The 57671-nt window shown below is 64.9% G+C and carries 52 protein-coding genes, 1 tRNA gene, 1 other RNA gene and 1 pseudogene (2 of these 55 cut by a window edge); 25 read left to right on the top strand and 30 right to left on the bottom strand.

The annotated features are described in order from the left end of the window. From AB0362_RS14300 to aceE, 5 genes are all read right to left on the bottom strand, one after another. Positions 1–649: the 5' portion of a KasA/KasB family beta-ketoacyl-ACP synthase gene (locus AB0362_RS14300; protein ID WP_068052249.1), read on the bottom strand. The gene continues 602 nt to the left of window position 1, outside the view; 649 of the gene's 1251 nt are visible here — the first part of the coding sequence; the start codon lies at positions 647–649; the stop codon falls past the left edge of the window. 8 nt (positions 650–657) lie between these two features. Beyond that, a complete protein-coding gene (gene acpM / locus AB0362_RS14295; RefSeq protein ID WP_045199610.1) occupies positions 658–1002 on the bottom strand; it encodes a meromycolate extension acyl carrier protein AcpM in 345 nt (114 codons plus the stop codon). 88 nt (positions 1003–1090) lie between these two features. Continuing rightward, positions 1091–1999 (bottom strand): ACP S-malonyltransferase, encoded by a 909-nt coding sequence (locus tag AB0362_RS14290; protein ID WP_317808925.1) that lies wholly within the window; start codon positions 1997–1999, stop codon positions 1091–1093. A 128-nt stretch (positions 2000–2127) separates the two neighbouring features. Beyond that, positions 2128–3507, bottom strand: coding sequence for a helix-turn-helix domain-containing protein (locus AB0362_RS14285; protein ID WP_231893914.1), 1380 nt, complete (start codon positions 3505–3507; stop codon positions 2128–2130). 87 nt (positions 3508–3594) lie between these two features. Beyond that, positions 3595–6414, bottom strand: a complete 2820-nt coding sequence (gene aceE, locus AB0362_RS14280) for a pyruvate dehydrogenase (acetyl-transferring), homodimeric type (protein WP_149406176.1) — start codon at positions 6412–6414, stop codon at positions 3595–3597. A gap of 258 nt (positions 6415–6672) precedes the next feature. Between aceE and AB0362_RS14275 the strand changes: the two genes are divergently transcribed. The 3 genes from AB0362_RS14275 (at position 6673) to AB0362_RS14265 (ending at position 7750) form a co-directional block, all read left to right on the top strand. Continuing rightward, on the top strand, positions 6673–7095 hold the full coding sequence (locus AB0362_RS14275) for a DUF3052 domain-containing protein (protein ID WP_032379129.1): 423 nt from the start codon (positions 6673–6675) through the stop codon (positions 7093–7095). Positions 7096–7126: 31 nt separating this feature from the next. Then, positions 7127–7588: a peroxiredoxin gene (locus AB0362_RS14270; protein ID WP_094640166.1), complete on the top strand. Its 462-nt coding sequence runs from the start codon at positions 7127–7129 to the stop codon at positions 7586–7588. 87 nt (positions 7589–7675) lie between these two features. Continuing rightward, positions 7676–7750 (top strand) — tRNA-Val (locus AB0362_RS14265). A 1-nt stretch (position 7751) separates the two neighbouring features. Here AB0362_RS14265 and AB0362_RS14260 read toward each other — a convergent pair. Continuing rightward, positions 7752–9143, bottom strand: a complete 1392-nt coding sequence (locus AB0362_RS14260; RefSeq protein WP_317548607.1) for an LLM class flavin-dependent oxidoreductase — start codon at positions 9141–9143, stop codon at positions 7752–7754. Between the two features lie 168 nt (positions 9144–9311). Between AB0362_RS14260 and AB0362_RS14255 the strand changes: the two genes are divergently transcribed. The 4 genes from AB0362_RS14255 to AB0362_RS14240 all read left to right on the top strand — a co-directional run bounded on the left by AB0362_RS14255 (position 9312) and on the right by AB0362_RS14240 (position 12706). Next, positions 9312–10319: an ATP-binding cassette domain-containing protein gene (locus tag AB0362_RS14255; protein WP_317808927.1), complete on the top strand. Its 1008-nt coding sequence runs from the start codon at positions 9312–9314 to the stop codon at positions 10317–10319. Next, entirely contained in the window at positions 10316–11020 is a 705-nt protein-coding gene (locus AB0362_RS14250; protein ID WP_317808929.1) for a methionine ABC transporter permease, read from the top strand. Before AB0362_RS14255 ends, AB0362_RS14250 begins: the two co-directional genes overlap by 4 nt. 25 nt (positions 11021–11045) lie before the next feature. After that, entirely contained in the window at positions 11046–11933 is an 888-nt protein-coding gene (locus AB0362_RS14245) for a MetQ/NlpA family ABC transporter substrate-binding protein (protein WP_317808931.1), read from the top strand. 98 nt (positions 11934–12031) lie between these two features. Then, complete coding sequence (locus AB0362_RS14240) at positions 12032–12706, top strand: nitroreductase (protein WP_317808933.1); 675 nt, start codon at positions 12032–12034, stop codon at positions 12704–12706. On the opposite strand, the gene AB0362_RS14235 is transcribed toward AB0362_RS14240, so the two are convergent. Both AB0362_RS14235 and AB0362_RS14230 read right to left on the bottom strand, forming a co-directional pair. Next, complete coding sequence (locus AB0362_RS14235; protein ID WP_094640410.1) at positions 12687–14042, bottom strand: MFS transporter; 1356 nt, start codon at positions 14040–14042, stop codon at positions 12687–12689. The genes AB0362_RS14240 and AB0362_RS14235 overlap by 20 nt on opposite strands. A 283-nt stretch (positions 14043–14325) precedes the next feature. Further along, positions 14326–15267, bottom strand: a complete 942-nt coding sequence (locus AB0362_RS14230; protein WP_317548603.1) for an NAD(P)-binding protein — start codon at positions 15265–15267, stop codon at positions 14326–14328. Positions 15268–15371: 104 nt separating this feature from the next. Here AB0362_RS14230 and AB0362_RS14225 point away from each other — a divergent pair. After that, a pseudogene (locus AB0362_RS14225) lies at positions 15372–16772 on the top strand (amino acid permease). A gap of 6 nt (positions 16773–16778) precedes the next feature. Here AB0362_RS14225 and AB0362_RS14220 read toward each other — a convergent pair. Beyond that, positions 16779–17945 (bottom strand): iron-containing alcohol dehydrogenase, encoded by a 1167-nt coding sequence (locus AB0362_RS14220; protein ID WP_317808934.1) that lies wholly within the window; start codon positions 17943–17945, stop codon positions 16779–16781. Positions 17946–17976: 31 nt separating this feature from the next. Then, positions 17977–19470, bottom strand: coding sequence for a CoA-acylating methylmalonate-semialdehyde dehydrogenase (locus AB0362_RS14215; protein ID WP_317808935.1), 1494 nt, complete (start codon positions 19468–19470; stop codon positions 17977–17979). 113 nt (positions 19471–19583) lie between these two features. Between AB0362_RS14215 and AB0362_RS14210 the strand changes: the two genes are divergently transcribed. After that, entirely contained in the window at positions 19584–20480 is an 897-nt protein-coding gene (locus AB0362_RS14210; RefSeq protein WP_149406165.1) for a LysR family transcriptional regulator, read from the top strand. 364 nt (positions 20481–20844) lie between these two features. Continuing rightward, the gene (locus tag AB0362_RS14205) at positions 20845–21813 is read left to right on the top strand and encodes a cobalamin biosynthesis protein (protein WP_149406164.1); all 969 of its coding nucleotides are present in this window, start codon (positions 20845–20847) and stop codon (positions 21811–21813) included. Here the strand turns inward: AB0362_RS14205 and AB0362_RS14200 are convergent. From AB0362_RS14200 to AB0362_RS14190, 3 genes are read right to left on the bottom strand one after another with little or no spacing between them, the layout of a single operon-like run. Beyond that, entirely contained in the window at positions 21754–22677 is a 924-nt protein-coding gene (locus AB0362_RS14200) for an SURF1 family protein (RefSeq protein WP_149406163.1), read from the bottom strand. The two genes, AB0362_RS14205 and AB0362_RS14200, sit on opposite strands and share 60 nt — an antisense overlap. Before the next feature lie 18 nt (positions 22678–22695). Next, a complete protein-coding gene (locus AB0362_RS14195; RefSeq protein WP_188078659.1) occupies positions 22696–23169 on the bottom strand; it encodes a low molecular weight protein-tyrosine-phosphatase in 474 nt (157 codons plus the stop codon). After that, a complete protein-coding gene (locus tag AB0362_RS14190; protein ID WP_317548593.1) occupies positions 23166–23858 on the bottom strand; it encodes an HAD-IA family hydrolase in 693 nt (230 codons plus the stop codon). The genes AB0362_RS14195 and AB0362_RS14190 overlap by 4 nt, the downstream gene beginning before the upstream one ends. Positions 23859–23913: 55 nt before the next feature. Here AB0362_RS14190 and cobC point away from each other — a divergent pair, with 55 nt between their 5' ends. The 6 genes from cobC to AB0362_RS14160 all read left to right on the top strand — a co-directional run bounded on the left by cobC (position 23914) and on the right by AB0362_RS14160 (position 28681). Continuing rightward, positions 23914–24951: an Rv2231c family pyridoxal phosphate-dependent protein CobC gene (cobC, locus tag AB0362_RS14185; RefSeq protein ID WP_317808937.1), complete on the top strand. Its 1038-nt coding sequence runs from the start codon at positions 23914–23916 to the stop codon at positions 24949–24951. Positions 24952–24965: 14 nt separating this feature from the next. Continuing rightward, positions 24966–26087 carry a Nif3-like dinuclear metal center hexameric protein gene (locus AB0362_RS14180; RefSeq protein ID WP_317808938.1) on the top strand — a complete coding sequence of 374 codons (1122 nt, stop codon included), beginning with the start codon at positions 24966–24968 and terminating at the stop codon, positions 26085–26087. Positions 26088–26192: 105 nt separating this feature from the next. Further along, positions 26193–26930 (top strand): C4-type zinc ribbon domain-containing protein, encoded by a 738-nt coding sequence (locus tag AB0362_RS14175; RefSeq protein WP_032394446.1) that lies wholly within the window; start codon positions 26193–26195, stop codon positions 26928–26930. Continuing rightward, entirely contained in the window at positions 26927–28045 is a 1119-nt protein-coding gene (locus AB0362_RS14170; protein ID WP_317808939.1) for a bifunctional RNase H/acid phosphatase, read from the top strand. Before AB0362_RS14175 ends, AB0362_RS14170 begins: the two co-directional genes overlap by 4 nt. A 34-nt stretch (positions 28046–28079) precedes the next feature. Beyond that, the gene (locus tag AB0362_RS14165) at positions 28080–28397 is read left to right on the top strand and encodes a hypothetical protein (RefSeq protein WP_317808940.1); all 318 of its coding nucleotides are present in this window, start codon (positions 28080–28082) and stop codon (positions 28395–28397) included. 20 nt (positions 28398–28417) lie between these two features. Beyond that, positions 28418–28681 (top strand): hypothetical protein, encoded by a 264-nt coding sequence (locus tag AB0362_RS14160; protein ID WP_317808941.1) that lies wholly within the window; start codon positions 28418–28420, stop codon positions 28679–28681. 91 nt (positions 28682–28772) lie between these two features. Here the strand turns inward: AB0362_RS14160 and AB0362_RS14155 are convergent, their stop codons facing one another. Beyond that, positions 28773–30023, bottom strand: a complete 1251-nt coding sequence (locus AB0362_RS14155; RefSeq protein WP_317784411.1) for an SLC13 family permease — start codon at positions 30021–30023, stop codon at positions 28773–28775. Then, positions 30020–30544 carry a DUF1697 domain-containing protein gene (locus AB0362_RS14150; RefSeq protein WP_317548588.1) on the bottom strand — a complete coding sequence of 175 codons (525 nt, stop codon included), beginning with the start codon at positions 30542–30544 and terminating at the stop codon, positions 30020–30022. The genes AB0362_RS14155 and AB0362_RS14150 overlap by 4 nt, the downstream gene beginning before the upstream one ends. A 63-nt stretch (positions 30545–30607) precedes the next feature. On the opposite strand from AB0362_RS14150, the gene rnpB reads away from it, so the two are divergent. The 3 genes from rnpB (at position 30608) to AB0362_RS14135 (ending at position 32725) form a co-directional block, all read left to right on the top strand. After that, positions 30608–31049, top strand: an RNA gene (rnpB, locus tag AB0362_RS14145) — RNase P RNA component class A. A gap of 60 nt (positions 31050–31109) precedes the next feature. Next, complete coding sequence (locus AB0362_RS14140) at positions 31110–31292, top strand: hypothetical protein (RefSeq protein ID WP_094688449.1); 183 nt, start codon at positions 31110–31112, stop codon at positions 31290–31292. A gap of 2 nt (positions 31293–31294) precedes the next feature. Continuing rightward, positions 31295–32725 (top strand): RNB domain-containing ribonuclease, encoded by a 1431-nt coding sequence (locus AB0362_RS14135; RefSeq protein WP_366235734.1) that lies wholly within the window; start codon positions 31295–31297, stop codon positions 32723–32725. On the opposite strand, the gene pip is transcribed toward AB0362_RS14135, so the two are convergent. The 4 genes from pip to AB0362_RS14115 form a co-directional block, all read right to left on the bottom strand. Beyond that, positions 32715–33671, bottom strand: a complete 957-nt coding sequence (pip, locus tag AB0362_RS14130) for a prolyl aminopeptidase (protein WP_317548586.1) — start codon at positions 33669–33671, stop codon at positions 32715–32717. The two genes, AB0362_RS14135 and pip, sit on opposite strands and share 11 nt — an antisense overlap. Before the next feature lies 1 nt (position 33672). After that, the gene (locus AB0362_RS14125; RefSeq protein ID WP_300522241.1) at positions 33673–34119 is read right to left on the bottom strand and encodes a hypothetical protein; all 447 of its coding nucleotides are present in this window, start codon (positions 34117–34119) and stop codon (positions 33673–33675) included. Between the two features lie 42 nt (positions 34120–34161). Continuing rightward, positions 34162–35013, bottom strand: a complete 852-nt coding sequence (panB, locus tag AB0362_RS14120) for a 3-methyl-2-oxobutanoate hydroxymethyltransferase (protein ID WP_149406151.1) — start codon at positions 35011–35013, stop codon at positions 34162–34164. A 118-nt stretch (positions 35014–35131) separates the two neighbouring features. Next, complete coding sequence (locus tag AB0362_RS14115) at positions 35132–36862, bottom strand: NAD+ synthase (RefSeq protein ID WP_317548584.1); 1731 nt, start codon at positions 36860–36862, stop codon at positions 35132–35134. Between the two features lie 81 nt (positions 36863–36943). Here AB0362_RS14115 and AB0362_RS14110 point away from each other — a divergent pair, with 81 nt between their 5' ends. The 3 genes from AB0362_RS14110 to AB0362_RS14100 all read left to right on the top strand — a co-directional run bounded on the left by AB0362_RS14110 (position 36944) and on the right by AB0362_RS14100 (position 43132). Continuing rightward, complete coding sequence (locus AB0362_RS14110) at positions 36944–38512, top strand: alpha/beta hydrolase (RefSeq protein ID WP_317808943.1); 1569 nt, start codon at positions 36944–36946, stop codon at positions 38510–38512. Positions 38513–38614: 102 nt separating this feature from the next. Then, positions 38615–39955, top strand: coding sequence for a type I glutamate--ammonia ligase (gene glnA / locus AB0362_RS14105; RefSeq protein WP_032379097.1), 1341 nt, complete (start codon positions 38615–38617; stop codon positions 39953–39955). 129 nt (positions 39956–40084) lie between these two features. After that, positions 40085–43132, top strand: a complete 3048-nt coding sequence (locus AB0362_RS14100) for a bifunctional [glutamine synthetase] adenylyltransferase/[glutamine synthetase]-adenylyl-L-tyrosine phosphorylase (protein ID WP_317784408.1) — start codon at positions 40085–40087, stop codon at positions 43130–43132. Positions 43133–43145: 13 nt separating this feature from the next. Here the strand turns inward: AB0362_RS14100 and AB0362_RS14095 are convergent, their stop codons facing one another. The 5 genes from AB0362_RS14095 to glnA (AB0362_RS14075) all read right to left on the bottom strand — a co-directional run bounded on the left by AB0362_RS14095 (position 43146) and on the right by glnA (AB0362_RS14075) (position 48374). After that, positions 43146–44129 carry a glycine betaine ABC transporter substrate-binding protein gene (locus tag AB0362_RS14095; protein ID WP_094688453.1) on the bottom strand — a complete coding sequence of 328 codons (984 nt, stop codon included), beginning with the start codon at positions 44127–44129 and terminating at the stop codon, positions 43146–43148. Then, complete coding sequence (locus AB0362_RS14090; RefSeq protein WP_149406146.1) at positions 44129–44914, bottom strand: ABC transporter permease; 786 nt, start codon at positions 44912–44914, stop codon at positions 44129–44131. The genes AB0362_RS14095 and AB0362_RS14090 overlap by 1 nt, the downstream gene beginning before the upstream one ends. Next, a complete protein-coding gene (locus tag AB0362_RS14085; RefSeq protein ID WP_149406145.1) occupies positions 44911–46107 on the bottom strand; it encodes an ATP-binding cassette domain-containing protein in 1197 nt (398 codons plus the stop codon). The genes AB0362_RS14090 and AB0362_RS14085 overlap by 4 nt, the downstream gene beginning before the upstream one ends. After that, the gene (locus tag AB0362_RS14080) at positions 46100–46750 is read right to left on the bottom strand and encodes an ABC transporter permease (RefSeq protein ID WP_037192916.1); all 651 of its coding nucleotides are present in this window, start codon (positions 46748–46750) and stop codon (positions 46100–46102) included. The genes AB0362_RS14085 and AB0362_RS14080 overlap by 8 nt, the downstream gene beginning before the upstream one ends. Before the next feature lie 187 nt (positions 46751–46937). Beyond that, entirely contained in the window at positions 46938–48374 is a 1437-nt protein-coding gene (glnA, locus tag AB0362_RS14075) for a type I glutamate--ammonia ligase (RefSeq protein ID WP_032368128.1), read from the bottom strand. 167 nt (positions 48375–48541) lie between these two features. Here glnA (AB0362_RS14075) and AB0362_RS14070 point away from each other — a divergent pair, with 167 nt between their 5' ends. Continuing rightward, the gene (locus AB0362_RS14070) at positions 48542–49006 is read left to right on the top strand and encodes an RDD family protein (protein ID WP_149406144.1); all 465 of its coding nucleotides are present in this window, start codon (positions 48542–48544) and stop codon (positions 49004–49006) included. A gap of 40 nt (positions 49007–49046) precedes the next feature. Here the strand turns inward: AB0362_RS14070 and AB0362_RS14065 are convergent, their stop codons facing one another. From AB0362_RS14065 to sucB, 5 genes are all read right to left on the bottom strand, one after another. Next, positions 49047–49802 carry a DUF4191 domain-containing protein gene (locus tag AB0362_RS14065; protein ID WP_094640148.1) on the bottom strand — a complete coding sequence of 252 codons (756 nt, stop codon included), beginning with the start codon at positions 49800–49802 and terminating at the stop codon, positions 49047–49049. 61 nt (positions 49803–49863) lie between these two features. Then, complete coding sequence (gene lipA / locus AB0362_RS14060) at positions 49864–50877, bottom strand: lipoyl synthase (protein WP_317808945.1); 1014 nt, start codon at positions 50875–50877, stop codon at positions 49864–49866. A gap of 10 nt (positions 50878–50887) precedes the next feature. Beyond that, complete coding sequence (lipB, locus tag AB0362_RS14055) at positions 50888–51667, bottom strand: lipoyl(octanoyl) transferase LipB (RefSeq protein WP_317808947.1); 780 nt, start codon at positions 51665–51667, stop codon at positions 50888–50890. Between the two features lie 21 nt (positions 51668–51688). Further along, positions 51689–52579, bottom strand: a complete 891-nt coding sequence (locus tag AB0362_RS14050; protein ID WP_300524689.1) for a TIGR01777 family oxidoreductase — start codon at positions 52577–52579, stop codon at positions 51689–51691. 149 nt (positions 52580–52728) lie between these two features. After that, positions 52729–54516, bottom strand: a complete 1788-nt coding sequence (gene sucB / locus AB0362_RS14045) for a 2-oxoglutarate dehydrogenase, E2 component, dihydrolipoamide succinyltransferase (RefSeq protein ID WP_317808949.1) — start codon at positions 54514–54516, stop codon at positions 52729–52731. Between the two features lie 377 nt (positions 54517–54893). On the opposite strand from sucB, the gene AB0362_RS14040 reads away from it, so the two are divergent. Next, entirely contained in the window at positions 54894–55235 is a 342-nt protein-coding gene (locus AB0362_RS14040; protein ID WP_094688555.1) for an oxidoreductase, read from the top strand. 48 nt (positions 55236–55283) lie between these two features. Here AB0362_RS14040 and AB0362_RS14035 read toward each other — a convergent pair whose 3' ends face one another. Next, positions 55284–56807 carry a leucyl aminopeptidase gene (locus tag AB0362_RS14035; RefSeq protein ID WP_317808950.1) on the bottom strand — a complete coding sequence of 508 codons (1524 nt, stop codon included), beginning with the start codon at positions 56805–56807 and terminating at the stop codon, positions 55284–55286. A gap of 117 nt (positions 56808–56924) precedes the next feature. On the opposite strand from AB0362_RS14035, the gene gcvT reads away from it, so the two are divergent. Then, a protein-coding gene (gene gcvT, locus AB0362_RS14030; RefSeq protein ID WP_317808951.1) for a glycine cleavage system aminomethyltransferase GcvT crosses the window boundary here: on the top strand, positions 56925–57671 show its 5' portion. The gene runs 354 nt beyond the window's last position; 747 of the gene's 1101 nt are visible here — the first part of the coding sequence; its start codon is at positions 56925–56927; its stop codon lies beyond the right edge, outside the window.

Here is a 57671-nt window from a genome sequence, read left to right as displayed (position 1 = left end):
TCATCGCCCGCATCATGGAGAAGCTGGCGATCGGAACCGCGTCGATGTAACCCTCGACGCCGCCGGTGACGACCATGTCCGCGTCGCCCATCACGATCATCCGCCACGCGTGTGCGATGGCTTCCGATCCCGAGGAGCAGGCGGAGACGGGAGTGATGACACCAGCCTGTGCTTTGAGCTCGAGTCCGACGACCGCTGCAGGGCCGTTCGGCATGACCATCTGAACGGCGAGCGGAGACACCTTGCGGTAGCCGCCGGCCTTCATCTTGTCGTTGGCGTCGATCAGAGAATCGCCGCCACCGAGGCCGGTACCGATAGACACGCCGAGGCGGAGGGGATCGACGTCGGGAGTCCCGGCGTTCTTCCAGACCTCACGACCGAGAACGGTGGCCAGCTGCTCCACATAGCTCAGGCGACGAATCTCGACCCGCGAGAGCAGGCTCTGCGGGTTCACCGCGAGGTGGCCGCCGATCCGCACGGGCAGGTCGTACTCGGCGACGAAATCGTCTTCCAGCGTTGCGATTCCGCTGTCGCCGTTCAGCAGACCCTTCCACGTGGCATCGACGTCACCCGCGAGTGACGTGGTCGCAGCGAGGCTGGTGACGACGACACTGGGGAAGCGTCCGTTGGCGGTGGATGGGTTGGTCATGGGCCGTGTCACTCGCTCGCGGAGTCGTCGAGCTTGGCCTTGATAGCTTCTGCGGCTTCGGGGTTCTCCGCTTCGAGCTTCTGGATGTAGTTCACGGCGTCGCCGACGGTGCGCAGACCTGCGAGGTCCTCGTCGGGGATCTTCACGCCGTACTTGTCCTCGGTCTGCACTGCGATCTCGACCATGGAGAGTGAGTCGATGTCGAGGTCGTCCACGAAGGACTTCTCGATGGTCACCTCGGACGGTTCGATGCCCGTGACCTCCTCGATGATCTCTGCAAGTCCGGCGATGAGGTCTTCCTGGCTGGCCACTGTTGTGGCTCCCTTCTCTTCTGTGTAGAACGCCGAAGTCATGTGCTTCGAGACGCGATTGTGCATTTCTGCCACTCGGGGAGTGGAAGTGCGAGCCGCAGTGCTGTGACTGCGAAGTGTGTGGATCGAGCTAACCGAGCTCGGCCATTGCGGAAATGTCCGCCGGTGTCTTCAGGCCGAGGTTGGCGACGCCGCGCAGTTCGCGTTTGGCGATACCGACAAGTGCGCCTGCCGGGGGCAGTTCGACGAGTCCGGTCACCTGCGCGGTACGTAGGTAGGCGTTGCACAGATCCCATCGCACGGGGCGAGTGACCTGGGCAGCGAGCTTGTTCAGGGCGTCGGCACCCGAGGAGACCGGCTGACCGTCCGAGTTGGACAGCAACGTCCGCGTCGGCTCCGACGGGGTGATGGCGGCAGCGGCTGCGGCAACGGTGTCGCCCGCGGACGCCATGTACTTGGTGTGGAATGCGCCTGCGACCGGTAGTGCGCGAACCCGAGCCTTTTCGGGCGCGCTCTCGGCCAGTTCGGCAAGCTTGGTGAGCAGCCCGGCTGCGACGATCTGACCTGCAGCGTTGACGTTGGCCGGAGCGAGGTCCAGCTCTTCGAGGCGCGCCAGGACGGCAGCTTCGTCGCCGCCGAGCACGGCGGACATGCCGGTCGGCTCGAGTGCGCAGGCCCTGGCCATTGCTGCGCCACGGACGGCGGCGAGCGATACGGCGTCGTCGGAGGAGATGACGCCGGCGATCGCGGCGGCGGCGAGTTCACCCACCGAGTGTCCGGCGACGACGGCGTCCTCGGGGAACAGGCCGCGCGATGCGATCTCCTCGAATGCGAGCAATGCCGACGCGACGACCAGAGGCTGGGTCACTGCGGTGTCGGTGATCTCCTCGGCGGTGGCAGTGGTGCCGAGGCGGACGAGGTCGAGACCGGAGGCCTTCGACCACAACGCGAGTCGGTCTGCCGCACCCGGCAATTCGAGCCAAGGCAGCAGCATGCCGGGAGTCTGGGAGCCCTGACCGGGCGCAAGCAACGCAATCACAGGGTTAAGAGAACACCGTCGGGTGCCGAATGAGTGATGTCGCGCTCGATGAACTCTCGACAAGCAATTTGTGGGAACCCTACAAATTGCCTCGTGGGGATCCGCTATCGCCGAAGGGTGGTCCGGCGTTACGTGACTACTTCTCCGAATGTGACCTGTGTGACATATGGGGCAGGATGGGGCGGTTCGTGATGCGTTCGAGCCAACCTACCTACCGTTGCCGCAACCCTGAGTACGTACGCGTCGCGCGGATGCGTCGGGTCTCGACCGGTGACCTCGGCGATGCGCTTGAGCCGATACCGGACGGTATTTGGATGAACAAACAGCTGCCGTGCGCAGGTTTCTACCGCACCCCCGCAGTCCAGATAGGCGTCGAGGGTGTCGGCCAGTCCAGAACCTGCCGCGGCCAACGGAACGACCACGTGATCGTTCAACGCCGATATCGCCGCACCGTCGTTGAGCAGTGCGCGCTCGGGCAGTAGCTCGCCCGCATGCACCGGACGCGGCGCACCCCGCCACCCCGCCACGGCCTGCATACCCGCGAATGCCTCCACCGCGCTCGAGTGCGCCGCACCGAGGGTGCGAGTGGTCGGGCCGATGACGACGGGTCCGTCCGAGAAGTTCTGCAGCATGTCGTCGATGAAGGCGCGATGGGTGGCAGTGTCGTCGAGCTGACCGCTGACCACCATCACCAGCCGCGTTCCCTGCACCACTGCCAGTGCGGCGCGGCCGTGCTTCTGCGCCACGGCATGCACGGTTCCGACGACCGAGACGCCTCGATCGTCGGGAGGAGTGCCCACCAGCACCGTTGCGGGCGCGGTGGCGTCCCAGTTCAACGTGGCGGCACGCGAGAGCATGTCCGAGCCGGTGTCTCCGCGTACGACAGCGTCGACCACGAGGGCTTCGAGGCGGGTGTCCCAGGCTCCGCGTGATTCGGCTGCGCTGGCGTAGACCGACGCGGCCGCGAAACCCAGCTCGCGCCCGTATCGCAACACGGCCTCGGTCAGGGCCACCAACTGCTGATCGTTGCGGGCCAGTGCCGGGAGCCACTGCTCGAAGAACTCCATCGCCACCCGCACCATGTCCACCGTCTGGCGCAGAGTGAGGCGTCGGGCAAGGTCCTGGGGAATGACCTGGAAGGCGTCCAGCGAGAAGCGAATATCGCTGTTGGGGTTCTTGAGCCATTCGAGGAAGTTGTCGACGGCTGTCTGAATCAACAGCTGGACGCTGGCACGTTGGGCGGCGTCGAGATCACCGAAGAACGGCAACTGCCCCTGCATCGTGGTGACGGCCTCGGTCGAGAGTCGGCCGGAGAACTGTTTGACGCGGCGCAGCAGCGCATCGGGCAGGGGATCGCGTTTCTGGCGGGAGGGTGCCAGTGAGGCGACCGGAAGGTGCACTTCGTTGTCCGACGTCAACGATTCGCGCAACGCCTCACGGTAGGCGTCGCGTCGGGACACATCGCGTGATGACGCGCTGCCCGGTGAGTCGGGTTTCGCATCGGACATAAGGAGAACCTACGCCCGACCCCCGCCCCCATCGCGACGGACATGCTTCGCGACGTGGGACGGGGGTCGGCCGAACAGGGGTGGAACCTACGCCGAACCGGTGTCGGCGTACGACGTCGGAGCTGCGGTGACGTCGTCGATCTTGTACTTCTCCGCGGCCTCGACTGCCTTGGACTTGTCGATCTCACCGGACGCGGCGAGAGCGGACAACGTGGCGACGACGATCGACTCGGCATCGACGTTGAACACCCGTCGGGCGGCCGGACGGGTATCGGAGAATCCGAAGCCGTCGGTGCCGAGGGTGACGTAATCGCCCGGAACCCACTGACGGATCTGGTCCGGAACAGCGCGCATCCAATCCGAGGACGCGATGACCGGGCCGTTGGCGTCGGCCAGTGCCGAGGTGACGAACGGAACGCGCTTGTCGGCACCGGGGTTGCGCAGCGACTCCTTCTCGGCGTCGACGCCGTCGCGGCGCAGCTCGCCCCAGGACGTCACCGACCAGACGGCCGAACGCACGCCCCACTCCTCGAACAGCAGCTCACGGGCCTTGCGGGCCGAGACCATGCCGACGCCCGACGCCAGAAGCTGTGCCTCAGGTCCGTCGCCCTCCTGCGGAGCTGCGAACCGGTAGATGCCCTTGAGCAGACCCTCGACGTCGAGGTTCTCCGGCTCGGCCGGCTGTACGTACGGCTCGTTGTACAGGGTGATGTAGTAGAAGATGTTCTCGCCGCCGAAGCCTTCCACGCCCTCGGTGCCGCCGTACATCCGTCGCAGACCGTCCTTGACGATGTGTGCGATTTCGTACGAGAACGCCGGGTCGTAGGCCACGGCCGCCGGGTTGGTCGACGCCAACAGCAGCGAATGACCATCGGCGTGCTGCAGACCCTCACCGGTCAGAGTCGTGCGACCCGCGGTGGCACCGAGGACGAATCCGCGAGCCATCTGGTCCGCTGCAGCCCACAGACCGTCGCCGGTGCGCTGGAAACCGAACATCGAGTAGAAGATGTACAGCGGGATCATGACCTCGCCGTGCGTGGCGTACGAGGTGCCGACAGCGGTGAACGACGACGTCGAGCCGGCCTCGTTGATGCCCTCGTGCAGGATCTGACCGACCGAGCTCTCCTTGTAGGCGAGCATCAACTCCGAGTCCACCGACGTGTAGAGCTGACCGTTGCGGTTGTAGATCTTGAGCGACGGGAACCACGAGTCCATACCGAAGGTGCGCGCCTCGTCGGGAATGATCGGCACGATTCGGTGGCCGATCTCCTTGTCTCGCAACAGTTCCTTCATGACACGCACGAGCGCCATGGTGGTGGCGACTTCCTGCTTGCCGGAGCCCTTGCGGAGCGTCTTGTACGTGTCGTCGCTCGGCTGCGGCAGCGGCTTGACGTCGACGCGCCGCTCGGGGACGAATCCGCCGAGCTTGCTGCGGCGATCGAGCATGTACTGGATCTCGGGAGCGTCCGCACCGGGGTGGTAGTACGGCGGCATGTAGGGATCCTTCTCGAGCTCCTCGTCGGAGATCGGGATGTGCTGGATGTCGCGGAACGTCTTGAGGTCGTCGAGCGTCAGCTTCTTCATCTGGTGCGTGGCATTACGGCCCTCGAAGTGCTTACCGAGGGTGTAGCCCTTGATGGTGTGCGCCAGGATGACCGTCGGCTGGCCCTTGTGCGCCATCGCCGCCGCGTAGGCAGCGTGCACCTTGCGGTAGTCGTGGCCGCCGCGCTTGAGGTTCCAGATCTCGGCGTCGGACAGATCCGCTACGAGCTCTTTGGTGCGGGGATCGCGGCCGAAGAAGTTGTCGCGGACGTAGCTGCCGTCGTTGGCCTTGTACGTCTGGAAGTCACCGTCGGGGGTGGTGTTCATCAGATTGACGAGCGCGCCGTCGCGGTCCTTGTGCAGCAGCGAGTCCCACTCGCGGCCCCAGACGACCTTGATGACGTTCCAGCCGGCACCGCGGAAGAACGACTCCAGTTCCTGGATGATCTTGCCGTTGCCGCGGACCGGGCCGTCGAGGCGCTGCAGGTTGCAGTTGACGACGAACGTCAGATTGTCGAGGCCTTCGGTGGCGGCCACGTGCGCGAGTCCGCGCGACTCCGGCTCGTCCATCTCGCCGTCGCCGAGGTACGCCCACACGTGCTGATCGGTGGTGTCCTTGATGCCGCGGTCGTTGAGGTAGTGGTTGAAGCGGGCCTGGTAGATCGCGTTCATCGGGCCGAGACCCATCGACACCGTCGGGAACTCCCAGAAATCCTGCATCAGACGCGGGTGCGGGTACGACGGCAGTCCGCCGCCCTCGTTCTCGTGGCTGGCCTCCTGGCGGAAGCCGTCCATGCGCTCGGCCGGGATGCGGCCCTCGAGGAATGCGCGGGCGTAGATGCCGGGGGAGGCGTGACCCTGGATGAAGATGTGGTCGCCGCCGCCCGGGTGGTCCTTACCGCGGAAGAAGTGGTTGAAGCCCACCTCGTACAGCGCAGCCGAGGATGCGTACGTGGAGATGTGTCCGCCGACGCCGACGCCGGGACGCTGCGCGCGGTGCACCATGATCGCGGCGTTCCAGCGGATCCAGGCGCGGTAGCGGCGTTCCATGGACTCGTCGCCGGGGAACCACGGCTCGTTCTCGGTGGGAATGGTGTTGACGTAATCCGTCGACGTCAGCGACGGCAACGCGACGCGGCGTTCGCCGGCGCGCTCGAGCAACCTGAGCATCAGGTAGCGAGCGCGGTTGGGGCCGGACCTCTCCAACAAGCCGTCGAACGATTCGATCCATTCGTTGGTCTCGTCGTTGTCGATATCGGGCAGGTACGACGCGACACCCTCACGGATGACGCGGACCCGGCCGTCCGAGCCCTTCTTGCCTGCAGACGATGTGTTCTGCCGTTCGCCGCTGTTCACTTCGGACAACGTGTGCACTCCTCAATGTGGCGGACGCTCGGTGTGGCGCCCGGTCCCGGTAGTCCCGCCCCTGTGACGGCGGTCTACTTTCCTCGTTCTCGTGATTCCTCCCCAATCCTGCCGCATCTCGTCGGTTCTGGTAGTACAGAGGTCCGATACCCACCAGTAGAAATTTATGTACGCAATTTCGGCGCGGTCAGCTTGCGCGAACGGCTTCGACACTGTTCGCTTTGACTACTGCACCCACAATTCAAGGAGGTCACCACCGTGGTCGCCGCGGCGGACGCTCAGAACTACGCTCAGAAACTTGGCATCACTCGCGACATGGTCGTACAGGAGCTGGGCTGGGACGAGGACACCGACGATGATCTGCGCGCCGACGTAGAAGATGCGATCGGTGGCGAGACCCTCGACGAGGATTCCGACGAGGTGATCGACGTTGTACTGCTGTGGTGGCGCGACGGAGACGGTGACCTGGTCGATGCGCTCATGGATGCGATCGGTCCGCTCTCGGACGATGGCATCGTGTGGGTCCTCAGCCCCAAGACCGGCATGTCCGGTCATGTCGAACCCAGTGAGATTGCCGAGTCCGCCCCGACCGCAGGTTTGACGCAGACCTCTGCGGCAAACCTCGGTGACTGGATCGGAAGTCGATTGGTTCAGCCCAAGACCCCTGCCACCAAGCGGTAGGCCGATGCTCGATACAGGAAGACGGTTCTAGATGCCGATCGAGGTTGGCGCAGTTGCGCCCGACTTCACCCTCAAAGACCAGAACAACCAACTGGTCACGTTGTCGTCGTACAGGAACGTGAAAAACGTTCTGCTCGTGTTCTATCCACTGGCCTTCACCGGCACGTGCCAGGGCGAGCTGTGCAGAGTGCGCGACGAGCTACCGACCTTCGAGAACGACGAGACTGCGATCCTGGCAATCTCGGTGGGTCCGCCTCCGACCCACAAGATCTGGGCTGCAGAACAGGGTTACACCTTTCCGCTGCTGTCGGACTTCTGGCCGCACGGTGAGGTTGCTCAGGCGTACGGCGTGTTCAACGACAGCGCCGGATTCGCCAATCGTGGAACGTTCGTCGTCGACAAATCCGGAATCATCAGGTTCGCCGAAATGAACGGACCCGGCGAGGCTCGCGACAGTTCTTCGTGGGCCGAGGCTCTCGCACAGGTGAGCTGACCTGCGGAATTGTAGTTAGAGATCAGACACGATAAATTTCTCCAAGCGTTCCGGTGGCCCGGGGTTGTCCCCAGGCCACCGGTACTCGGGCGTATAGCTCAGCGGTAGAGCTCTGGTTTTACACACCAGCGGTCGGGGGTTCGAACCCCTCTGCGCCCACCATTCACAGCGATTCTCGGTTCGCCCGAACTTCTCGCACGATCTGCTGCGCCCGGTGTTCCTCGGGCAGTCGATCGCCCTTGCCGAAGAGCTTGTGTCGCAATGTCCCCGGCGTGTATTCGGTGCGATAGACACCGCGGCGCTGCAATTCGGGTACGACGTACTGCACGACGTCTTCGAATGTCCCCGGTGTGATGGCATACGCGAGATTGAAGCCGTCGACGTCGGTCTCGTCCACCCACTCCTGCAGTTGATCCGCGACCTCGCCGGGGGAGCCGACGATGCGTGGGCCGGCACCGCCGATGCCGCCCCACTCGGCGATATCGCGGACCGTCCACTCTTTGCCGTCGGCTCCGATGGACTGGAACGACGCAACGAACGACTGAATCGCGTTGCTCTCGACATTGCCGAGCGGCTCGTCGAGCGCATACCGCGACAGGTCGACGCCCATCCAGCCCGACATGAACACCAACGCACCCTCGGCACTGGCATACGACCGATACTCGGCGTGCTTGGCATGGGCGAGTTCAGAGGTCTCATCGGTGACGATGGTGAGCAGCTGATAGATCCGCGCCGAGTACGGATCGCGGCCGGCCTCGCGCAAGGCTCGACGGATATTCGAAACCGTCTGCGCCAGAATCTCCTTGGTGGGTGCGCCGACGAAGATCGCTTCGGCATTCTGCGCCGCGAACCGTACGCCCCGCGGCGACGCGCCGGCCTGAAAGATCACCGGCGTCCGCTGCGGCGACGGCTCGGCCAGATGGATACCCGGCACCGTGAAGTGCTTGCCGCGGTGGCCGATTCGATGCACCTTGGTGGGGTCGGTGAACACGCCGGTTTCGCGATCACGGACCACCGCGTCGTCGTCCCACGACGCCTCCCACAGCTTGTAGAGCACCTCGAGATATTCGTCGGCGTGATCGTAACGATCGTCGTGCTTCAACTGGTCGTCGTGGCCCATGTTCTGCGCCGCCGACGGCAGATACCCGGTCACGACGTTCCAGCCGATCCTGCCGTTGGTGAGGTGATCGAGCGTGGAGAGCCGTCGCGCGAACGGATACGGATGCTCGAAACCGGTACCCGCAGTGATGCCGAACCCCAGATGCTCGGTGACGGCAGCCTGCGCGCTGACGAGCAGGAGTGGGTCCGAGACCGGTATCTGCGCACCGTGCCGGATGGCGGCATCGTGATTCCCGCCGTACACGTCGTAGGTGCCGAGGACGTCGGCAATGAACAAACCGTCGAACAGGCCTCGTTCCAACAGCTTCGCCAGATCGGTCCAGTAGCCGAGTTCCTTGTATCGCCACGATTGATCGAGTGGATGACGCCAGAGACCGGGGGACTGATGCGCGACGCAATTCATGTCGAAGGCATTGAAACGAATCTCGCGTGACACGGGGTAACTCCTTCGGCGGGACGACCTGTCTGGATTCGACAGCGGTGCGACGCTACCGACGACTCAGACCGGTGGGAACAGTTCGGATCGTGATGAGTCGATAGCTGGTCAGCAGTGTTCCGATGCCTCACTCTTGCGCAGTCACATCAGCGAAAGAAGCGTCGGAGCATGATCGAAATAGCGCAATTGACCAAGACGTACGGGGCGGGGGACAGCCGAACCGTCGTACTCGACCGGCTGGACTTCACGGTTCGGGCCGGCGAGATCCTCGCCGTCGTGGGCCCCAGCGGTGCCGGCAAGAGCACGCTGGCCCAATGCATCAACCTGCTGACCCGGCCCACCTCGGGCTCGGTCATCGTCAACGGGGACGACCTGACGGCGTTGAATGCCAGGCAACTTCGGGTTGCGCGGCGGCGCATCGGTACCGTGTTCCAGTCTTCGAGTCTGCTCTCGCGTCGAACCGTTGCGGAGAACGTCGCCTTGCCATTGGACTACCTCGGGGCCACGAAAGCCGAGACGGCCAGGAGAGTGGGCGAGCTTCTCGACCGAGTGGGGCTGTCCGACAAAGCAGCTCGCTATCCCTTTCAACTCTCGGGCGGGCAGCGTCAACGAGTGGGAATTGCGCGAGCGTTGGCGCTGCGGCCGTCGGTGCTGCTCTCCGACGAGGCAACCTCCGGCTTGGATCCGCACACCACCGAATCGGTGGTCGAATTGCTGCGCGAACTTCGTCGCGATCTCGACCTGGCCATCGTGTTCATCACCCACGAAATGGATACCGTTCTGCGAGCCGCAGATTCGGTAGCCAGACTCGATCATGGACGCATCGTCGAATCCGGGAAGCTGGTCGATCTGCTGACCGACTACACGTCCGCGCTCGGCAACGAACTGCGCCCCAGGCGCGACGACGCACAGGCCGCGGCCGGTGATGTGCAATGGAACGTGATCTACGACTCGCCCGATGTTCCGCAGGACTGGATCGGGCGGTTGGGCCAGGATCTCGGCGCACCCGTCGCATTACTCGGAGCCTCGGTCCAGGTGGTCGCCGGAGTGGCTGTCGGCAGCGCCGCACTCGGCATCGGTGCCCACCTGAGTGCACGCGTCCCCGGTGCTCTCGCGGCGCTGGGACTTTCCGGATCCGCAGCATCCGACCAACCGGTACTCGAGGTGGCGTCGTGATAGCAATTGTGGCCGCAGGCAACAAGGTTCCGGTCGACGAGCTGCCTGCTCTACTCCTGCCTGCGCTCGGCGACACCCTCACGATGGTCGGGATCGTGATGTTCATCGTGGTGCTCGTGGGTGTTCCGCTGGGGTCCGCGCTGTTCAACCTGGGCCCCGGTGGGTTGTTCGAGAACTCGGTACTCCATGCGCCCATCAGCTGGATCGTCAGCATCGGACGGTCGTTGCCGTTTCTGATCCTGATGGCTGCACTGGTTCCGGTCACGCGATGGATCACCGGAACGAACATCGGTATCGCAGCCGCTGTGGTGCCGATGTCGTTGGCGGGCATCGCATTCTTCACCCGGATAGTCGAGAACTCTCTGCGCTCGGTCCCGACGTCGGTGGTCGACGTCGCCCGGGCGTCGGGCGGATCCACGCTGCAAGTCACCACCACACAGTTGTCCGAGGCTGTGCCGTCGATCATCGGTGGACTGACCATCAACGTCATCGCCATGATCGAGTACTCGGCCATTGCGGGCACCATCGGTGCAGGCGGAATCGGTTATGTCGCAGTCACATACGGGTACCAACGATTCGATCACACCGTCATGATCGCGACGATCGTGATTCTGATTTTCACCGTCGCCGCCGTCCAGCTCGTCGGCGATGCGCTCGTTCGCTACACCACACCTCATCTACGCGCTGTGCGCACTGTCTGAACCACATTCGAAAGGTCCATCCACCATGACAACGTCCACCGAAGCACACGGCTTCGAGCTGAAGAACCGTCGAAAAGCTCCCCGGATCATCGCGGCCGTCGTACTACTGATCGCCCTCGCCGTGGTTGTCCGCATCGCGTTCTTCGGCGACACGGCATCGGCGAACGAGACCGAGGGCGCAACCCTTGTTGTCGCCACGGCCGAAGGCAACGCATCCGAGCAGGCCCTGGTCGAATTCGTTGCCGATCAGGTTGCTCCCAAGTACGGCATCACAGTCGCGTTCCGCGGACTCGCGGACAGCAATACCATCAACCGCGCGGTGAGTGAGGGCGAAGTCGCCGCGACGGTGTATCAGCACAAGCTGTGGCTCGGCCAGGTCCTCGAATCCAACCCGGACTTCCAGGAGGAAGCCGCCACCCCGGTGTTCCGATGGGGCTTCGGCTTGTGGTCCGACAAGTACTCCGATCCGGCCCAATTGCCGGACGGCGCAACGGTGTCGCTCTACTCCGACCCGGCCAACGAAGCCCAGGGCCTGTGGGTGCTCGAGCGAGCGGGGCTGATCACGCTCGACCCCGCTGTCGACAAGTCGACGGCCACGCAGAAGGACATCGTCGGTAACCCGAAGAACCTGAAATTCACTCTTCTGGATTTCGCCGCGCAGTCGCGGGCGCTCCCGGATCTCGATGCAGCTGTGGGCTACACCGAGTACTACCTCGCCGCAGGCATCCCCGTCGAGAAGCAGATCTTCGCTCCGCCGGCACCGGATGAGTTCGCCGGCCAGCTCACGATCGGGAGCCGCTGGGCGGATACGGACAACATCAAGAATCTCGTCGCGGCGTTCAAGGATCCTGCGGTGCAGGAATTCCTGGCTACCGATCCGCGTGTCAAGGACATTCTGCTACCCCTGCAGTAGCGGCACTCGGCGTCCGACGGTCCAGCAGCCGGCCGTCGGGCGCAGCCGTGGTGTTACCTTCGACCCGCACCCGACAGCACTGACACGAGGCGGACGACGTGACCCGGTACGACGCGCTGACAGAACTACTCGACGAGAGGTACTCGTGCCGCCAGTTCCTGCCGAAGCAGGTCTCGCGTGAGGTACTCGAACAGTTGTTGGCGGCCGCTCAGCGGACGCCATCGTGGTCGAACACCCAGTCGTGGCAGATCATCGTGACCGAAGGCGATGCCACCCGGAAGTTCTCCGACGCCTTGGTGGAGCACGTGGCGTCCGGTGTGCCACAACCGGACTTTCCGTTCCCGGCCAACTACAACGCTCTACACCGAGCACGGCGACGCGAATGCGGGGGCGCGCTGTACGAAAGCATCGGGGTGGTCAAGTCCGACACCGAGGCGACGACGCGTCAGTTCATTCGCAATTACGAGCTGTTCGACGCCCCGCACGCGGCCATCATCACCACCGACGCCGATCTGGGTGTGTACGGGGCGGTCGACTGCGGGTTGTATCTGCAAACTTTCCTGCTCGCGGCGCAGAGTCTCGGTCTCGGAGCGATCGCACAAGCAGCCCTGGCCGCGTACTCACCGTTTCTGCACGAGTGGTTCGACATCCCGGACACTCGAAGAGTGGTGGCCGGCATTTCCTTCGGCTATCCCGACGAGACTCACCCGATCAACGGATTCCGCACCAGCCGAGCGCCTCTGGACGAGACGGTCACGTTCGTCGGGAGCTGACATCGTCGAGCGCTCCCGACTGCGACGGCAGTCCGTCGGCGACTCGGCTGCCGGTCCGCAATCCGCCGTAGGTCTTCTGCCGGATGGTCGCGAGGGTGATCATGCCGATCACGGCCGAGCCTATGACGAAGTATGCGGGTGAAACCGAGCTTCCGGTGCGGTCGATCAGCCACGTCGCAATGTAGGCAGCGGTCCCACCGGTCGCGATCGTCGCAATGTTGAAGCCGAGAGCGACGCCGGTCAATCGAACTCGCGAGTCGAACAACGACGGGAACAGGGGAGCGGTTGCCGTCTGGATCAAGGGTGTGCCTACCGCGAAGAACATGAAAGCAATTGCAGCAACGAACAACCCGTGACCGCTCATCATCGACATTGCCGGGTATGCGAGCAGTGCCGAGGCGAGTAATCCGCTGGCCAGCACACGCACGCTGCCGAACCGATCTACGAGCAACCCGGCGAGCGGCATGGACGCCGCGACTAGCACGATCACACCGGCCGCAGTCCAGGTGACCGAACTCTGACTGAATCCACCTTCGCGCACCAAATGGATGCCGATGTAGGTGAGCACCATGTATCCGGTCGCGTTCTGAGCCACACCCAGCCCGAAGACCTGCAAAACCTGCTTGGGGTGAGTGCGAAGCAGTTCGGTCAACGGTGCCTTCGCGACTTCGTTTTCCGCGACTGCGTTGACGAACTGCGGGGTGTCTTCGATTCGAGTTCGGGTCCAGAGGCAGAACAGCACCAGTGGGATGCCGAGCAGGAACGGAATTCGCCAGCCCCAGCTGGTCATTTGTGCATCGGTGGTGAGAGTGGAGGTGACGGCCACAGCGATGGCCGCGAGTGCGAAACCGCTGTTGCTACCCAATGCGACGAAAGATGCGCCGAGCCCCTTGCGTTTTTCGCCGACCGTTTCGTAGACGTATGTGAGCGCGCCGCCGAGTTCGCCACCGGCAGAGAAGCCCTGAACCAGGCGGGCTATGACCAGCAGAATCGGCGCGAGAACCCCCGCGTTCTCGTAGGTGGGGAGGAAGGCCATCAGCGCACTGCCGACGCCCATGAGCAGTACCGAGAACAACAAGGCGCGCTTGCGGCCGTGGCGGTCACCGAGGCGGCCGAAGAAGATTCCACCGATCGGACGCATCAGGTAGGCGGACGCAAAGACGGCCAGACTGGCGAGCAACGACGCCGTCGGGTCGTCACCGGGGAAGAACAACGGGCTGACGACCACCGCGAGATAGGCGTAAACGGTGAGGTCGTAGTACTCGACGATGGTGCCGACGGTGGCAGCGAGTACGCCACGGCGTCTGGTCTGCTCCGGGGTTCGGATGGTGGCCACGGACTGCTCCGATTCTGTGTGCGACGGCGACGAGGGGGCGAGATCTGCGCGTGTCGTCACACCTTAACCGGTTAAATGTGTACATACTTCGAAATAGTGAACAGGAAATAAAGTAACTATCGCGCGGAGACGTAGCTGCTGGTGATCCGGTTGGGAGATGTTCGCGCGCAGAGTTTTCGGTGGCATCAGCGGGCATGAACGCGGTAATGGTCCACGCCGATTTCGATACCGCCACGAGGGAAACCCGAGCGCGCAAGGGAGTGGAGCAGTCGTGCCGCGAGGTTCAGTGTCGGAGCGAGTCGATCAGCGCACGCGCCACATCAGTCCCCGAACGCCAGGCGCTTTCCACCCTGGGCACTCCGGCTTCACACCACTGATCGCCCGCCAATCCGACGAAACGTCCGTCCTGCTGCTGAAGCGCGTAGTTCGAATCGTGCTGGGTCGCAGGCTTGGCGAAGGTCCATCGATGAGCGTGGGTCCACACGGGTGCCGCCGAGGCGACGGACAACTCGCGTAGCGCGTCGAGAACCGGGGCGATCGCGCCGTCTGGGTCTTCGAGATGCTGATGCGCTCGCTCCGACGTGGTGTGCACCACCAGAACCGGAGCGCCGTCGCCTCGGCGTGCACCGTCGTCGACGACGAAATCGATATCAGGATGATCGTTGACGAACGCCGCATCGCGGAAGGGGATGTCGAGCCCGTCGAACCCACACGCCACTGCGATGACAGGAACGTAATCGACGGCATCGGGGACGGCGGTCAGTCGCGCCGCCTGCGGATCCGGCATCGCGACCACGACATGACCGTCGGGCAATTCGGGCAGCTCGGTGGAATGCTCGATGTCGAAGCCGTCGAGCATGTTTCGTACCAGCGATCGCAGCCCGTTCGGGGTAGCCCAGCGAACCGGTCCGGTCGTTGTGCACGGGGCTGTTGCGGGCTTGAGGATGCCGAACGTGTTGGCCCACTGGCGCGCCAACCCAGCCGACTCCCAATCGGCAACCACCGTCGAGAATTCCTGATCACGGACGGTGAAGTAACCGGCGCCCAGGTCGACGCGACGGCCGTGCAACTCCGGTGATGACATCCGCCCGCCCGGAGCGCGTCCTCGGTCGACGATGCGGAACGGCACGTCTGCGTCGCGGAGAACCCGCGCGCAGGCCGCGCCGGCTATGCCCGCACCGACGATGGTGACCGGATCGGTGATGCTGTCCGCTTGGGAGTTCATGCGTCCAGTATGCCCGGATTCGCGCGAATATCTCTGTACCACCGCCTGTCTGGACATAACGGTCACCCGCTGCGTCGGCGTTCACATTGTGTTCGACTACAGGGATGGCCATTACGGAGAAGCCGGACACCGGCGAGAACGGACTCGGTACCAGCCTGAAACCACGGCACGTGACGATGATTTCGATAGCCGGAGTCATCGGCGCGGGATTGTTCGTGGGTTCGGCCAACGCGATCGCGACGGCAGGCCCGGCGGTGCTGCTGGCGTACCTGTTCGCGGGAACACTCGTGATTCTGGTGATGCGCATGCTGGGGGAGATGGCGACGGCCAATCCCGACACCGGCTCGTTCTCCACGTATGCCACACGCGCACTCGGACATTGGGCCGGATTCTCGGTCGGATGGCTCTACTGGTGGTTCTGGGTGTTGGTGATACCGGTGGAAGCCACCGCGGCAGCGTCGATTCTCACCAACTGGCTCGGCGGAGCCCAGTGGATGTGGGCACTTCTCATCGTCATTGCCCTCACCGCGACCAACCTGATCAGCGTCGGCAACTACGGCGAGTTCGAGTTCTGGTTCGCGCTGGTGAAGGTGGTGGCGATCATCGCGTTCATCGGCCTCGGAATCGCGGCCATTCTGGGATGGCTACCCGATTCGGAAGTCAGTGGTGTGGACCAACTCTGGGCCTCGGGCGGATTCATGCCCCTCGGGTTCGGTGCGGTGATCGCGGCCATACTGACGACGATGTTTTCGTTCATGGGGTCGGAAATCGTCACCATCGCCGCTGCCGAATCCAAGGACCCGGCAAAGGGAATCACCCGCGCCACCAACTCGGTGATCTAGCGAATTTCGATCTTCTACTTCGGTTCCATCTTCGTCATCGTCGCTTTGGTGCCCTGGAACGAATTGGATCCCAATACGGGCTCGTACCAATTCGTGCTGTCCAAGATGGGAATTCCGCACGCGGAGACCATCATGGACATCGTCATCCTGACTGCCGTCGCGTCGTGCCTGAACTCTGCGCTCTACACCGCGTCGCGCATGCTGTATTCGCTCGGCGATCGAGGCGACGCACCCAGGGCGGTCAAGAAGATCACCACAAATGGGGTGCCGTGGATCGCGGTGATCGCCTCGATGGTGCTCGGCTTCCTCGCCGTGGTCGGAAACTACATCCTGCCCGAGAAACTCTTCACCTACCTGCTGGCGACCACCGGGGCCGTCGCCCTGTTCGTCTACCTTGCCATCGCCAGCAGCCAGCTGGTGCTGCGGCGTCAACTCGATCGCGACGACGAACGCCCTGCCGTTCGGATGTGGCTGTACCCGTGGTTGACCTACCTGGCCATCGGGTTCATCGTCTTCGTCCTGGTGATGATCGTGGTGCGGCCGGAGCAGCGGTCGTCGATCCTGCTCTCGGCCGTCCTTGCTGCAGTGACCGTGATCGGCGGAATAGTGGTGCAACGCCGAAATACGCGGCGCGACACTGTTGCCGCCCGCGCATCGGAGTGAGTGCGACTAGACTCCCGCGTACACCTGCCGGTACAGATCGACGATCTGTTCGGCGGTCGGCACGACCGGATTGTTGCCCGGGCTGCCGGACGCGAGTGCCTGCTCGGCCATGAGCGGCAACAGGTCGTCCCATTTCGCCTTGTCGATACCGAAGGTCTCCGGCGTCGGAACCTCCACCTCACGGCACAGTGTGACGATCGCATCCTGCAACTTGCCTCCGGCAACCTGATCCGAATCGCTTTCCGACGCCGCGCCCAGTGCGCGTGCGCAGTCGGCGTAACGCGCCGGTGCTCCGTCGATCGAGAATGCGGTGACGGCAGGCAACAGCATCGCGTTGGAAAGCCCGTGTGCAACATGGAAATGCGCCCCGATGGGACGACTCATCCCGTGCACCAGGCAGACGCTCGCATTGGAGAAGGCCATTCCCGCCTGCGTCGAGGCGTGCATCATCGCCTCGCGCGCCTGCCGGTCGTCGCCGTCCCGATACGCCCGCAGCAACGACGTCCCGATCGTGCGAATCGCACTGAGCGCCAAACCGTCGGAGATGGGGTTGGCCTTCTTGCTGACGTACGCCTCGATGGCGTGGGTCAGTGCATCGACACCGGTATCGGCCGTCAGACGCGCCGGCATCGACATGGTCAGCTCGAAGTCGATGATCGAGGCGATCGGCAGGAACGACAGCCCGGGGCACAACATCTTCTCGTCCGAGGCGACGTCGGTGATGATCGTGAACTGAGTTGCCTCCGAACCACTTCCGGCCGTGGTGGGGATGGCGATGATCGGTAGGGCCGGGCCGGTCGACAGCACGGGAGCTTTGAAGTCCCGCATCGTGCCGCCCTGCACCGCGAGGATGGCCAACGCCTTGGCCGTGTCCATCGGACTGCCACCGCCGAACCCGATGATCGAATCGGCCGAATGCTGCTGCACCGCTTCGAGACCGGCGACCAACGAATCGGTCGTCGGATCCGGAACGGTGCCCGAGAACAATGCAGGCGTCTTACCGGCCTCGGTCATGATCTTCATCAACCGATCCGCCGAGCCGTTCCCGGCCATGAACGCATCGGTGACGAGTAACGGCCGTGACACGTCGAGGTCGGTCAGAACCGTCCCCAGATCCTCGACGGCACCGCCGCCCAGCTTGAGAAACCGAGGAAACGAAATATTGGCAACCATGGGTGTGCTCCTTCGCTAGCTGTGTGGGGGCTCAGCTGTTTTCAGGGAAACCGAGGTTGATGCCGCCGTGGCTGGGGTCGAGCCAGCGACTGGTGACAGCTTTGCCGCGGGTGAAGAAGTGAACACCCTCGGTGCCGTGGGCGTGGCTGTCGCCGAACAGAGAGTTCTTCCAGCCGCCGAAGCTGTAGTACGCCATGGGAACCGGGATGGGTACGTTGATGCCGACCATACCGACCTCGACCTCGTTCTGGAAGCGGCGTGCCGCCCCACCGTCGTTGGTGAAGATGGCGGTGCCGTTGCCGTAGGGGTTCTCATTGATCAGCTGCAGGGCATCGTCGTAGGTCTCGACGCGAACGACCGAGAGGACCGGTCCGAAGATCTCGTCGGTGTAGACGCTCATGTCGGGGGTGACGTGGTCGATGAGGGTGGGGCCGAGCCAGAATCCGTTCTCTCCACCGTCGGCCTTCACACCGCGGCCGTCGACCACGAGGGTGGCTCCGGCTGCTTCGCCTGCATCGACGTACGAGGCGACCTTGTCACGGTGGGCCTTGGTGACGAGTGGACCCATGTCTGCCCCTCGGGTGCCGTCGCCGGTGACAAGCGGGGTGGTGCGTTCGGCGATCTTGGCGACTAGTTCGTCGGCGATGTTCCCGACGGCTACGAGTGCGGAGATGGCCATGCAGCGTTCGCCTGCGGAGCCGAAGCCCGCGTTGACCATGGCGTCGGCGGCGAGGTCGAGATCTGCGTCGGGGAGTACGACGGCATGGTTCTTGGCGCCGCCGAGGGCTTGGACGCGCTTTCCGTGAGCGGTGCCGGTGGCGTAGACGTACTGGGCGATGGGGGTGGAGCCGACGAAGGAGATCGACTTGATCTTCTTGTTCTCGAGGAGCTCGTCGACGGCCACCTTGTCGCCTTGCAGGACGTTGAATACCCCGTCGGGCAGACCAGCCTCGGCCCAGAGCCGGGCGAGCCAGATACTCGCGCTCGGGTCTTTCTCCGAGGGCTTGAGTACCACGGTGTTGCCGGCCGCGATGGCGATGGGGAAGAACCACATCGGGACCATGGCGGGAAAGTTGAAGGGGGAGATGATGCCGACCGGTCCGAGCGGCTGGCGGATGGAGTAGACGTCGACGCCGGTCGAGGCATTCTCGGTGTATCCGCCCTTGAGCAGATGCGCCATGCCGCAGGCGAATTCGACGACTTCCTGGCCGCGGGAAATCTCGCCGAGGGCGTCGGAGAGAACTTTTCCGTGCTCGGAGGTGATGATCTCGGCGAGCTCGTTCTTCCTCGCGTTCAACAACTCTCGAAACGAGAACAGGATCGATGTGCGCTTGGCGAGGGAGGTGTCGCGCCACGCCGGGAATGCGGCTGCAGCGGCATCGATGACCGCCCGGGCGTCGCCCTGATCGGCCAGGGTGAGCGTGCCGGTGACCTCGCCGGTCGCGGGGTTCGTGACGGCCGCGGTTCGGTCGGAGGCGCCGGAATAGGTCTTTCCATCGAGCCAGTGCGCAATGACGTCGGTCAACGTTCGATCCTTCCTTCGGGTGTGTCCCGAGTCTCACTTGTAAGGATGCACATGTCAAAGGCCAAAACCGCAGATCGCTGTGCAGAAATGCACACCGTCGATAGTCTCGATGGGTGTTCAACGCAGACCACCTCCGCTACTTCCTCGAAGTGTCGAGGACCGGGCGTCTGACCGACGCCGCGCACACTCTCGGTGTGGACCACACCACCGTCGGTCGGCGCATCACCGCGCTCGAGAAATCGGCCGGGCAGCGCCTGTTCGACAGAACGCCGACGGGTTGGCGACTCACCGAGGCGGGTCGACGCCTCGTCGGATATGCCGAGACCGTCGAATCGACACTCATCGCCGCCTTCGAGGATCAGACCTCCGACACCGGCACCCTGCGAGGGACCGTGCGCATCGCGGCCCCGGACGGGTTCGGAGCGTTCGTTCTGACACCGAAACTGGGGCTGCTCAGAGACAAGCACCCCGATCTCGACATCGAATTGGTCACCGCCACCGAGCACAACTCGTTGGCCACCAGGGAATTCGACATCGCAATCACGTTGGAGCGGCCGTCGCCGCGATTAGTGGTGACTCGCAGGTTGGCCACGTACTCCCTCGGGCTCTACGCTTCCGCCGAGTATCTCGCCGCGACGTCGCCCATCGACACCGTCGACGATCTGCGAGAACACACGCTTATCTCGTACGTCGACGCGCTGCTGGATGTGGCACCGCTGCGAATTCTGGATGCGATCCTGCCGGAGGGCCGCGCGCAGATTCAGACCAACAACATCACCGGGCAGTGGATCGCGGCGAGATCCGGGGTGGGAATTGCGCCCCTGCCAAGCTACATCGGTGAGCCGGACGAGGTTCTCACGTCGGTGTTGGACGGCGTCGTCTCGGTCGAGAGGACGTATTGGACGGTGGTGCCGCGAGAGCTGACCGGTCTGGCCCGGGTGAAGGTCGTCGACGAGTTCCTCAGATCGGTCGTGACCGACGAAGAGCATCTCGTTCCTGTGTCGCAGTAACGACGGGAGAAGTGCACAGTCCGAGAGTGCCGGTGGCCGTTGATATTTGGACGTTTCGATGAGACGCGCGTCTCGTGATGACGGACACACGTGACGCCGACCTCAAAGAAGTGGGAAACAGTGAAGATAGGGGTAACAATCTGTTACAGACACATCCGCGGACGCGGATCCACTCGAGATTCTGGGGGAATCATGACACTGTTCGTAATTGCAACGGTCGGCTTCGTAGGAATGGCAATCGCACTGCTCAACGACGGAAGCGACATCGACTTCCGCGGTCGCCAGTTGGCAGGCGCGTACCGCCAGCGCTGAGTCCGGCATACCGAATTCCTGCGCCGGGTGCGCAGTTGGCAAGATTCGTGGGATGTGGACACACCCCCGAGCGATCGGCTTACTGGTCGGCTACGGCCTCGATCGAGTGTTCGCAGACCCACAACGCTGGCACCCGGTTGCAGGATTCGGCACCACGGCGCTGCGCGTCGAACACGTCCTCTACCGCGATAGTCGAGCGCTGGGCGTCGTCCACGCAGTCGCGCTGATCGGCTCGGTGACCGCACTCGGCGTCGGGTCGAACCGTGTCGCCGTTCGTGTGGGTGCACCCGCCGAGGTTGCTCTGGTCGCGGCCACTACCTGGGTCGCGCTCGGCGGCACGTCCCTGTCCAAGGTGGGCCGGCAGATGGCAGATCACCTCGACAACGACGACCTCGCGAGCGCACGCGCGTTGCTGCCATCACTGTGCGGTCGGGATCCCGAACCACTCGACTCCGACGGCCTCGCGCGCGCCGCACTGGAGTCCATCGCGGAGAACACCTCCGATGCCACGGTCGGAGTGCTGGTGTGGGGAGCACTGGCCGGGGTCCCGGGAATTCTGGCCTATCGAGCGAGCAACACGCTCGACGCGATGGTCGGCTACCGGTCTCCGAAGTATCTGCGTTTCGGTTGGGCCGCAGCGCGAATCGACGACGTTCTGAACCTGCTACCGGCCCGCGTCACCGGTGTGGCGACGGTTGTCGCAGCACCCTCGGTGCAGGGATCGCCCGCCCGAGCCCTGCAGATGTGGCGACGCGACGCCGCGCAGCATCCCAGCCCCAACGCAGGTGTTGCGGAGGCGTCGGCTGCCGGGGCACTGGGGCTGCAGCTCGGCGGCAGAACCCAGTACCGACACGGCATGGAGATCAGGCCGACACTCGGTGACGGACATTCGCCGACCGCACGCGATCTTCGTCGATCGGTCGCACTGTCGAGCCGAGTACAGGAACTGTCCGCGGTCGCGTCAGCGATTCTTGCCGTAGCGATCGGCCAAGCGAGGATCCGACGGCGTCGTCGGGCGTGACGCCGCGCGCGCCTTTGCTCGTTTCTCGCGTCGGGTGGGCAGCGTGAATTCTTCTTCCTCGTCCGGGCCGGCCTTGTCCTCCGGCTCGGGCTCGGTGTCCGGCTCGCCGGACATCGCGTTCGCGAGCTCGGCACGTGAATTGCGGCGTTCCCGTATCTCCGCCCGAGCGAAATACGCCAGACCCAGCGGTGCCATGATGCCGAACGCCAGCCACTGCAGACCGTAGGACAGATAGGGGCCCGCGTCGGTCTGCGGTAGCTCGATCAAGCCGAGACCGCCCGGCTGAGCGTCGTCGAGCTGTAGGTATCCGTCGATGGCGTCGACTCCGACCGCCGCGCCGATCTGTTCCGGGTTGATGTTGTAGACCTGCAGCCGACCGTCGTCCTCGACGGGCTCGCGCGAGGTGCCCTCGGCTTGGCGGACCCGTGCGTTCAGCGTCACTTCGCCGGCGGGTGCCGCCTCGAACTCGGGCGCTCTGGTTCCCTCCACCGGCAACACGTACCCGCGATTGACGAGCACGGTGGGCCCGCCGTCGATCACGAACGGGGTGATGACCTCGTATGCGGGCTGATCACGGATGCTGCGCAGTCGCACCAGCACGTCGGAATCGGTGACATAGGCCCCGGAAGCGATGACCCGACGCCACTCGTCCTCGGCCGGAAACCCGTTTGCGGTGAGAACGTCAGAGATCGGCACCGGATCCGCGTCGACGGATCGGGTGATCAGATCGTTGCGCGCGGACGTCGAGGTGTTCTTCCCCAACTGCCACGGAGCGAGCACGCTGAAGCACAGGAACGCGAAGGCCAGCACCACCGCAGCCAGCACCAACCATTTGGGTCGCAGCAAGAACGCTAACTTTCGCACTCCACCACGGTAGCCGGGTCAGCGAGAGAGTCGAGACCGTGCCCAGTCCAGCATGCCGGGAACGGCACTTTCGATCTGCTCGCGCACCTCGGTGAACGCCGAATCGGAGGAGTAGTACGGATCGGCCACCGAGGAGTCGTCGGCATCGGGATCGAACGATCGCAACAGGGCCACCCGTTCGGCAGGCGCACCGAGCTGCAGCAGTGCCTTCGCGTGGCCGGTGTCGAGCGCGACGATCAGATCTGCCGCCAGGTGATCCGGTCCGACCTGCGCTGCCTCGTGTTCGCTGTCGTATCCGTGGGCATCGAGCTCGGCGACGGTGCGTGGATCTGCGCCGTCGCCCACATGCCAACCGCCGGTCCCGGCACTCGAGACGCGCACCGCGTCGCCCAGACCGGCGTCGCGCAGATGCCCGGCGAAAACCTTCTCGGCCATCGGCGACCGGCAGATGTTGCCGGTGCACACGAAGGTCACGTGCAGTGGCTCGTTCACTGCACGGCCGCCGTGTTCTGCTCCAGCAACTTGGCCAGTTCGTCCATGCTCGACGCGGTGAACGCGGCGTCGGCGCTCTCGCCGTCGACGCCGTAGCCCCACTCCACGTACACCGTGGGAATGCCGAATCGAGCGGCACCGTGCACGTCGTGATCCCGATCACCGATCATGATCACCCCGGCCGTGCCGCCGTCCGCGGACTCCACCGGCTCGATCCCGAGGTTGGTCAGCGAATGCGCGATCACATCGGACTTCGCCCGTCGGGTGCCGTCGTTGCTGGCACCGCCGATGAACTCGAAGTACCGCGACAGACCGAAGTGGTCCAGAATCCGGACGGCGAATCGCTCCGACTTCGACGTCGCAACGCCGAGGCGTACGCCGCGATCCTGCAACCGCGTCAACACCGTCTCGATGCCGTCGAACGCGGTGTTCTCGGCCCAGCCCCGCTCGTCGTAGCGCTGGAAGTACGCCGCCAAGGCACGCTGCGCGGCATCCTCGTCCAGGCCGAGTCCGCGCAGCGTGTCGATCAGGGGTGGCCCGACGACCATCGACAGCTGTTCCTCGGTCGGTTCGGGAGCCTCCACCGACGCCAATGCATGACGAAAACCGGCATGAATTCCCGGTGCGGAATCGGTCAACGTCCCATCGAGATCGAACAGGACAACGGACGCGGGAGCATCGACAGACATGGCCCGAGCCTATCGGTGCGGGCTGTTCGACGAAGGCGCGGCTACGCTCGTCGCGATGTCCGACACAGCTGCCGATCCCGATGCGCGACTCCGTCACCACGGCGACGTCGAGGTCGATTCCGGATTCGTCGACTTCGCAGTCAACGTGCGGGGCGACGGACCGCCGGCATGGCTTCGCGATCGGCTGGCTGCGGCACTGAATTCGCTGGGTACGTACCCGAGCACGGCCGCCGACAAGGCCGCACGAGAACAGGTGGCCGAACACCACGGCCGCTCACCGGACGAGGTACTGCTGCTCAGCGGTGGGGCCGAGGGCTTCTCGATGCTGCCGCGGCTGGAGCCACAGCTCGTGGCGACGATCCACCCGTCGTTCACCGAGCCCGACTGGGTGCTGGAGCAGGCGGGCATTCCGGTGCACCGAGTGATCCTGCCGCCGCCCTTCGAACTCGATCCGACGCTCGTGCCCGACGCCGCCGACATGGTGATCCTCGGCAACCCGACCAACCCCACCTCGGTTCTGCATCCCCGTGAGGCGGTACTGAGTCTGCGTGGACCCGGACGCACGCTGGTGGTCGACGAGGCCTTCGCCGACGCAGTGCTCGGGGCTGGGGAGTCGATCGCCTCACAGAGCCTTCCCGACGTACTGGTTCTGCGCAGTCTGACGAAGACGTGGGCGCTGGCGGGATTGCGATGCGGATATGCGCTGGGCCATCCAGACGTCCTCGCACGGCTGCAGCACGGCCGCGCGCACTGGCCTATGGGGAGCCTGCAGCTCGAAGCGATCCGCGCCTGCACCGAACCGTTCGCCGTCGATTGGGCACGCGCCGAGTCCGAGCGCATCGACCGCGAACGCACCGCGATGATCCCGCGACTCGAGGCTCTCGGCCTTTTTGTGGCAGGCCCGGCTCGCGCCCCGTTCCTGCTGCTGCGCGTCCAGGATGCCGACCTCGTGCGAGAACGACTGCGCACGATGGGTATCGCGGTGCGGCGCGCAGACACGTTCCCGGGGCTCGACCGTCACTACCTGCGCGTCGCGGTACGGGACTCGCAGCAGGTCGACATACTGGTGGACGCGTTGAACACCGTTCTGTGAGGAGAGCATCGACCATGGCAGTGACACTGGCGGACGTCATCGAGGTACTCGACGACGCGTACCCACCCCGTCTGGCCGAGAGCTGGGACTCGGTGGGCCTGGTCTGCGGAGATCCCGAAGCTGTTGTGCAGCAGGTCGTATACACCGTCGACGTCACCGACGCAGTGGTCGACGACGCCATCGCTGGGGGTGCCGATCTCATCGTCGCCCACCATCCCTTACTGCTCAAAGGCGTCGACACCGTCGCGGCCGACACCGCGAAGGGCTCGGTGATCCATCGCCTGATCAAGGCCGACTGCGCACTGTTCACCGCCCACACCAACGCCGACTCCGCCGATCCCGGCGTCTCCGACGCACTCGCGTCCGCCCTCGGCGTGATCGACACCAGGCCACTCGATCCCATTCCTGCTCCCGCACATGACAAGTGGGTGGTCTTCGTGCCCACCTCCGACTCGGCCGCGGTACGACAGGCAATGTTCGACGCCGGAGCCGGAAAGATCGGCGACTACAGCGAAGCCAGCTGGCAGAGCGCAGGTCTCGGGCAATTCCGCCCGGGTCCGAACGCACACCCGACTCTCGGTGTTGTCGGAGAGGTGCACACCGAGGCGGAGGATCGCATCGAAGTCGTTGCCCCGAAAGGGCTACGTGCAGAGGTGCTTTCGGCAATGCGTCGGGCACACCCGTACGAGGAGCCCGCGTTCGATGTCTTCGAGTCCGCGGCCTTACCGTCGTGCACCGGTTTGGGGCGCATCGGAAAGCTACCGAATCCGATGACCCTTGCCGAGTTCACCGAGGTCGTCCGCGAGGCGTTGCCTGCCACGACGTGGGGAGTACGTGCGGCAGGGAATCCTGAGGCCACGGTCTCGGTGGTTGCGATGTGTGGGGGAGCGGGTGACTCGTTCCTGTCTGCAGTCGCGCGCACCGACGCCGATGTGTACGTCACCTCGGATCTGCGGCACCACCCCGTCGACGAGCATCTGCGCGCGGGTGGACCCGCCGTGATCGACACCGCGCACTGGGCCTCTGAGTTTCCGTGGTGTGAGCAGGCGCGAGGCATCGTCGACGCCGCGTTCGGCGACACCGACGGGTGGAGCAGCCGGGTCACCGACGTGCGCACCGACCCGTGGACGCTGTGATCATCGAGCCAGCGACCGGCGGTGATGTGGATCCGGCTGTCTGGGTTTCGGGTAGCCGGTAGGGTGATCTCTTATCAACTTCCATAGTCGCAGGAGTCATCAAGCGTGAACGTCGATCCCAAAGTCCAGGCCTCGCTGCTCGAATTGGCCGGTGTGGATACCGAACTCTCGCAGATCGCCCACCGCCGCAAGAGCCTCCCCGAGCAGCAGGAGGTGGACAAGCTCGAGACCGAGCGCACCACCCGCAAGGATGCCGCGGTGACGGTTCAGATTTCGATGGACGACCTCGATCGGGACATCCGCAAACTCGAAGGCGAGGTCGACGCGGTCCGGCAACGCGAGGCTCGCGACAAGAAGATGCTCGAGAGCGGCACCATCGCCCCGAAGCAGATGACCGAACTGCAGCACGAACTCGGCAGCCTCGAGCGTCGCCAGGGAATCCTCGAGGAGGAGCTGCTCGAGGTCATGGAGCAGCGCGAGGCCAGTGAGCGGGACTACGAGCACGCCGGTGCGCAGCTGACGCAGATCGAAGACGAATTGGTCGACGCCGGCCGTCGCCGCGACGACGCCGTCGCAGACCTCGATGTCGCCGAGAAGCGCAGCGCCGAGCGCCGCGAATCGTTGGCGTCGGGATTGCCCGCGGATCTGCTTGCGCTCTACGAGAAGCAGCGAGCGCTCACCGGCCGCGGTGCGGCATTGTTGCAGGCTCGGCGTTGCGGAGCATGTCGCATCGAACTCGATCGCAACGAGATCGCAAGCATCGCCAACAAGCCAGCGGATGCTCTCATTCGTTGCTCCGAGTGCAATGCAATCCTGGTGCGCACCAAGGAATCCGGAATTTGAGTCAGGTATCGAGGGTCGTTGCCGAGGCCGACGGAGGATCGCGTGGTAACCCCGGCCCGGCCGGGTACGGCGCAGTGGTGTTCAGCGCCGATCGCTCGCAGGTTCTGGCCGAGCGTCGGGCAGCGCTCGGCGTGGCCACGAACAACGTCGCCGAGTACAACGGACTGATCGCAGCTCTGAGCGCGGCTCGTGATGTCGGGGCCCGTGAGGTTGCAGTCCGCATGGACTCCAAACTCGTCGTCGAACAGATGTCCGGGCGCTGGAAAGTGAAGCACCCGGACATGATTCCGCTCCAGCGAAAAGCGGCCGAATTGGCCCGCCACTTCGATTCCGTGACCTACGAGTGGATTCCGCGTTCGCAGAACTCGCACGCCGACGCACTGGCGAACGAGGCGATGGACGCCGCGGCCGAGGGCGTGGACTTATCGGAATTGCCCGATGCCGAGCCGGTAGCGAAGAAGGCCGAGTCGCCCGGCTGGACCGGTGCGATGGGGGAGCCGACTCGCCTGCTGTTGCTGCGTCACGGCCAGACCCCGATGTCGGTGGACCGGCGCTACTCCGGCCGCGGCAATCCCGATCTCACCGAATTGGGTCGACGTCAAGCCGATTCTGCCGCAACGGTTCTGGGCTCGCGTACCGATATCGACGCCATCGTTGCCTCGCCACTGGCACGCGCGCAACAGACCGCAGTAGCGACCGCAGGCATTCTCGGATTGCCCGTCACCACCGTCGACGGTCTCATCGAGACCGACTTCGGCGACTGGGAAGGCCTCACGTTCACCGAGGCCATGGAACGTCACCCCGACGCGCACAAGGCGTGGCGCGGTGACACCTCAGTCGCACCGCCGAACGGGGAGAGCTTCGACGCGGTGCGCACGCGCATCGAAGCGACCCGCGACCAGTTGCTCACCGAGTACGCCGGGAAGACCCTGCTGGTGGTCACCCATGTCACCCCGATCAAGATGCTGCTGCAACTCGCGCTCGACGTCGGCCCGTCGCTGCTGTACCGATTGCATCTCGACCTCGCGTCGCTGAGCATCGCCGAGTTCTACCCCGACGGCGGGGCATCGGTGCGATTGGTGAACGACACCTCGCACCTGGGACGACTGGCCTGATCTTTTCGGAGCATCGACGGAGGACGCGGTTCGCATGTCCGAGAACAGTATTCGCGAGCCTGCGGCGGCGCAATGGATTGTCTTGGCATCGTTCGCATCGGCCGTTGCCGGTCTGGCAGTTGCGTTCGGGTGGCGGTACGGGGTGACGCGGATGTGGATCGATGCGGAAGCGCCACCGCCCGTGAATCCGGGCGATTCTGGGTACTTTCGGGTGTACGACTACATGCAATACGTGTCGGGTCCGCCGTGGTGGCCGGTTACGTGGGTCGCTCCGGTTGCCGCTCTTGTGGTCGGCACCGTCGTGTCGGTCGCTATGGATGGTTCAGTCTCGGACGAAGGGCCGGTCGGCTGACGCTTGTGGTGGCCCCACTCGTGGCGGGAAGCATCGTCGGCGCGGGGGCAGCATGGTGGGCACGAAGCCAACCTCCCGAAATCCGCGTCAGGATGGTCTCGGACTCCTATTTCGACGACCTCGGGCCGACCGGCGCTGCGCGTCTGGACATCTACGGCGGTCCGCCGTTGTTCGACACCGTGCATGCGGGGCTGCTGTTGCCGGTGATGGGAGCGGTGATCGGTGCCGCGGTGTTCGGTGTGGGCCTGGCGGTCTCGACACTCCGCACACGACGCTTGCCCTGACTCCGCGCCGATTGTCGAGCAGGTTGGCCGACGGCCTTACCCGGCAGCTGTCGGGACTCGCCTGTTCGATGCACGAGCTGCATGGCAAGGGTCAGATCTGCAACGCAAGCCACAGGCCCGCCACGGCACCGACGATGGTCAGCGGTGTAGTGATAACTCCCAGGACGGTGAACGTCCGCAGGTCTGCCGGCTCGTCGTTGGCCGATGCGACGCGTCGCCACAGCATGATTGCCAGCGAGCCGACGTAGGTCAGGTTGGGGCCGAGGTTGACCCCGATCACCATGGCCAACAGCAACGCCGGGGGAGCGTCGGCCCCGAAGGCGGCCAGTAGCAGCAGCGTCGCGGGCAGGTTGTTGACGATGTTCGACGCCACTGCCGCGATGGCTGCGGCGGCCAGGAGCGAGGTGAAAGTGGTGTCGGACGGCAGGATTCGCGCCAGCCAGTCGCCGATCGGCCCTGTCGTGACGCCGAGAACGACGATGCCGAGCAGGAAGACGAAGCCGCAGAACGGTAGATCGGCACCGCGCAGAATGGCGCGAGCACTGGTGTGCCGGCCCCGGAGTGCGGGGATGGCCAATGCCACCGATCCCACCGCGGCCACCCAGAACGGTTCGACGTCGAACAGGCCGGCCACTGCGAAGCCGACGAGAGTCGCGCCGAGGATGATCAGCGTGGTCCGCGGTGCGGGGACGTCGTCGGCGCTCTGCTCGACGGGCTTCTCCGGCGGTGCGGCAGTGCGGCTCAGATCCTTGCGGAAGAAGATCAGGAACACCGCTAGCTCGATGGCCACCGCGAAGATCCACGGCAGAGCCATCAAAGCAGTGAAGTGCAGGAAAGTCAGGCCGGTCGCGGCGAATGCGAGAAGGTTGGTCAGGTTCGACACCGGCAGCAGAGTCGACGCCGAATTGGACAGGTGTGCAGTGGCGTAACTGTGCGGACGCGGCGACATCCCCAGGATCCGCGCAGCACCGATGATGGCCGGTGTCAGCAGAACCACGGTGGCGTCGAGGCTCAGTACCGCCGTAGTCGATGCGGCCGCCGCGAACACGAGGGTCAGTAATCGGCGAGGGCTTCCCCTGGATCCTCGGCGGAGCTTGGCGGCGATCCAGGTGAACACTCCGAGGGCGTCCGACAGATGCGCCAGGATCAGGATGAACGCCAGAAAGACCACGGTGGGAGCGAGTTCGAGTACTTGCTCGCGTGCGGCGTCGAGGCTGACGAGGCCAATGAGCAGAACGGTCGCCGCAGCCGGTAGTGCGGCGACGATCTCGGGCAGACCGCGGGGGCGGACGATCGCGAAGACGAGAACGGCAGCGACCAATGCTGCGGCGAGAACGGTCACGCGAGAAGCTTCACGAGCGTGCGCAGATTTCGTGTGGTGGTCGTCGACTTGAACTTCGCCTTGGCCGTCGCCTTCCCGAAGCGACTCGTCGTTGTACTGCCTGCCCGGACCTCCCAGTAGACGACATCGCGCCCGGCAGCCACACGTTCGAGCTCGGGGTCGAGTTCTTCTGCAAGAGCGGACAATTCGGTCACATGGCTATCGTCGCTACCGAACACCACATAAGGATGCCAGCCTTCCCGTTCGGCGTCGAACGGGTAGGACTCCACTATCGCTCGAAGTGTCGGCACGTCCAGCACGCTCACCCAGGCCTGGTAGCCGAACGCCTGCGCGAGCGTGCTCTCCGCCTGTGCCTTGACGGCGTCGACGCTCAGCGAGGAGCCCAGCAGAACATTGCCGGTCGCCAGAACGGTGCGGACATCGGTGAAGCCGGCCGATGTCAGGGCCTCACGGAGATCGGCCATCTTGATGTTGATGCCACCGACGTTGATGCCGCGGAGCAACACGACCCACTCACTCATGGGAGGAACTGTAGTTCGGTTCCCGGCTGACGCGGAGTGCCGAGTAGAGTGTGCAACCGCGAACGAGTTGGCCGGACGGCTGCGGCTCGGAGGACCGGCGAACGAGTGTCGTCGCGCTTCGGACCGAGGAAAGTCCGGACTCCACAGAGCAGGGCGGTTGTTAACGGCAACCCGAGGTGACTCGCGGGACAGTGCCACAGAAAACAGACCGCCTGCGGATCGGTTCTTCGGAGTCGAACTGCAGGTCAGGGTGAAACGGTGCGGTAAGAGCGCACCAGCATCCCAGGTGACTGGGATGGCTAGGTAAACCCCGCCCGGAGCAAGGTCGAAGGCTGCATCGCGCAAGGGGTGCAGCTGCGCAGGTGCTCGAGGGCTGCTCGCCCGAGCCTGCGGGTGGACTGCTCGAGGTACCCGGCAACGGTGTGCCCAGATGGATGGTCGTCGACGTCGAACCTGCGAGAGCAGGAACGGCAGACAGGATCCGGCTTACAGGCCGACTCGTTCGCACTCACCATTTCTCCCGCAGTTCGCCTGCGGCGTCGCTCCATGGGGCACACTGGAAGTCATGACCGACGACGACACCTCCTGGTACTACGACATCACCACCAAGCAGGTCGTACAGGGCAAGCAGACCAACGCCCTCGACCGCATGGGCCCCTATCCGGACAAGGCCACCGCGGAGCAGGCGCTGAAGATAGCCGCGGCGCGCAACAAGGCCGCAGATTCCGACGACGACTGGAACAACTGACGGTGCTGCTCACCCGGCTGAGGGCTCCGGGCTTCGACTTCGAGGCCATCAGATCCGAGTTCGCTCTCACCGAAGCTTTCGACGTAGACGTGATGCGCGAGGCGATCGAAGCACGAGACCTGCACGCCGACAGCAGAATCGACCGCACCGACATTCCGTTCGTCACCATCGACCCACCCGGCTCGAAGGACCTCGACCAAGCCGTACACATCGAGAAGACGGCCAACGGATTGGTGGTGCACTACGCGATCGCCGATGTGGGCGCACTGGTGACGCCCGGGGGAGCGCTCGATGCCGAAACCCGTCGACGCGGCCAGACGTTCTACCTCCCCGACGGATCTGTGCCGTTGCATCCACGAGAGCTGTCGGAGGGGTCGGGCAGTCTGCTGGAGGGGCAGGCTCGCTGCGCCGCGCTGTGGACCATCGAACTCGACGACGTCGGCGAGGCGGCCGCGTGGACCGTCACCCGCGCGCTGGTGCGCTCTGTTGCACGGCTCGACTACGCCGCGGTGCAAGCCGACGTCGACGCAGGCACACCGCACCCCTCCATCGCGGCGCTGGCGGAATTCGGGGCACAGCGCGCGGCCGCAGCCAGGCGGCGCGGGGCAATCGACATCACACTGCCCGAGCAGGAAGTGACGCCGCACGGAAAAGGGTGGCGCATCGATCTGCAGCCCCGCACGGCAGTGGACGGGTGGAACGCCGAGGTGTCGCTCTTGACGGGTATGTGCGCCGCCAGAATCATGCTCGACGCCGGAATCGGCCTCGTCCGCACACTCCCACCCGCGCCCGCCGAGGCCGTGGAGACGTTGAAGAAGACCGCAACCGCGCTCGGAATCGGTTGGCCGGCAGGGGCATCGGCCGGCGCAGTGCTGGCCGGTTTGCCTACCGGTGAGCCGTCGACACTGGCGATGATGACGCAGGCGACCGGTTTGCTGCGTGGTGCGGACTACCGCGCGTTCGATCGCACCACCACCCCTGCCGGCAGTGACGAATCGGTGGAACATTCTGGAATCGGTGCCCCGTACGCCCACGTGACGGCGCCACTGCGGCGGCTGTCCGATCGATTCGCCACCGAGGTGTGCCTGGCGGTCGTCGCGGGAACTCCGATACCGGACTGGGCAGCACAGGCTTTGCCGGAGCTGCCTGCAATCATGCGCGGATCGGATTCTGCGGCATCGAAAGTGGACCGCGCCTGCATCGACCTCACCGAAGCGCACGTACTGAAAGACCGAGTGGGCGAGCAGTTCTCAGCGGTCGTACTGCGCGGTGCCGAGGGCAAGCGGGATGCCGAGGTGCTGGTGTCCGAACCGATCGTCCTCGGCAAGTGCGACGGGGAACCGCCCGCGGGGGAGTCGGTGAAGGTCCGGTTGACCCGGGCCGACACCGACTCGCGCGCAGTACGATTCGACTACTCGGCCGTCACGGCCTGAAACGGTCCGTCGCCTCCACGAGGTGATGCACGATGCCGGGCTCGGCCGCAGAATGACCGGCATCGTCGACGATCACCAGATCTGCTGAGGGCCAGGCCTTGTGCAGTGCCCACGCGCTCGTTGCCGGGCACACGACGTCGTAGCGGCCCTGCACGATGACACCGGGGATGCCGTCGAGCAGGTGGGCGTCGCGCAGCAGTTGATTCTCTTCGAGAAAGCAGTTGTTCCGGAAGTAGTGGTTCTCGATACCGGCGAACGCCAGTGCGAACCGTGCATCCGAATTGGACTGCACTGCATCCGGTTTGGGCAGCAGGTAACTCGTCGCTGCCTCCCAGGTGGACCATGCCACCGCAGCTCGCGTCGCGGCTTCGTGGTCTTCGGACATCAGCTGCCGGTGATACGCCTCGACGAGATTGCCGTCGCGCTCGTCTTCCGGAATGGGTTCGAGAAACTTCTCCCACAGATCGGGGAAGATGTGGCCTGCCCCGCCGCCGTAGTACCAGGCGATCTCCGACGGACGCACGAGAAAGATTCCCCGTAGTACGAGCCCACGCACACGATCACGGTGCGACTGCGCGTACGCCAGGGACAGCGTCGAGCCCCACGAACCGCCGAACACCAACCACGTGTCGATACCCAGGTGCTCGCGGAGCTTCTCCATGTCCGAGATCAACCGGTCGGTGGTGTTGACCGACAGATCGGCACCGTCGGCGATGTGCGGGGTCGACTGCCCACAGCCTCGCTGATCGAACAACACGATTCGATAGGCCTGTGGGTCGAAATACCTGCGCTGCAACGGATTGGTGGCACCGCCCGGACCGCCGTGCACGAACACCACCGGCGCACCGTCGGGATTGCCGGAGACCTCCCAGTAGATCTGTTGGCCGTCGCCGACATCGAGGTGGCCGGTCTCCACAGGATCGATTTCGGGGTAGAGGGTCCGCATCTCAGAAGCCCACCAGGCCGGACGCGAGGTCCGGAATGTCGAGCGATCGGATGGCCTCGTCTCGTACGTCCGAACACGTTTCCGTCGTGATGTCGTCGACGATCGCTCGGTCCTGCACCACCTGAAGATTGATGACGCCGCTCTGCGCCGCCCAGGTCTGCACGAGAATGTTGAGCCCGCCGCGACCAAGGGTGGGCCCTTGGACGCGCCAATTGGACAGCTGCGCTTCGAGATCGGTGCACAGCTGCTGCTTCTGCGCGTCGGTGATCGCTGCGCCCGCAGGCGGTGCGGTGACCGTCGGGGTCGGTGCGACCGTCGTGGTGGACGACGAACCGGTGTTGGTGGTGTCGGTGCTGCATGCAGTCGCTACGACGAGAAGCGCAGCCGCGCCTGCCAATGCGACTGCGCTTCTTCCTGCAATGGACGTCGTACCCCGTCTGATTGTCATGGCCCCGAGTGTGCCACCCGAACTCCGGCGAGGCGAGAACGATCAGTAGCTGTGTTCGGGCCCGGGGAAGACTCCCGATCGCACCTCGGACATGTACGTCGTTGCCGCGGTCCGCAGTGAATCGCCGACGTCGGCGAACTTCTTCACGAACTTCGCGGTCTTGCCATTGGTGTATCCGGCCATGTCCTGCCACACCAGTACCTGCGCGTCGCATTCGTTGCCCGCGCCGATACCGACCGTCGGAATGGTCAGCTTGCGGGTCACCTGGCCGGCGATGTCGGCGGGAACCATCTCCATGACGACGGCGAATGCACCCGCCTCCTGGACTGCGATGGCGTCGGCCACGAGCTGCTCGGACGCGTCTCCGCGACCCTGGACGCGGAAGCCGCCGAGGGTGTTGACGCTCTGCGGGGTGAAGCCGACATGGGCCATCACCGGGATGCCCGCGGCGGTGATCGCAGCGATCTGAGCGGCCACGCGCTCGCCGCCCTCGAGCTTGACTGCGCCTGCGAGCCCTTCCTTCATGAACCGAACTGCGGTCTCGAGGGCCTGCTGCGGCGAGGCCTCGTACGTGCCGAAGGGCAGATCTGCGACCACGAGGGCGTGCGGTGCGCCGCGGACCACTCCGCGAACCAGCGGAAGAAGCTCGTCCACGGTGATCGGCACGGTGGTGTCGTATCCGTAGACGACGTTGGCCGCCGAATCGCCGACGAGGAGAACAGGTACGCCGGCTTCCTCGAAGATGCGGGCGCTGGAGTAGTCGTAGGCGGTGAGCATTCCCCAGCGCTCACCGTCGGACTTCATCTGCAGAAGGTGGTGGGTGCGGGTCTTGCGGGTCAATGCGGTGGAGGGTGCTTCCTGGGCAGATCCGCCGTACACAGCAGTTTCGGACATCTTTGTCCCTTTCTGGTCCTCGAGGCCCGCTCGGCGGGTCCCCGGGATGGGGTGTGATGACGTGGGCAAGTCTGCCACTGCGCGCGACCTGCCGGGCAGCTACCGGCAGTGCAATTGGTCACACCCCGTCGAGCGTCGCGTAGTCCCGCCAGCCGTTGGTGATCGGCATGCGGCGATCGCGACCGAACGCACGAGAAGTGACCTTGGTGCCGATCGGGTACTGGCGCCGCTTGTATTCCGACGCATCGACCTTGCGCAGAATGTCCGCGACCACCGCCGCGTCGAACCCGGCCGCCACGATGTCCGCGAACCCTTGGTCGTGATCGACGTAGCGAAACACGATGGCGTCCAGTTCGTCGTAGTCGGGCAACGAGTCGGTATCGAGCTGGCCCGGCCGGAGCTCGGCGGACGGCGGCTTGTCGATGCTCGACTCGGGTATCGGAGGGATGTCACCACGGTCGGCAGCGGACTTGTTTCGCCACCGCGCCAGATCCCAGACGAGTGACTTCGGCACGTCCTTGATCGGCGCGAAGCCGCCGACGGCATCTCCGTAGATCGTCGAATAGCCAACGGCCAGCTCGGATTTGTTACCGGTGGCGAGCACCAGATGGCCGAAGCTGTTCGACAGCGCCATCAACACCATACCCCGGCAGCGGGCCTGAATGTTCTCCTCGGCCAAGCCGGTCAGATGCAGTTGGTCTACGTAGCAAGCAACCATGTCGGCAATGGGCTCGACGCGGAAATGGATACCGGTGCGCGACGCGAAATCCTCTGCGTCGGTGCGGGAATGGTCCGACGAGTACGTCGAGGGCATCGACACTCCGTGTACCGCGTCGTGGCCGAGGGCGTCGACTGCGATGGCGGCGACCACCGCAGAATCTATCCCGCCGGACAATCCGAGAGCCACCGAACGAAAACCGTTCTTGTGCACATAGTCTCGTAGTCCGGTCACCAGTGCGCCCCACACCTGTTCCTCGGTGCTCGCGATCTCTGCGAGGTACGGCTCGGCTCGCTGCCAGCCGGTGATCGCGACGTCGGGCAGCGGTATCCGGTCGATGCTCCAGCCGGGTACCGTCGCGGCGTCCGGACCCGGATCGGCGGGCGCATCGACGTCGACGATCAGCAGATGCTCGACGAATTGAGGGGAGCGGCCCCAGGTGGAACCGTCCGGCCCGACGACGAAACTCGCCCCGTCGAACACCAGCTCGTCCTGTCCACCGACGACGTTGACGTAGGCGATCGGAGCGCCGATCTCGGTGGCTCGGCGCGCGGCGATGGAGCGGCGCACCTCGTCCTTTCCTTGCTCGAAAGGGCTGGCGTTGAGACAGAGCAACATGTCGACTCCGGCTGCCCCGTAGGCCGGCACCGGCCCGCCCGGCTGCCAGATGTCCTCGCAGACAACGACACCGAGCCGCAGGCCGTTCACCGTCGTGATGCTCAGACCGGATCCCGGAGCGAAGTAGCGGGCCTCGTCGAACACTCGGTAGGTGGGGAGCGAGTGCTTGTCGTATCGAGTGGCAACCCGTCCATCGGTGATCACTGCCGCGCTGTTCCGTGAGCCCTCGGCGTCGCGATCGAGGTAACCGACCACCACGATGCGGTCGCCGCACCCGGCACTGTCCAAGGCGGCAGCCAGCTCGGTGAGCGCACGAGCCGATGCGGCGGCGAACGACGGTCGCAGAGCCAGATCCTCGACGGGGTATCCGGTCAGCGCCATCTCGGGGAACACCACCACGTTGGCACCGTCGTGGGCCGCGCGGACCGTCCACTCGACGATGGCTGCGGAGTTCGCCGGAAGATCGCCGACGACGGAGTTGATCTGGGCGAGGGCGAGTCGAAGTGCCTGCACTGCGCCCACGCTAGTGGTCGCACGACGTCCCCGCCGGGCGGCGACAGCGACACGCTCGAAAGACCTGGCACGATCGTGTCCATGAGAACGCGCACCATGAAGACGGCCGTGGCGATGTCGGCCGTGGCCGTGGTGCTCGCAGGCTGCTCCGGCCCCGAGCCCACCGCCACACCGGAGAACTCCGCGGTGCCCGACGCCTCGTCGCCGGCATCGGTCGCCGGCCCGATTCCCTCGGGGCTCGAGGCGTTCTACACCCAGACCCTGGAGTGGGAGTCCTGCGACAGCTACAACACCGACGGCAGCGAACTGGGAAGTGCCGTCGAGTGCGCGATGGTGACTGTGCCGTTGGATTACGCAGACCCCGAGGGCAGGACGATCGAGGTCGCCATCTCGCGGACGAAGGCGACGGGCGAGAAGATCGGATCGGTACTGATGAACCCGGGCGGGCCCGGCTCGTCGGGGCTCTACCTCGCCGGGCAGGCCGAAGGCACTGCCGTCGCCGATCGCTTCGATCGGATCGGCTTCGACCCACGCGGAATCGGAGCATCCGAACCGGAGGTGCGATGCCTGACATCCGAGGAGGTCGACGAGGAACGTCGCGAACCCGATGTGGACGTCAGCCCCGAGGGCATCGCGGCGACCGAGGCCGAACATCGGGACTACGCCGCGCAGTGCGTCGAGCGCACCGGGGCGGACGTGCTCGAGCACGTCGGCACCAGGGAAGTGGTGCGCGACATGGACGTCATCCGTGCGGTACTCGGCGACGAGAAGCTGACCTACATCGGTTACTCCTACGGCACCCGGATCGGGACCGCGTACGCCGAGGAGTTCCCGTCCAACGTGCGTGCGATGGTGCTCGACGGTGCGCTCGATCCGGACCAGTCACCCGTCGACGAAGCCGTCGCCCAGGGCGCGGCGTTCCAGACCGCGTTCGATCAGTTCGCCGCCGACTGTGCACAGACCGACACCTGCCCGCTCGGAACCGATCCGGCCCAGGCCGTCGAACAGTTCCGATCGCTGGTCGACCCGCTGATCGACCAGCCGGCCGAGACGACCGACCCTCGCGGTCTCAGCTACGACGATGCGATCACCGGTGCCCAGCAGGCGCTGTACTCGCAGCAGCTGTGGCGTCTGCTGCGGGCCGGATTGAACGAACTGCGCGACGGCAGGGGCGACACCCTGCTCCGGCTCGCCGACACCTACTCCGGACGGCTCGAGGACGGCAGCTACACCAACATCGACGACGCGTTCAACGCTGTTCGCTGCGTCGACGGCCCGCCGACCACCGATCGCGCCGAGGCCGACGCGGCGGACGTCAGGTTCCGCGCCGCCGCGCCGTATCTGGACGACGGCCGGGCGACGGGCAACGCGCCGCTCGACCTGTGCGCCTTCTGGCCGGTGCCGAACACGAGCGAACCGCACATCGTCGACGTCGAGGGACTGCCGAACCTGGTAGTGGTCTCGACGACCGACGATCCGGCCACGCCCTACCAGGCAGGTGTGGAGTTGGCCGCTCAGCTGCGCGGCGATCTGGTGACCTACGAGGGCACCCAGCACACGGTCGCCTTCTCGGGCGTCGAGTGCATCGACGATCCGTTGGTGAACTATCTTGTCGAGCTGGTTCCGCCGGAGGACGGATTGCGGTGCTGACGTGCTACCTCACCACCTGGAAAGTGTGCTGAGAGTTTCACGAAGTGAGACCGAATTCACGATGTAACACAGATTTAACTCCGTTTGCTTACTCTCGCGTTCATGGATCGTCAAAAGGAATTCGTGCTCCGGACCCTCGAAGAGCGCGACATTCGTTTCGTCCGCCTCTGGTTCACCGACGTCCTCGGGTACCTCAAGTCGGTGGCCATCGCCCCCGCCGAGCTCGAAGGGGCCTTCGACGAGGGAATCGGTTTCGACGGTAGCGCCATCGAAGGATTCGCCCGCGTGTCCGAGGCCGACACCGTGGCCAAGCCCGATCCGTCGACGTTCCAGATTCTGCCGTGGTCCACCAGCAAGGGTCACCAGCACTCGGCGCGAATGTTCTGCGACATCGCCATGCCCGACGGCTCGCCGTCCTGGGCCGACTCGCGCCACGTACTGCGTCGCCAGTTGAGCAAGGCCGCGGACCTCGGGTTCAGCTGCTACGTGCACCCAGAGATCGAATTCTTCCTGCTCAAGGACGCCCCGCAGGACGGCTCACCGCCGACCCCGGCCGACAACGGTGGTTACTTCGACCAGGCCGTCCACGACTCGGCCCCGAACTTCCGCAGGCACGCCATCGACGCGCTCGAGTCGATGGGAATCTCGGTCGAGTTCAGCCACCACGAGGCCGCGCCCGGCCAGCAGGAGATCGACCTCCGCTACGCCGACGCACTGTCGATGGCCGACAACATCATGACCTTCCGCTACGTGGTCAAGGAAGTCGCCATCGAGGAGGGTGTGCGCGCGACGTTCATGCCCAAGCCGTTCAGCGACCAGGCCGGCTCGGCGATGCACACGCACATGAGCCTGTTCGAGGGCGACGCCAACGCCTTCCACAACCCGGACGACCCGATGCAGCTCTCGGAGACCGGCAAGTCGTTCATCGCGGGCATCCTCGAACACGCCAACGAGATCAGCGCCGTGACCAACCAGTGGGTCAACTCCTACAAGCGACTCGTGCGCGGCGGCGAAGCACCGACCGCTGCATCCTGGGGACCGGCGAACCGCTCGGCACTGATCCGCGTGCCGATGTACACCCCGAACAAGGCATCCTCGCGGCGCGTCGAGATCCGTAGCCCAGACTCGGCCTGCAACCCGTACCTGGCATTCGCGGTGCTGCTCGCGGCCGGTCTTCGCGGAATCGAGAAGGGCTACACCCTGCCGCCCGAGGCCGAGGAAGACGTGTGGGCGTTGACCTCCGCCGAGCGTCGCGCCATGGGTTACAAGGAACTACCGGGCAACCTCGATCAGGCCTTGAACGCGATGGAAGGCTCCGAACTGGTCGCCGAAGCACTGGGCGAGCACGTCTTCGACTTCTTCCTCCGCAACAAGCGTCGCGAGTGGGAGGAATACCGCAGTCACGTCACGCCGTACGAGCTGAAGGCCTACCTGGGTCTTTAACAGCACGGCGTCGTCATGGGCTACGTTCTACTCGATCCTTCAATGGTAGTTCCGATGCCGACGCGAGCACCCTCGCGCCGCTGTGTACTGACGACGAGGTAATTCTGTGGCACCCCGAGGTGGATTCTGATGGTGCGTCCTCCGACCTCCAGATCCGTCGTTCCCGGACCGGGCCGTCTCGGCCTCGTCGAAGAAACTGCGCCGTCCGACCTGCGCACCCTCGGCTGGACGGGGGAAGAAAGCCTCGAACTGCTGTGGTCGCTCTCCCGTGCGCCCAACGCGGACCTCGCACTGCGGACCCTGGTGCGGATGTACGAACTGCTCGGTGCCGGGTGGGCCGAGTTCGACTCCGCACTGCGCACCGACAAGGGCTTCCGTGGGCGCATCCTCGGTCTCGTCGGCGCTTCCAGTGCGCTCGCCGATCACCTGGTTGCCGACGACAGCACTTGGCGTCTGCTGCTGACCAAGGAAGGTCAGAGCAGCGGAGTCTCGGCCAAGATCGAGCTACCCACCAAAGCCACCCTGTTCGCGGAACTGCTCGAGGCTGTCGGGGCCGAGCCCGAGACCGGCCCCAATGCCGCACCGGACCTGTACCGCGCGACCGTCACAGGACCGCCCGCGGTGATCGCGTTGCGCAAGAAGTACCGCGACCAGATCATGGTGCTGGCGGCATACGACCTCGCCGCGACCGTCGAGAACGAGCCCGTCCTGCCGTACACGGTGGTGGGGTCGCAGCTTTCCGACATGGCCGACGCTGCGCTCACCGCCGCACTGGCAGTGGCGGTGGCCACCGTGTGCCCGGACGCTCCGTGTCCGACGCGTCTGGCCGTCGTCGCGATGGGCAAATGCGGTGCGCGCGAACTCAATTACGTCTCCGACGTCGATGTCGTGTTCGTCGCCGAGCCCGCCGACTCGCAGGCGAGCCGCATCGCCGGTGAGATGATGCGCATCGGATCCTCGGCGTTCTTCGAGGTGGACGCGGCGCTGCGGCCCGAGGGCAAGCGCGGCGAGCTGGTCCGCACCCTGGATTCGCATGTTGCCTACTACAAGCGTTGGGCCAAGACCTGGGAGTTCCAGGCGCTGCTCAAAGCCCGCCCGATGACCGGCGACATCGCGCTCGGCAACGATTACGTCGACGCGGTCAACCCGATGGTGTGGTTGGCCAGCCAGCGCGAGGACTTCGTGCCCGAGGTGCGCGCGATGCGGCGTCGAGTCGAGGAAATGGTGCCGCCGGAGCTCCGCGAGCGCGAGATCAAACTCGGACGCGGCAGCCTGCGCGACGTCGAATTCGCCGTCCAGCTCCTGCAATTGGTGCACGGTCGAACCGACGAGTCGCTGCGCGTTCTCGGCACGACCGATGCACTGACCGCACTCACCGAGGGCGGCTACGTGGGCCGCGACGATGCCGCGAACCTGACGGCCTCCTACGAGTTTCTAAGGCTGATCGAGCACCGCCTGCAGATGCAGCGTATGCGTCGCACACACACCCTGCCTCCTCAGGACGACGAGGAAGCCCTGCGGTGGCTGGCCCGTTCGGCGCACATGCGACCCGACGGCAACCGCGACGCTCTCGGTGTGCTGAACGCCGAGATCAAGCGCAATGCGCAGCGCATCCGCCGGTTGCACGCCAAGCTCTTCTACCGGCCGTTGCTCGACTCGGTGGTCAAGTTCGACTCCGAGACGGTGCGTCTGACGCCCGACGCCGCAACGCGTCAGCTCGCTGCGCTGGGCTACGCGACCCCGCAGAATGCGTTGGGCCACCTGCGTGCGCTCGTCGGCTCGGGCACCCGCCGCGGTCAGATTCAGGCGGTGTTGCTCCCGACGCTGCTCGAATGGCTTGCCGATACCCCCGACCCCGACGCCGGACTGCTCAATTACCGCAGGCTGTCCGAATCGGCGGGGGAGCAGACGTGGTTCCTGCGCGTGCTGCGCGACGAAGGCGCGGTGGCACAGCGCCTGATGATCGTGCTCGGCTCCTCGGCCTACGTCCCGGATCTGTTGATCAAAGCTCCCGAGGTCATCCGTCTGTTCGCCGACGGACCCACAGGTCCGCGCCTGCTCGATGTCGAGCCGGAAGAGACGTACCGCGCCATCCTGTCGTCCTCGGCTCGGTACGAGGATCCGGTGCGGGCGATCAACGCGGCTCGGGCGCTGCGGCGTCACGAGCTGGCCCGCGTGGCCTCGGCGGACATCCTCGGCATGCTGGACGTCCCTCAGGTGTGCCGGGCCTTGTCTTCGGTCTGGGCCGCGGTCATCAACGCCGCCCTCGCAGCAGCCGTACGCGCCAGCGAGAAGGAACGCGGGGAACCGGCACCGGCAACGCTGGCCGTCATCGGTATGGGTCGCCTCGGCGGCGGTGAGCTCGGCTACGGCAGCGACGCCGACGTGCTGTTCGTCTGCGATCCGGTCGACGGTGCCGACGAGACCGTTGCGGTCAAGTGGGCCAACACCATTGCCGATCGCATCCGCAAACTGCTCGGCGCGCCCAGCACCGACCCGCCCCTCGAGGTCGACACCGGTCTGCGACCGGAAGGGCGAAGCGGGCCGGTGGTGCGCACCCTGTCGTCGTACGCCGCGTACTACTCGCAGTGGGCTCAGGCCTGGGAAGTGCAGGCTCTGCTGCGCGCACACCAGGTGGCCGGCGACCAGGATCTCGGAATCCGATTCCTGCTGATGGCCGACAAGGTGCGCTACCCCGAGGGCGGCGTGTCCGCCGACGCGGTCCGCGAAATCCGACGCATCAAGGCGCGCATCGACTCCGAGCGTCTACCCAAGGGGGCCGACCCCTCCACCCACACCAAGCTCGGACGTGGGGGACTGGCAGACATCGAGTGGACCGTCCAGCTCATCCAGCTCAGATACGCGCACAAGGTCCTGACGCTGCACAACACCTCGACTCTGCAGTCGCTCGACGCCATCGGCGCAGCCGAGCTCATGAGCGAAACCGACGTCGAATTGCTCAGGGAGGCGTGGATTCTGGCAACCAAGGCCCGCAACGCGCTGGTCCTGGTGCGCGGTAAGCCCACCGATCAGCTGCCGCGACCGGGAGCTGTGCTGTCGGCGGTCGCGCAGGTAGCGGGTTGGGAGAACGGCGATGCCGGAGCGTTCCTCGACAACTACCTACGAGTGACGCGTCGAGCAAAGGCAGTGGTGGAGAGGACGTTCGGCGGGAACTAGTCCCCGTCTGCCTCTAATCACTTCCGACGGTGACGAATCCCTGCTGAACCATCCAGTCCCGTGCGACGTCCGCAGGCTCGCGTCCGTCGATGTCGACCTGCTTGTTCAGCTCGGAAATGGCCTCGTTGGTCAACGCGGCCGAGATCGGTGCGGTCACCTCGGCGATCTCGGGGTACTGATCGGCGACCTCCTGGCGGATGATGACGGTCGCGTTGTAGCGCGGGAAGAACGACTTGTCGTCTTCGACGACCGTCAGATTCAGGCCCTTGATACGTCCGTCGGTCGTGAACACCTCACCGAATCGGCACTGAGCGCCCTCGGCCGTGGCCTGATAGATGACGCCGGTCTGCAGAATCTGCACCGGCAACGTGCTGGCGTCGAACCCGTATGTGGCGGCGAGGCCTGGCAACCCGTCCTGACGACTGTTGAACTCGGTCTCCACACACAGTGCTGCCGCGGCGGGGTCGCTGTTCACCAGCGCCGCGTAGTCGGAGAGGGTGCGAACCCCGGTCTCCTGTGCAACCTGCTGATTCATCGCCAGCGCGTACGTGTTGTCCATCGGGGCCGGATTGACCCAGTCGATGCCATTGGCCTTGTCGGCGTCGCGCACGGCCTCGAATTGCTCGGTGGCGTCGGGAATGGGGGTTTCGTTGCCCAGGAAGTTGATCCATCCGGTACCGGTGTACTCGTACGCGACGTCCACCTGACCGCTCTGCATGGCCAGCCGCACACTTTGCGATCCGGCGATGTTGGTCAGATCCCGTACGTCGGCACCGGCCGCGCTCAACGCGAATTCGAGGATGTAGCCGAGGATGATCTGCTCGGTGAAGTCCTTGGATCCCACGGTGAACTGGGCACCTTCGAGGCCGGGGAGCGGGGTGATGCTTCCCGGCTCGACCGACAACGGCATGGCACCGCCGGATTGCAATCCGCATCCCGAGAGCGCCAGGGTTGCCGCGGCGCACAGGGCCGCAAGTCGTCGAGTGGTGCGCCGCATCAGCGGAGTCCTTTCGGTCCGAGGAATGCCTCGGCGAGTGCGCCCAGCCAGTCGACCAGCAGTGCGAGAGCAACAGCAAGAACTGCTCCCACCACCAGAATGATCGGCTGGTTGAGCTTGTAGCCGGTATCGATCAACACGCCCAAACCGCCCGCTCCGACGAGGAAACTCAGGGTCGCAGTGCCCACAGCCAGCACCAGCGAGGTCCGCAGACCGGCGAGAATGAACGGAACCGCGAGGGGAAACTCGATGCGCCGCAGGATGCCCATGTTCGACATGCCCTGCCCGCGTGCAGCATCGATGTAGTTCGGGTCCACCGTCTGGAAGCCCAACATGGTGTTCCGCAGCACCGGGAGCAGCGAGTAGAACGCGATGGGCAGAACGCCCGCAGTGAATCCGGTCCATCCGGTGGCCAGGAACAACAGAACGAGCAGTCCGACGGCCGGCGCTGCCTGACCGATGTTGGCGATACCGATGAACAACGGAGCCAGCTTCCGATACCCGGGCCGCGTCAGCAGAATTCCGAGCGGCACCGCGATGGCGAGTACGAGCGCGGTCACGACGAACGTGATCGCCACGTGCTCGCGGACGGCGGTGGTGATGCTGCCGGCGTTGAGGGTGCCCGACTGGGTGGCGGTGAGGTCCCGGCTGAACGTGTAGACCAAAAGCACCGCCACTATGACGAGGATGACCACGGGCTGGATGAGTAGCCGGAGTCGCTCGGCCCGCTTGGCGGCGCGCGCGGTGTCCTTCGTGGTTTCGCCGGTGTCGGCGAGTGTGGTCACGACGGCGTCCCGACGTCGCTGCGCGCCTCGTCGTGATCGTTGGCGTGCTGAGAGCGTAGAGATTTGATGGTGTCGATCAACACGTCGATCGTCACGGTGCCGACGTACTCGCCGCGGTTGCCGGTCACGGTGGCCGTCGCGTTGCCCTCGGAGAGAAGAGCTTCCAGTGCGTCCTGCAGGGTGGACTGCGTCGAGACCATCTCGCCCATCGGCACACCGACGTCGCGCAGGCTGCCGACCCCCACGAGGTGGCGACGATCGGTCCAGCGAAGCGGCCGCTTGCGCGCATCGAGGATGATTCCCCACGCCTCCGGATCGGAGCCGAGAGCGGTGTTCATCTTCTCCACCGAGTCGTCCTCGCCGAAGACGGGAACGTCGGACAGTTCGATGTCGCGTACGCGCATCAGGGTCAGCTGCTTCAACGCGGCCCCGGCCCCGACGAATCCGGCGACGGTGTCGTCGGCGGGGTTGGCGAGAACGGCCTCGGGGGTGTCGTACTGGAGGATCGTCGATTGGTTTCCGAGCACCGCGATTCGATCGCCGAGCTTGACGGCCTCGTCGAAATCGTGGGTCACGAACACGATGGTCTTGCCCAGTTCCGCCTGCAGCCGCATCAACTCGTCCTGCAACAGTCCTCGGGTGATCGGATCGACCGCGCCGAAGGGTTCGTCCATCAACAGCACCGGGGGATCGGCGGCGAGAGCGCGGGCGACGCCGACACGCTGCTGCTGGCCACCGGAGAGCTGACGCGGATAGCGCTGGCGGTACACCGCCGGATCGAGCCCGACGAGATCGAGCATCTCGTCGGTGCGATCGTCGATGCGTTTCTTGTTCCATCCGATGAGCCCGGGCACCATGCCGACGTTCTGCGCGATCGTCATGTGCGGGAACAGACCCGCCTGCTGGATGGAATAGCCGATGGTGCGACGCAACTCGTTGGGGTCGATCGAGAGCGCGTCCTTGCCACCGATGGTGATGCGGCCCGACGTCGGTTCGATGAGCCGGTTGATCATGCGCATCGTCGTCGTCTTGCCGCAGCCCGAGGGCCCGACCAGAACGACGACCTCGCCGGCGGGAATCGTCATGGACACGTTGTCCACCGCGGCCAGCTTCTGCCCCGGGTAGCTCTTGGTCACGTTCTCGAGCACGATTTCCGCGCCGGAGACGTTGGATGTACGGGTCGAGTCACTCACGGATACCCCTCGAGGTGGTCAGTTTGCCGATCAACACGTAGATCCCGTCCAGGATCAACGCCAGCAGGACGATCAGAACAGTGCCGGTGAGGGCCTGCGGTAGGGCTGTGGGACTGCCTACGCGAGCGAGCCCGGAGAACAACAGGTTGCCCAGGCCAGGGCCTTTCGCGTACGCAGCGATGGCCAGGATGCCCATGGCCATCTGTGTGCTGATCCGCATCCCGGTGAGGATCGACGGCCAGGCGAGAGGAATTTCGATGCGTCGCAGCACCAGCGTGCGACTCATGCCGATACCGCGGGCGGCGTCGGCGACAGCCGGATCGACTGCAGCGAGACCCACCACGGTGTTGCGGATGATCGGCAGTAGCGAATACAGAACCAACGCGGTCACCGTCGGCCGAACGCCCAATCCCATGATGGGAATGAGAACTCCCAGCAGCGCGAACGAGGGGATCGTCAGAATCGTGCTCGCGAGAGCCGTCGCGATCGCCGACCCAGCGGGGCTGCGGTAGACCAGAACACCGATCGCGACACCGATGACGGTGGCGATGACGACGCACTGAACGACGGCCGAGACGTGCAGATAGGAGTCGATCGCCAACTGCCTTCGCCGTCCGACGATGAATTCCCACAGTGCATCCATGCAGTTGTCGTCCTCTGTTCGCCGGTAGCGGATAAATACCTTTACCCCGCGTACCGACAACTAAACGCCGACCGGTCTGAATTCTTCGTCGATTGCCCTAAGCGTTGCCGATCGGTTACTGCCCGGGAACGCAACAACGCCCGGCCGAAAGGATTCGGCCGGGCGTTGTCAGCGTGAAATCAGACGATCACACGTCGTAGTACAGCGAGAACTCGTACGGGTGCGGACGCAGGTTCACCGGAGCGATTTCCTGCTCGCGCTTGAGCGAGATCCAGGTCTCGATCAGGTCGGTGGTGAAGACGCCACCCTCGGTGAGGTAGTCGTGATCGGCCTCGAGCCGGTCGATCACGGCATTCAGCGAGGTAGGTGCCTGAGGAATGTTCTTGGCTTCCTCGGGCGGCAACTCGTAGAGATCCTTGTCGACCGGAGCCATCGGCTCGATCTTGTTCTTGATTCCGTCCAGACCCGCCATCATCTGAGCGGCGAAGTTCAGGTACGGGTTACCCGAGGAGTCCGGCGCACGGAACTCGAGGCGCTTGGCCTTCGGGTTGTTGCCGGTGATCGGGATACGCACCGCAGCGGAGCGGTTGCGCTGGCTGTAGACCAGGTTGATGGGGGCCTCGTAGCCCGGCACCAGACGGTGGTACGAGTTGATCGTCGGGTTGGTGAACGCCAGCAGCGACGGCGCGTGATGCAGGATGCCGCCGATGTAGTGGCGAGCGAGATCCGACAGTCCGGCGTATCCGGCCTCGTCGTGGAAGAGAGGCTTGCCGTCCTTCCACAGGGACTGGTGCACGTGCATGCCCGAGCCGTTGTCGCCGAACAGCGGCTTCGGCATGAACGTCGCGGACTTGCCGTTCTGCCATGCGGTGTTCTTGACGATGTACTTGAACAGCTGCAGGTCGTCCGCTGCGCGAAGCAGCGTGTTGAACTTGTAGTTGATCTCCTGCTGGCCGCCGGTGCCGACCTCGTGGTGCGCACGCTCGAGCTCGAAGCCCGCGTTCTGCAGGTTGGTCGAAATCTGGTCGCGCAGGTCGACGTAGTGGTCGTACGGAGCGACGGGGAAGTAGCCACCCTTGAAACGCACCTTGTAGCCGAGGTTCGGGCTGCCGTCGGCCTCGGTCTCGGCTCCGGTGTTCCACCAACCCGAGGACGAATCGACCTCGTAGAACGCGCCGTTCGCCTGCGAATCGAAGCGCACGGAATCGAAGATGTAGAACTCGGCCTCGGCACCGAAGTAAGCGGTGTCGGCGATGCCGGTGCTCGCCAAGTACTCCTCGGCCTTACGTGCGACGTTGCGCGGGTCGCGGCTGTAGGCCTCACGCGTGAACGGGTCGTGAACGAAGAAGTCGATGTTCAGCGTCTTCGCATTGCGGAAGGGATCGACCTGAGCGGTGGCGTAGTCCGGAAGCAGAATCATGTCGGACTCGTGAATGGACTGGAAGCCGCGGACGGACGAGCCGTCGAACGCGAGGCCGTCTTCCAGTGTGTCTGCCGTGAAGGCCTTGGCGGCGATCGAGAAGTGCTGCTGTGCACCCGGCAAATCCGTGAACCGGATGTCGACGTATTCGATTCCTTCATCTGCGATGAACTTGATGACCTCTTGGGCCGTGGAAAACGCCACGCTTTTGCTCCTTTGTTGAGTCCGTCGACCTGACGGTATGGACTTGGTGTTGCCCGCCCGTCAAGCTCGTGTTTCGCCCGTGTTACACGTCCTGGCTCACGACTGGCACGGACAACAGTACGTCCAGGTGTTTTCCCGTGTGCCCGACCGCGCCTATCCTTGAAATCATGGCACGAATGACAGGGTCCTGGTTGTCCGGACCGGCCTCGGCGAACCCACGTGAACCCCAGAACTTTCGCGGGGAGGAGTTGGGTCTGCCGCAGCAGGGCGTCGGATCGCTGGCAGGTACCGGACGTAGAGTCCTCGCGTTGCTGCTGGATTGGACGATGGCCACCGGCGTGGCGTCGCTGATTCTCGGCGGATACACCACCAGTGGCCTGATCTCGACGATCGTGCTGGCCGTGTGGTTCGGAGTGGGACTGGTGAGCGTCTCACTGTTCTCGTTCACCCCGGGGCAGTTCGTCGTCGGTGTTCAGGTGGCACGCATCGACGCCCATGCGCGGGTCGGATTCGTCCGCGCCCTGGTTCGCCAATTGATTCTGCTGTTCGTCGTACCGGCCGTCGTGACCGACATGGACGGCCGAGGAATGCACGACCGCGCAACGGGAACAGCCCTGCTGCGGACCCGCTGAGGGGTCGTCGCACCAGGGCTGTTTCGAGTGGTCGTGAGTACTAGCGGCGCTTCATGGTCCGCTGAACGCCCTTCATCTTGGCTCCGCCGGGAATGGGTCCCTTCGGCATCGCCGGGCCCCCCTTGGTGCCGAGAGCGGAAAGCCGCGACTCGATGGTGTCCATGCGCTTGCCGTCGATGTTCTTCGGCAACTTCGACAGGTACTTCTGCAGACCCGACAGCGGAATCTGGTTCTCCTCGTTGCCGACGATGATGTCGTAGATCGGAGTATCGCCCACCAAGCGGGCGGTCTTCTTCTTCTCTTGCGCCAACAACGACTTCACGCGGTGCGGTGCACCCTCGGCCACGAGGATGACACCGGGCTTGCCGATGACACGATGCACGGCGTCGAGATGGGTGGTTCCGGCGATCGCGTTGGTCACCCGCCACGACCCCTGCAGATTGTCCAGGGCCCACGCGGCCGCTCCGGCCTGCCCGTCGGCCTTCTTGTACACCGACTTCTGCACGCGGCGACCGAAGATGATGAACGCAACCAGGACTCCGAGGAGCAGTCCGATGGGGAGCAGGAACCACTGGAAACCGAAGGCCAGGCCGATGAGGAATCCGAGGAGCCCCAGCCCGACCACCGACCCGATCATCAGCGGCAGGAGAACCTTGTCGTCCTTGCGCTGCATCTGAAACGCCTGCCAGAGTTGCTTGCGCCGTTCCCTCGATGCCTGCTTGCGCGCCGCCTTGGCAGCCGCTTTTGCTTCCTTGCTGGGCTTTGCTGCTTTGCCAGCCTTACTGCCGTTCGCCATACCTCACAGGATACGTCCTGTGCCGACGCTCACTCGCACCGCTCCGGATTGGGAACGACGATCAGCGCGCGGCCAGACGAGCCATCAGCGAGCTGGCCTCCTGAGAGGCCTCGCCACCATCGGTCAGGTGGCTCATGCTCTCGGGCAATTCTCGGCCGTGATGCGCCATGGCCTGTGCGTAGAGGCGTCCGGCGCGGTACGAGGAGCGGACCAACGGACCGGCCAGCACACCGGCGAACCCGATCTCGGTGGCGTAATCGGAGTGCTCGACGAACTCTTCCGGCTTGACCCAGCGCTCGACCGGGTGGTGGCGCGGCGACGGGCGCAGGTACTGGGTGATGGTCAGGATGTCGCAACCGGCCTCGTGCAGGTCGCGAATGGCTTCCTGCACCTCTTCCGGGGTCTCGCCCATGCCGAGGATCAGATTCGACTTGGTGACCAGACCGTCGTCGCGGGCCGCGGTGATGACGTCCATCGACCGCTGGTACCGGAAGGCGGGGCGGATGCGCTTGAAGATGCGCGGCACCGTCTCGACGTTGTGCGCCAACACGTCGGGACGGGAGGAGAACACCTCGGCCAGCTGATCCGGCTTGGCGTTGAAATCGGGGATCAACAGCTCGACGCCGGTGTTGGGGTTCAGCTTCTTGATGTACCGCACCGTCTCGGCGTACAGCCACGCGCCGCCGTCCTCGAGATCGTCTCGAGCGACGCCGGTGATCGTCGAGTAGCGCAGACCCATGGCCTGCACGCTCTCCGCCACCCGGCGCGGCTCGTCTCGATCGAGGTCCTCCGGCTTGCCGGTGTCGATCTGACAGAAATCGCAACGGCGGGTGCATTGCTCACCGCCGATGAGGAAGGTCGCTTCGCGATCTTCCCAGCATTCGTAGATATTGGGGCAGCCGGCTTCCTCGCACACCGTGTGCAGACCTTCACGCTTCACAAGACCCTTGAGCTCGGTGTATTCCGGGCCCATCTTCGCTTTGGTCTTGATCCAGTTGGGTTTGCGTTCGATGGGGGTCTCCGCGTTTCGGATCTCGAGGCGGAGCAGCTTGCGTCCTTCTGGGGCCACAGTCACGGAGTCGATGCTACGCGCCGAAGCGGACCGTGGTGAACTGCGGGTTGATCGACGCACTCGTGACGGCCGGATGTTCGATCTCGTGATCCTGCACGGGCATCGACCCGTCCAGCGCGGCCAGAACGGCCTCGGTGACAGCAGCGGTTACCTCGCCGACGGTGACGTCTCGGCCCAGCTCCAGCGACAGTGACGTCACACCCGCATCGGCGATGCCACACGGGACGATCGCATCGAAGCCGGTCATGGCGGCGTTGCAGTTCAGTGAGAATCCGTGCAGTGTCACCCCACGCTGAACGCGTACTCCGATGGCGGCGATCTTGCGTTCGGGAAGCCACGCGCCGTCGCGCATCTCGGCTGCCAACCACACTCCCGATCGGCCGTCGACGCGTCCGCAGGCGATGCCGTACCCGGACACGACGGAGATCAGAGCTTCTTCGATCCGGCGCACGTACTTGACGACGTCGATCGGCTGCTCGAGCTTGACGATGGGATAACCCACCAGTTGGCCCGGACCGTGCCAGGTGATCTTGCCGCCACGATCGACCTCGACGACGGGAGTGCCGTCCCGCGGCATGTCTTCCTCGGCAGTGCGCCGCCCTGCCGTGTAGACGGACGGATGCTCGAGCAGCAGCAGCGTGTCGGATCCGACGCCATCCGCCCGGGCACCGGCCAGCTCGCGCTGCAGTGCCCAGGCCTCGGTGTACTCGACGGTGCCCAACTTGCGCACCACCATCGGTTCGGAGCTCGCGCGCGCCGACACTACGGCCGACGAAGAGTTCGCATCACTCATGAATCGGAAGGGTACGCCGCGTCACGAGCCGACGGCCACCCGCAGTGCCTCTCCCACGGTGTTGTGCTCGAAGGTGTAGCCCGCGTCCTCGAGAGCCTTCGGAATTGCCCGTGGACCGGTGAGAATGGCCTCCTCGGCAAATTCTCCGATCACTGCCTTCAGCGCGAAGCCGGGGACGACCCAGGGGGCCGGACGGTGCACCGCGCGCGACATCGCACTGTTGAACTGCGCGTTGGTCACCGGAGTGGGACCGACCATGTTGACCGGCCCACGCAGGGAATCGTTCTCGATGCCGTGAACGATGGCACCGATCTCGTCCTCGAGAGAAATCCACGGGAAGTACTGGCGGCCACTGCCAAGCCGCCCGCCGAGGGCGAACAGATACAGCGGACGAAGCTTGCCCAACATGCCGCCGCGCTGCGACAGCACGACACCGCTGCGCAGCATGATCGTGCGAACACCCGCTTCCGACGCCGCAGACGTGGCGTTCTCCCAATCACGACAGACCTCGGCCAGGAACCCCTCACCGACGGGAGCCGTCTCGTCGACCACCCGATCGCCCGTGTCGCCGTAGAAGTTGACGCCGCTCGCGTTGATCAGAGTGGGCACACCCGCGTCGGCGGCAGCCCCGGCGAGTACTTCGGTGGGAGCGATGCGGCTGTCCCGTACCAACTGCTTGTACGCACCGGACCATCTCTTGTCACCGATTCCGACACCACAGAGGTTGACGATCGCGTCGGCTCCGGCTAGCGCGGCCGCATCGACGCTTCCGCGCGATGGATCCCACTGTGACTCGTCGGGTCCGGCCGGTGATCTCCGAACCAGGCGGGTGACGTCGTGGCTACGGCCCCGCAGCGCTGCGACCAGGGCCGTGCCGATCAAACCTGATGAACCTGCAATGACTACGCGCATGTGAACGAAAGCCTCCTTGACGCAAACGGGGCATCATTCGCGAACGAATGATGCCCCGGATGCACGGTTCGTGCCCCTCTTTTCGAGACTCCGATGCGAATGTTTCGCGCTCTCACCAGAATACGTGAGAGTAGCGATTCGCCGGTTGCCTACAGGCCGAGATCGGCCTCGAACGACGCCACTTCGAGACGCTGCTTGATCGTCGTGAGGAAGCGTCCCGCATCGGCTCCGTCCACCAGGCGGTGGTCGTAGGTGAGCGGCAGGTAGCACATCGAGCGAACACCGATCGACTCGTTGCCCGAGTCGTCCTTGACGACGACCGGACGCTTGACGATTGCGCCGGTGCCCAGCATGGCGGCCTGCGGCGGAACCAGGATCGGGGTGTCGAACAAGGCACCCTGGCTGCCGATGTTGGTGATCGTGAACGTGCCACCGGACAGCTCGTCGGGCTTGAGCCCGCCCGAGCGTGCACGGGTGGCGATGTCGTTGATCGCCCGAGCCAGCCCCGCGAGCGACAGGTCGCCCGCATTGTGGATGACGGGGGAGAGCAGACCCTGCTCGGTGTCCACGGCGATACCGAGGTGGACATCGGCGTGGTACGTGATCTCCTTGGCTTCCTCGTTGATGCTCGCGTTGACGTTGGGGTGCGCCTTCAGAGCTTCGACGACGGCCTTCGCGAAGAACGGCAGGTACGTCAGGTTGACGCCCTCGTTCTCGGCGAACTTCGCCTTCGCCTTCGTCCGCAGACCGGCGATCTTGGTGACGTCCACCTCGAAGGTCTGGGTGAGCTGTGCAGAGGTCTGCAGCGACTCACGCGTCTTCTTCGCGGTGATCTGCCGGATCCGGTTGATCTTCTGCGTGGTGCCGCGAAGATGCGCGAGCTCGGGACGAACACCGGCGGTGGCCGGCGAAGCAGGCTTGGCGGCCGCGGCGGGCGCAGCCTCGGCGGCCGGAGCAGCCGGAGCCTTCTTGGCCTCGGCAGCAGCGAGCACATCCTGCTTGCGGATGCGTCCACCGACACCGGTGCCCTTGACCGTCGAGAGGTCGACATCGTTGTCCGACGCCAGCTTCCGAACCAACGGCGTGACGTACGGGCTGGAATCACCCGACGGTGCCGACTCCTTGGCGGGAGCAGCCTTGGGGGCCTCCTGCTTGGGCTCGGCCTTGGGTTCGGGCTTCGGTTCGGCCTTCGGGGCTTCCTGCTTGGGAGCCTCCTTCTTGGGCTCTTCCTTCTTCGGCTCTTCGGCCTTGGGGGCCTCGGGCTCCGGGGTGGCCTCGGGCTCGGGGGCCTTCTCGGCCGGCGATCCCGATCCGATGACGGCGAGCTGGCCACCGACGGCGACCGTGTCGTCTTCCTCGGCGGAGATCTCGAGCAGAGTTCCGGCGACCGGAGACGGGATCTCGGTGTCGACCTTGTCGGTGGAGACCTCGAGCAGTGGTTCGTCGACAGCAACCTCGTCGCCGACGGCCTTGAGCCAACGGGTCACGGTGCCCTCGGTGACGGACTCGCCCAACTCGGGCATCGTCACCGGGGTGCCTGATCCGGACGAGTCGGACGATGCACTCGCTGCGGGTGCCTCCTCCTCGGCCTGTGGCTCGGGCTCGGCTGCGGGAGTGGGCTCCTCGGCAGCTTCCTCGGGTGCCGACTCCTCGGCGGGGGCAGCTTCCTCGGCCGGCGCGTCGGACGAGGGAGCCTCGCCTGCGTCACCGATCTGGGCGAGCTCGCCACCGATCTCGACGGTGTCGTCTTCCTGAGCGACGATCTTGGTCAGAACACCGGCTGCAGGCGACGGGATCTCGGTATCGACCTTGTCCGTGGAGACTTCGAGCAATGGCTCGTCGACTTCGACGGTGTCGCCTTCTTGTTTGAGCCACCTCGTGACAGTTCCCTCGGTGACGCTCTCACCAAGAGCTGGCATCTGGACGGAGAAGGCCATGTCTGTTGACTCCTCGACAGTTGTGTGCGGGTGATGTGGTTCGACGACTCGTGGTCGCAGACCATTGTGCTGGCGGAACAGGGTTCATGGACGAGAGTTGCGTGATTCGGTTCGACGGAGGCGCCGGTGCACAAGACACCGATCGAGCGTGTTCGGCTCGACACAGCGCCCACGTAGACACTCCCTCTCGGCAATTCACTTACTCACTTCACGAGCCTTGGTTCACTATCAAGAGAGCTGAACCCTCTAATGTCATCCTTCCATTGTTATCGCCTCGCCGTTCCCCTAGGGCGTTCAACACGCCTGGCAAACTGGCGGGTAACAACATTCCGGCACCCGAACCGGTGATCCATCGGCCGTACGAAAAGGATGTTCTCGTGGGATTGTTCGATCGACTCAAACGAAGCGGCGGGTCCGCGAAACGTGGCCCCGAGGGGTCGGTTGCCCAGTACCTGGCCGATTGGACGGCCGCTCGAATCGGTGTCGAGGCCTACGTCGAGCCGAAGACGACGGTGACCCCGCTGACGGTGGTGCTCGTCGCGAACGACGGCGAGTGGACCCGTCGGCCGCTGGATGAAAAATATGCACGAAAGATCGGACGCGACCTGAAGATGCCGGTCTACGACGTGCGCAAGACCGGCTATCCCCAGCGCATGCGCGATCACGACGCTCGCCAGAAGATCATCAAGAAGCGCGAACAGCAGCAGCGCGATCTCTGACCGAAATCCGTGCGTGCAGATTTCGATCCGCACGCACGGACTGTGCCATCAGCCGTTCTCGACGATGTCCTCGAGGACCGCGAACATCGTCCGTACGGGAACGCCGGTGCCGCCCTTGCCGGTGTACCCGAAGGGCCCGCCGGTGTTGTACGCCGGTCCCGCGACGTCGATGTGAGCCCATTCGACGCCCTCGGGGACGAATTCCTTCAAGAACAGCGCCGCGGCCAGCATTCCACCGGCCCGGCCGTTGGTGACGTTCGCCAGATCGGCCACCTTGGAATCGAGTTCACGTCGGATCTCCTTCGGCAACGGCATCGGCCACGCGTTCTCGCCGATGGCCTGAGAGATCTCGGCGACGCGGTCGCGGAAGTCCTCGGTGCCCATGACTCCTGGAGTTCGATTGCCGAGCGCGACCACCTGGGCCCCGGTCAGTGTCGCGGTGTCGATGAGGTAATCCGGATCGTCCTCGCAGGCACGCACGATCGCGTCGGCCAACACCAAGCGGCCTTCGGCGTCGGTGTTGATGACCTCCACGGTGATGCCACCGTACTGGGTCAGGACATCGCCCGGACGCTGCGCTGTGCCCGACGGCATGTTCTCGGCCATCGGCACCGTCGCGACGACGTCGAGCGGTAGATCGACCTTCGCGGCCAGGATCACCGTCGCGATGACCGCAGCCGCACCGCCCATGTCCGAGGTCATGTTCTCCATGCCCGCAGCGGGTTTGATGGAGATGCCGCCGGTGTCGAACGTGATGCCCTTGCCCACCAGTGCGACCTTCTTCGCGCCCCGCTTGCCGCCCGAATGCGTCAGGCGAACCAGTCGCGGCAGGCGTGAAGAACCCTTGCCGACGCCGTGAATGCCGCCGTAGCCGTCCTTCTCCAGTGTCTTGTCGTCGAGGATCTCGACCTTCAGACCTGCAGCCGTACCGAGCGCCTTCGCCTGCGCCGCGAACTCCTCCGGGTAGAGGTGACTCGGTGGGGTGTTGACGAAATCACGTGCTACAGCGACGGATTCGGCAATGGCGATCGAGCGTGCCAGCTCGTTCTTCGCCTCCTTCGAGCGCGTGTCGGGCACGAGCAACTCGACGCGGGCGAGGGGAAGACCGTCCGCCTTCGGTGCCGAGAGCGAGGACTTGAACTCGGTGAACTGATACGCGCCGAGAAAGAAACCTTCCGCGGCCGCACCGAGATCGAGTGCCGACAACGTGGTCGCAACCGTATCGACGCCTTTCAGTGCACGGGCCGCGGTTCCGGCGGATTGCCGGATGCGCTCGCTGTCGATGTCGGCTGCGCTACCGAGGCCGACCGCAAGGACGCTGTCCATGGACAGGCCGGACGGCGCCGGAATGCGCACGAGCTCGTCGGCCTTTCCGGTGGCACCGACGGACTCGAAGGCATCGAGTAGCGCAGCGGCGACGGCGTCGTCGGAAATGTCGTCGGTGATGGCGAGTTCGAGGCCGTCGTCACTGGTGCTCAGCGCGACGACGAGAACGTCGACTTTCTTGCCGAGCTTGCCCGCGAGGACCAGGTCGGGTCCGAGAGTGCGGGAAGGCGTCGAAGATGAAGGCACGTGGCTGCTCCTGTAGGGGTTGACGTGTACGTACCTCGATCCTAATGACGACGCGTCGAGGGACGCAGTCGGTCTGCCGGGCCCGCGACGGCCGCGATGTGAGCTAGCGTGACCGCCATGACCGACACCGAGCTGATCGAGGGACCACTTCACGCCGTGCACACCGAATTGGGCGCGACATTCGCACCTTTCGGCGGCTGGACCATGCCGGTGTCGTACGCCGGAGTGGTCGTCGAGCACACGGCGGTGCGAGAGACCGTGGGCCTGTTCGATGTCGGGCACCTCGGCAAGGCGTCGGTGACCGGACCCGGAGCCGCTGCGTTCGTGAACTCCGTGCTCACCAACGATCTGAACCGAATCGAACCGGGCAAGGCGCAATACACCCTGTGCTGCACCGAATCCGGCGGTGTCGTCGACGACCTGATCGCGTACTACGTCTCGGACGAGAACGTCTTTCTGGTGCCGAACGCAGCCAACACGGCGGCCGTCGTCGCGGCGATGGCCGAGCAGGCACCCGAAGGGGTTTCGGTGGTGAACCAGCACCGCGAGTTCGGAGTGCTGGCCGTGCAGGGACCGAAATCGACCGAGGTCCTGCAGGAACTCGGCCTGCCGACCGAGATGGACTACATGGCATTCGAGGACGCCACCTGGAATTCGGTGGCGGTGCGCGTCTGCCGGACCGGATACACCGGCGAACACGGCTACGAGCTCGTTCCTCCCGCGGAAGATGTGGAACCACTCTTTCGGGCACTCATGGCTGCCGTGCGATCGCGCGGAGGGCAGGTGTGCGGGCTCGGTGCACGCGATACGTTGCGTACCGAGATGGGATACCCGTTGCACGGACACGAACTGGCACTGGACATC

It is taken from the genome of Rhodococcus sp. NPDC079359 (assembly GCF_040702585.1).
Classification (GTDB): Bacteria; Actinomycetota; Actinomycetes; order Mycobacteriales; family Mycobacteriaceae; genus Rhodococcoides.
Note: the sequence above shows the minus strand (reverse complement) of the source record. Positions and strands in the feature narration are given on the sequence as shown.

Bases quoted from the DNA above. Each gene is read 5' to 3' on its own strand.
- AB0362_RS14205 (WP_149406164.1), top strand. From the start codon at position 20,845: ATGTGGACACACCCCCGAGCGATCGGCTTACTGGTCGGCTACGGCCTC.
- AB0362_RS14150 (WP_317548588.1), bottom strand. From the start codon at position 30,544: ATGAGTGAGTGGGTCGTGTTGCTCCGCGGCATCAACGTCGGTGGCATC.
- AB0362_RS14050 (WP_300524689.1), bottom strand. From the start codon at position 52,579: ATGCGCGTAGTCATTGCAGGTTCATCAGGTTTGATCGGCACGGCCCTG.
- AB0362_RS14070 (WP_149406144.1), top strand. From the start codon at position 48,542: ATGGCACGAATGACAGGGTCCTGGTTGTCCGGACCGGCCTCGGCGAAC.
- cobC (WP_317808937.1), top strand. From the start codon at position 23,914: ATGTCCGACACAGCTGCCGATCCCGATGCGCGACTCCGTCACCACGGC.
- lipB (WP_317808947.1), bottom strand. From the start codon at position 51,667: ATGAGTGATGCGAACTCTTCGTCGGCCGTAGTGTCGGCGCGCGCGAGC.
- AB0362_RS14190 (WP_317548593.1), bottom strand. From the start codon at position 23,858: ATGTCTGTCGATGCTCCCGCGTCCGTTGTCCTGTTCGATCTCGATGGG.
- AB0362_RS14095 (WP_094688453.1), bottom strand. From the start codon at position 44,129: ATGCGGCGCACCACTCGACGACTTGCGGCCCTGTGCGCCGCGGCAACC.
- AB0362_RS14285 (WP_231893914.1), bottom strand. From the start codon at position 3,507: ATGTCCGATGCGAAACCCGACTCACCGGGCAGCGCGTCATCACGCGAT.
- AB0362_RS14230 (WP_317548603.1), bottom strand. From the start codon at position 15,267: ATGAACTCCCAAGCGGACAGCATCACCGATCCGGTCACCATCGTCGGT.
- AB0362_RS14270 (WP_094640166.1), top strand. From the start codon at position 7,127: ATGCCGATCGAGGTTGGCGCAGTTGCGCCCGACTTCACCCTCAAAGAC.
- pip (WP_317548586.1), bottom strand. From the start codon at position 33,671: ATGCGGACCCTCTACCCCGAAATCGATCCTGTGGAGACCGGCCACCTC.
- AB0362_RS14165 (WP_317808940.1), top strand. From the start codon at position 28,080: ATGTCCGAGAACAGTATTCGCGAGCCTGCGGCGGCGCAATGGATTGTC.
- acpM (WP_045199610.1), bottom strand. From the start codon at position 1,002: ATGACTTCGGCGTTCTACACAGAAGAGAAGGGAGCCACAACAGTGGCC.
- AB0362_RS14245 (WP_317808931.1), top strand. From the start codon at position 11,046: ATGACAACGTCCACCGAAGCACACGGCTTCGAGCTGAAGAACCGTCGA.
- sucB (WP_317808949.1), bottom strand. From the start codon at position 54,516: ATGGCCTTCTCCGTCCAGATGCCAGCTCTTGGTGAGAGCGTCACCGAG.
- AB0362_RS14125 (WP_300522241.1), bottom strand. From the start codon at position 34,119: ATGACAATCAGACGGGGTACGACGTCCATTGCAGGAAGAAGCGCAGTC.
- AB0362_RS14180 (WP_317808938.1), top strand. From the start codon at position 24,966: ATGGCAGTGACACTGGCGGACGTCATCGAGGTACTCGACGACGCGTAC.
- glnA (WP_032379097.1), top strand. From the start codon at position 38,615: ATGGATCGTCAAAAGGAATTCGTGCTCCGGACCCTCGAAGAGCGCGAC.
- AB0362_RS14080 (WP_037192916.1), bottom strand. From the start codon at position 46,750: ATGGATGCACTGTGGGAATTCATCGTCGGACGGCGAAGGCAGTTGGCG.
- AB0362_RS14255 (WP_317808927.1), top strand. From the start codon at position 9,312: ATGATCGAAATAGCGCAATTGACCAAGACGTACGGGGCGGGGGACAGC.
- panB (WP_149406151.1), bottom strand. From the start codon at position 35,013: ATGTCCGAAACTGCTGTGTACGGCGGATCTGCCCAGGAAGCACCCTCC.
- AB0362_RS14110 (WP_317808943.1), top strand. From the start codon at position 36,944: ATGAGAACGCGCACCATGAAGACGGCCGTGGCGATGTCGGCCGTGGCC.
- AB0362_RS14100 (WP_317784408.1), top strand. From the start codon at position 40,085: ATGGTGCGTCCTCCGACCTCCAGATCCGTCGTTCCCGGACCGGGCCGT.
- AB0362_RS14140 (WP_094688449.1), top strand. From the start codon at position 31,110: ATGACCGACGACGACACCTCCTGGTACTACGACATCACCACCAAGCAG.
- AB0362_RS14065 (WP_094640148.1), bottom strand. From the start codon at position 49,802: ATGGCGAACGGCAGTAAGGCTGGCAAAGCAGCAAAGCCCAGCAAGGAA.
- AB0362_RS14220 (WP_317808934.1), bottom strand. From the start codon at position 17,945: ATGGTTGCCAATATTTCGTTTCCTCGGTTTCTCAAGCTGGGCGGCGGT.